This is a genomic window from Bacteroidales bacterium (assembly GCA_012519055.1).
Classification (GTDB): Bacteria; Bacteroidota; Bacteroidia; order Bacteroidales; family Salinivirgaceae; genus JAAYQU01.
Genome location: JAAYQU010000021.1, coordinates 1 through 57,671, shown reverse-complemented (window position 1 = coordinate 57,671; position 57,671 = coordinate 1). Strand labels below are relative to the sequence as shown.

The 57,671-nt window shown below is 35.5% G+C and carries 47 protein-coding genes, 1 rRNA gene and 1 pseudogene (1 of these 49 running past the window's edge); 30 read left to right on the top strand and 19 right to left on the bottom strand.

From position 1 onward, the window contains the following. Together GX311_04340 and GX311_04335 are read left to right on the top strand one after the other, a co-directional pair. Positions 1-105 carry the final stretch of a hypothetical protein gene (locus GX311_04340; GenBank protein NLK15608.1) on the top strand. It extends 1,275 nt beyond the left edge of the window, so 105 of the gene's 1,380 nt are visible here — the last part of the coding sequence; its start codon lies off the left edge, out of view; its stop codon occupies positions 103-105. Between the two features lies 1 nt (position 106). Further along, the gene (locus GX311_04335) at positions 107-1,534 is read left to right on the top strand and encodes a peptidase M64 (protein NLK15607.1); all 1,428 of its coding nucleotides are present in this window, start codon (positions 107-109) and stop codon (positions 1,532-1,534) included. 76 nt (positions 1,535-1,610) lie between these two features. Here the strand turns inward: GX311_04335 and GX311_04330 are convergent, their stop codons facing one another. Then, positions 1,611-2,180, bottom strand: coding sequence for a hypothetical protein (locus GX311_04330; protein NLK15606.1), 570 nt, complete (start codon positions 2,178-2,180; stop codon positions 1,611-1,613). A gap of 304 nt (positions 2,181-2,484) precedes the next feature. Between GX311_04330 and GX311_04325 the strand changes: the two genes are divergently transcribed. After that, positions 2,485-4,296, top strand: a complete 1,812-nt coding sequence (locus GX311_04325) for a dipeptidase (GenBank protein ID NLK15605.1) — start codon at positions 2,485-2,487, stop codon at positions 4,294-4,296. A 186-nt stretch (positions 4,297-4,482) separates the two neighbouring features. Here the strand turns inward: GX311_04325 and GX311_04320 are convergent, their stop codons facing one another. Next, complete coding sequence (locus tag GX311_04320) at positions 4,483-6,147, bottom strand: hypothetical protein (GenBank protein ID NLK15604.1); 1,665 nt, start codon at positions 6,145-6,147, stop codon at positions 4,483-4,485. Positions 6,148-6,171: 24 nt separating this feature from the next. Beyond that, positions 6,172-6,921, bottom strand: coding sequence for an NADPH-dependent oxidoreductase (locus GX311_04315; GenBank protein ID NLK15603.1), 750 nt, complete (start codon positions 6,919-6,921; stop codon positions 6,172-6,174). A gap of 239 nt (positions 6,922-7,160) precedes the next feature. Here GX311_04315 and GX311_04310 point away from each other — a divergent pair, with 239 nt between their 5' ends. The 5 genes from GX311_04310 to GX311_04290 are packed head-to-tail and all read left to right on the top strand — an operon-like array spanning position 7,161 to position 12,119. Then, complete coding sequence (locus GX311_04310) at positions 7,161-8,909, top strand: toxin-antitoxin system YwqK family antitoxin (protein ID NLK15602.1); 1,749 nt, start codon at positions 7,161-7,163, stop codon at positions 8,907-8,909. 33 nt (positions 8,910-8,942) lie between these two features. Continuing rightward, positions 8,943-9,557 (top strand): rhomboid family intramembrane serine protease, encoded by a 615-nt coding sequence (locus GX311_04305; protein ID NLK15601.1) that lies wholly within the window; start codon positions 8,943-8,945, stop codon positions 9,555-9,557. Between the two features lie 45 nt (positions 9,558-9,602). Next, positions 9,603-10,085 (top strand): HAD-IIIA family hydrolase, encoded by a 483-nt coding sequence (locus GX311_04300; GenBank protein NLK15600.1) that lies wholly within the window; start codon positions 9,603-9,605, stop codon positions 10,083-10,085. Positions 10,086-10,096: 11 nt separating this feature from the next. Continuing rightward, complete coding sequence (locus tag GX311_04295; protein ID NLK15599.1) at positions 10,097-10,957, top strand: 4-amino-4-deoxychorismate lyase; 861 nt, start codon at positions 10,097-10,099, stop codon at positions 10,955-10,957. Positions 10,958-10,961: 4 nt separating this feature from the next. Continuing rightward, the gene (locus GX311_04290; GenBank protein NLK15598.1) at positions 10,962-12,119 is read left to right on the top strand and encodes an RtcB family protein; all 1,158 of its coding nucleotides are present in this window, start codon (positions 10,962-10,964) and stop codon (positions 12,117-12,119) included. 92 nt (positions 12,120-12,211) lie between these two features. Here GX311_04290 and rplS read toward each other — a convergent pair whose 3' ends face one another. Continuing rightward, the gene (gene rplS / locus GX311_04285; GenBank protein NLK15597.1) at positions 12,212-12,559 is read right to left on the bottom strand and encodes a 50S ribosomal protein L19; all 348 of its coding nucleotides are present in this window, start codon (positions 12,557-12,559) and stop codon (positions 12,212-12,214) included. Between the two features lie 365 nt (positions 12,560-12,924). On the opposite strand from rplS, the gene trxB reads away from it, so the two are divergent. Further along, positions 12,925-13,911 (top strand): thioredoxin-disulfide reductase, encoded by a 987-nt coding sequence (gene trxB / locus GX311_04280; protein ID NLK15596.1) that lies wholly within the window; start codon positions 12,925-12,927, stop codon positions 13,909-13,911. Between the two features lie 119 nt (positions 13,912-14,030). Here trxB and GX311_04275 read toward each other — a convergent pair whose 3' ends face one another. Together GX311_04275 and GX311_04270 are read right to left on the bottom strand one after the other, a co-directional pair. Continuing rightward, positions 14,031-14,510 (bottom strand): hypothetical protein, encoded by a 480-nt coding sequence (locus GX311_04275; protein NLK15595.1) that lies wholly within the window; start codon positions 14,508-14,510, stop codon positions 14,031-14,033. A 197-nt stretch (positions 14,511-14,707) separates the two neighbouring features. Further along, entirely contained in the window at positions 14,708-15,196 is a 489-nt protein-coding gene (locus GX311_04270) for a ferritin (protein ID NLK15594.1), read from the bottom strand. A 269-nt stretch (positions 15,197-15,465) separates the two neighbouring features. Here GX311_04270 and GX311_04265 point away from each other — a divergent pair, with 269 nt between their 5' ends. Genes GX311_04265 through GX311_04255 form a run of 3 tightly spaced genes read left to right on the top strand, consistent with a single transcriptional unit; the run spans position 15,466 to position 17,607 of the window. Beyond that, positions 15,466-16,599, top strand: a complete 1,134-nt coding sequence (locus tag GX311_04265) for a DNA polymerase III subunit gamma/tau (GenBank protein ID NLK15593.1) — start codon at positions 15,466-15,468, stop codon at positions 16,597-16,599. A 16-nt stretch (positions 16,600-16,615) separates the two neighbouring features. After that, entirely contained in the window at positions 16,616-17,137 is a 522-nt protein-coding gene (locus GX311_04260) for a hypothetical protein (GenBank protein ID NLK15592.1), read from the top strand. Continuing rightward, positions 17,134-17,607 carry a thioesterase gene (locus tag GX311_04255; GenBank protein ID NLK15591.1) on the top strand — a complete coding sequence of 158 codons (474 nt, stop codon included), beginning with the start codon at positions 17,134-17,136 and terminating at the stop codon, positions 17,605-17,607. Before GX311_04260 ends, GX311_04255 begins: the two co-directional genes overlap by 4 nt. 73 nt (positions 17,608-17,680) lie before the next feature. On the opposite strand, the gene GX311_04250 is transcribed toward GX311_04255, so the two are convergent. The 10 genes from GX311_04250 to GX311_04205 form a co-directional block, all read right to left on the bottom strand. Then, the gene (locus tag GX311_04250) at positions 17,681-18,265 is read right to left on the bottom strand and encodes an indolepyruvate oxidoreductase subunit beta (protein ID NLK15590.1); all 585 of its coding nucleotides are present in this window, start codon (positions 18,263-18,265) and stop codon (positions 17,681-17,683) included. A gap of 38 nt (positions 18,266-18,303) precedes the next feature. Further along, positions 18,304-19,908, bottom strand: coding sequence for an indolepyruvate ferredoxin oxidoreductase (locus GX311_04245; GenBank protein NLK15589.1), 1,605 nt, complete (start codon positions 19,906-19,908; stop codon positions 18,304-18,306). Positions 19,909-20,043: 135 nt separating this feature from the next. After that, on the bottom strand, positions 20,044-21,216 hold the full coding sequence (locus GX311_04240) for an RtcB family protein (protein ID NLK15588.1): 1,173 nt from the start codon (positions 21,214-21,216) through the stop codon (positions 20,044-20,046). 201 nt (positions 21,217-21,417) lie between these two features. Further along, positions 21,418-22,338 (bottom strand): DMT family transporter, encoded by a 921-nt coding sequence (locus GX311_04235; protein NLK15587.1) that lies wholly within the window; start codon positions 22,336-22,338, stop codon positions 21,418-21,420. A gap of 43 nt (positions 22,339-22,381) precedes the next feature. Next, entirely contained in the window at positions 22,382-23,770 is a 1,389-nt protein-coding gene (locus GX311_04230; protein ID NLK15586.1) for a C1 family peptidase, read from the bottom strand. Between the two features lie 162 nt (positions 23,771-23,932). Next, complete coding sequence (locus GX311_04225; GenBank protein ID NLK15585.1) at positions 23,933-25,585, bottom strand: phosphoenolpyruvate carboxykinase (ATP); 1,653 nt, start codon at positions 25,583-25,585, stop codon at positions 23,933-23,935. A 229-nt stretch (positions 25,586-25,814) separates the two neighbouring features. Beyond that, positions 25,815-26,888 (bottom strand): NUDIX domain-containing protein, encoded by a 1,074-nt coding sequence (locus tag GX311_04220; GenBank protein NLK15584.1) that lies wholly within the window; start codon positions 26,886-26,888, stop codon positions 25,815-25,817. A gap of 9 nt (positions 26,889-26,897) precedes the next feature. Next, positions 26,898-28,319 (bottom strand): LysM peptidoglycan-binding domain-containing protein, encoded by a 1,422-nt coding sequence (locus tag GX311_04215; GenBank protein NLK15583.1) that lies wholly within the window; start codon positions 28,317-28,319, stop codon positions 26,898-26,900. Positions 28,320-28,441: 122 nt separating this feature from the next. Continuing rightward, entirely contained in the window at positions 28,442-28,978 is a 537-nt protein-coding gene (locus tag GX311_04210) for a Pathogenesis-related transcriptional factor and ERF protein (GenBank protein NLK15582.1), read from the bottom strand. A gap of 269 nt (positions 28,979-29,247) precedes the next feature. Beyond that, positions 29,248-31,878 (bottom strand): hypothetical protein, encoded by a 2,631-nt coding sequence (locus GX311_04205; protein NLK15581.1) that lies wholly within the window; start codon positions 31,876-31,878, stop codon positions 29,248-29,250. 159 nt (positions 31,879-32,037) lie between these two features. Here GX311_04205 and GX311_04200 point away from each other — a divergent pair, with 159 nt between their 5' ends. From GX311_04200 to GX311_04155, 10 genes are all read left to right on the top strand, one after another. Next, positions 32,038-32,805: a hypothetical protein gene (locus GX311_04200; protein NLK15580.1), complete on the top strand. Its 768-nt coding sequence runs from the start codon at positions 32,038-32,040 to the stop codon at positions 32,803-32,805. A 12-nt stretch (positions 32,806-32,817) separates the two neighbouring features. Next, positions 32,818-33,489, top strand: coding sequence for a PorT family protein (locus tag GX311_04195; protein NLK15579.1), 672 nt, complete (start codon positions 32,818-32,820; stop codon positions 33,487-33,489). Positions 33,490-33,542: 53 nt separating this feature from the next. Then, positions 33,543-33,866, top strand: a complete 324-nt coding sequence (locus tag GX311_04190) for a hypothetical protein (protein ID NLK15578.1) — start codon at positions 33,543-33,545, stop codon at positions 33,864-33,866. After that, a complete protein-coding gene (locus GX311_04185) occupies positions 33,863-34,216 on the top strand; it encodes a hypothetical protein (protein NLK15577.1) in 354 nt (117 codons plus the stop codon). Before GX311_04190 ends, GX311_04185 begins: the two co-directional genes overlap by 4 nt. A gap of 202 nt (positions 34,217-34,418) precedes the next feature. After that, on the top strand, positions 34,419-35,846 hold the full coding sequence (locus tag GX311_04180; GenBank protein ID NLK15576.1) for a hypothetical protein: 1,428 nt from the start codon (positions 34,419-34,421) through the stop codon (positions 35,844-35,846). Positions 35,847-36,109: 263 nt separating this feature from the next. Continuing rightward, entirely contained in the window at positions 36,110-38,050 is a 1,941-nt protein-coding gene (locus GX311_04175) for a glycosyltransferase (GenBank protein ID NLK15575.1), read from the top strand. A gap of 93 nt (positions 38,051-38,143) precedes the next feature. Then, positions 38,144-38,968: a toxin-antitoxin system YwqK family antitoxin gene (locus GX311_04170; protein ID NLK15574.1), complete on the top strand. Its 825-nt coding sequence runs from the start codon at positions 38,144-38,146 to the stop codon at positions 38,966-38,968. Positions 38,969-39,007: 39 nt separating this feature from the next. After that, positions 39,008-40,099 carry a tRNA 2-thiouridine(34) synthase MnmA gene (gene mnmA, locus GX311_04165; protein ID NLK15573.1) on the top strand — a complete coding sequence of 364 codons (1,092 nt, stop codon included), beginning with the start codon at positions 39,008-39,010 and terminating at the stop codon, positions 40,097-40,099. Positions 40,100-40,103: 4 nt separating this feature from the next. Beyond that, a complete protein-coding gene (locus tag GX311_04160; protein NLK15572.1) occupies positions 40,104-40,814 on the top strand; it encodes a hypothetical protein in 711 nt (236 codons plus the stop codon). A 12-nt stretch (positions 40,815-40,826) separates the two neighbouring features. Then, positions 40,827-42,464 carry a S8 family serine peptidase gene (locus GX311_04155; protein NLK15571.1) on the top strand — a complete coding sequence of 546 codons (1,638 nt, stop codon included), beginning with the start codon at positions 40,827-40,829 and terminating at the stop codon, positions 42,462-42,464. An 8-nt stretch (positions 42,465-42,472) separates the two neighbouring features. Here the strand turns inward: GX311_04155 and GX311_04150 are convergent, their stop codons facing one another. Next, complete coding sequence (locus GX311_04150) at positions 42,473-43,225, bottom strand: hypothetical protein (GenBank protein ID NLK15570.1); 753 nt, start codon at positions 43,223-43,225, stop codon at positions 42,473-42,475. A 267-nt stretch (positions 43,226-43,492) separates the two neighbouring features. Here GX311_04150 and GX311_04145 point away from each other — a divergent pair, with 267 nt between their 5' ends. The 7 genes and pseudogenes from GX311_04145 (at position 43,493) to GX311_04115 (ending at position 53,429) form a co-directional block, all read left to right on the top strand. Next, on the top strand, positions 43,493-43,765 hold the full coding sequence (locus tag GX311_04145) for a CopG family transcriptional regulator (protein ID NLK15569.1): 273 nt from the start codon (positions 43,493-43,495) through the stop codon (positions 43,763-43,765). 127 nt (positions 43,766-43,892) lie between these two features. Further along, positions 43,893-45,323, top strand: coding sequence for a [FeFe] hydrogenase H-cluster radical SAM maturase HydG (hydG, locus tag GX311_04140; GenBank protein NLK15568.1), 1,431 nt, complete (start codon positions 43,893-43,895; stop codon positions 45,321-45,323). A 556-nt stretch (positions 45,324-45,879) separates the two neighbouring features. Continuing rightward, positions 45,880-47,553: an amidase gene (locus tag GX311_04135; GenBank protein NLK15567.1), complete on the top strand. Its 1,674-nt coding sequence runs from the start codon at positions 45,880-45,882 to the stop codon at positions 47,551-47,553. 215 nt (positions 47,554-47,768) lie between these two features. Then, positions 47,769-48,935 (top strand): hypothetical protein, encoded by a 1,167-nt coding sequence (locus tag GX311_04130; GenBank protein ID NLK15566.1) that lies wholly within the window; start codon positions 47,769-47,771, stop codon positions 48,933-48,935. A gap of 17 nt (positions 48,936-48,952) precedes the next feature. Continuing rightward, complete coding sequence (locus tag GX311_04125) at positions 48,953-50,623, top strand: nucleoside kinase (GenBank protein NLK15565.1); 1,671 nt, start codon at positions 48,953-48,955, stop codon at positions 50,621-50,623. 291 nt (positions 50,624-50,914) lie between these two features. Then, positions 50,915-52,381: a hypothetical protein gene (locus GX311_04120; protein NLK15564.1), complete on the top strand. Its 1,467-nt coding sequence runs from the start codon at positions 50,915-50,917 to the stop codon at positions 52,379-52,381. An 895-nt stretch (positions 52,382-53,276) separates the two neighbouring features. Then, a pseudogene (locus GX311_04115) lies at positions 53,277-53,429 on the top strand (OmpA family protein). Between the two features lie 526 nt (positions 53,430-53,955). Here the strand turns inward: GX311_04115 and GX311_04110 are convergent. Then, complete coding sequence (locus GX311_04110) at positions 53,956-55,614, bottom strand: response regulator (GenBank protein NLK15563.1); 1,659 nt, start codon at positions 55,612-55,614, stop codon at positions 53,956-53,958. A 471-nt stretch (positions 55,615-56,085) separates the two neighbouring features. Between GX311_04110 and GX311_04105 the strand changes: the two genes are divergently transcribed. Beyond that, complete coding sequence (locus GX311_04105) at positions 56,086-57,495, top strand: DUF5106 domain-containing protein (protein NLK15562.1); 1,410 nt, start codon at positions 56,086-56,088, stop codon at positions 57,493-57,495. 69 nt (positions 57,496-57,564) lie between these two features. On the opposite strand, the gene rrf is transcribed toward GX311_04105, so the two are convergent. Continuing rightward, positions 57,565-57,670: ribosomal RNA gene (rrf, locus tag GX311_04100) — 5S ribosomal RNA — on the bottom strand. Between the last annotated feature and the right edge of the window lies 1 nt (position 57,671).

Sequence of the window (57,671 nt, the reverse complement as noted above, 5' to 3'; positions counted from 1 at the left end):
ATGAACTCACTGAAACTCAACAGGATTATGAGATTTTGTGATTCAAGTGTAGAAAAATGCAAGAATTTAATTTTTACGAACGATATAATTCAAAAACATAATTAACATGAGAAACTCTATTTTATTAGTCGCACTTCTTGTTGCGATATTGCAAGGTTGTACGGAGCCACAACCGCAAAAACCAACAGACATTGCTCCACAAGGCAACTTACAAACCATGCGATTTGACTACTATCACATTGGCAACGCTACCACCGAACATTTCACATTCGACGAGGCTGTTAACGATGGTCCATGGGCTGGAAACCAATCGAATAACATTGATGACCTAAGACTTGGAAAATACTTTTTTGAGGTTCAAGACAATGAAGGCAAAGTGCTTTATTCACAAGGGTATGCAAGTATTTACGGCGAATGGGAAACAATTCCCGAAGCTAAAGAGCAGTGGGGTTCATTTCACGAATCACTCAGATTTCCATGGCCCCAAAACGATGTAAAAATCGTTATTTACAAACGCAACGACAAAAACGAATTTGATGTGTGCTGGGAATACGCCCTAAGCCTGAAACATCACAGAGTAAACCATGCCTACGCACCTGCTTGCAACGAGACGTTCCCTATTTACATCAGCGGAGCTCCCGAAGAGTGCATTGATATTGTTGTTCTTGGCGATGGATATACCACAAACGAAAAAGAGAAATTCCTAAGTGACGCTAATTACTTTGCAAAAGTAATGTCGGAATCGAATGTATTTCAGAACCTTAAAGATAAATTTAACGTACGCGCAGTGTTTACCCCTTCTCCAACATCAGGTTGCAACCACCCACATCAGGATTTATATAAAGGCTCTGCACTCGGCGTTACTTACGGTGCTTTTGATAGCGAAAGATATGCTTTAACATACGAAAACAAAGTAGTAAGAAATGTTGCTTCAGCTGTTCCATACGAGTTTACAGCAATATTAATGAATGATACAACCTACGGCGGTGGAGGTATTTACAACCTTTACATAACCGCGGCAGCCTCAAACGATTTTAAAGAGTACCTGTTTGTACACGAGTTTGGTCACCATTTCGCCGATTTAGCTGATGAATACTACACATCTGCCACAAGTTATGAAATGGGTAGCACCTTGATTGAGCCATGGGAACTAAATGTAACTATACAAACTGAACGTGACAAAATTAAATGGGGTGACTTAATTGAAGCCGAGACCCCTGTTCCAACCCCTTGGAATAAAGCGGTTTTTGATGAGCACAGCATGGGTATTCAAAAAATCAGGGTTGAGTTGAGACAAAACAAAGCCCCAGAGGCTGAAATGACAAAACTGTTCAGAGATCAACAACGCTTTGAGGATAGTCTTTTCCAAACCATGGACTATTTCGGTAAAGTAGGACTGTTTGAAGGAGCTCAATATCATGCGCTTGGCGTTTATCGTTCATCTCACAACTGCACAATGTTTACACGTACATTGGAATTCTGTCCTGCATGTGTCAGAGCATTCGATTTGGTTGGAAAAAGATTTGTAAAATAGTTTTTCTGTAATTAAAAAAATCGCAGTTCTATTAAAACAGAACTGCGATTTTTTATTATATGAAAGCCCTTGTAAATCAAAATAAATAAACAAAATAAAAGATTAAAGGTATAAGCGCACCCGCAATAACCCTATATATTCCGTAATTCGACAATTGATATTTTCCCTTCATCATAAAGATACCGGTAACAGCAAATACAATCAACGTTACGGCAAAAATATCGGCTACCCAAGTCCACACTTTTCTAAATGAATTGCGGTGCATTTGATTGATTGGATAAAAGAAATAACGCCGTTCAAGTTTCTCAACTTCACATATTCTCGTCTCTGTATTAATTACAACCGAACCATTACCGCCAGAGATATCTAAAAATATTTTTAGACTGTTTTCTGAAGGATAGTAGTGACTTTTATATTCATCGCTGATATTCAACGTTTTAAGAATAGAATTTGCTTCTGCTTTTTTGACATTTACAAGACTAATATTATCGTCAATCGTATCTTTATATTGTGTTATTACCATATCTGGGTTCCAATCGTTGCGATGATTTAACGCAACACCTGAAATACCGTAAATGATTGTCATAGCCGCAAAGAAATAGCCAAACTCCCTGTGTATCAAACGAAAAAACTTTCTGGTTTTCATATCTTTGAGTTAAAAGTTTAAAGTTTATAAAGTTTAAAGTAGAGACGGAGCATGCTCCGTCTCTACAATATCTTAGCCTCCTCTCAATTACCAAGCAATCTACTGCACTACCGTCTGTCTTTGGACTTCGGTTTCAATCTTCCTACTTCCAACTGCAAAAATGTGCGAAATTTACTTAAAAACCTAATCTATCCTTGTAGTAATTTATTAGTTTTCTTATCTTTGTAATATTATGAAAGCAAAATAGCACGTCATTATAATCTAAAATTAAAATCAGAGTAATATAAACCTAAAAATTAATAATATGAGAATTAAACCTATTGCAATTTTAGCATCTGTTATATTGGTTTTTTCAACAACAAACACGACCGATGCATGTACGAACTATTTAGTAACCAAAGGTGCTTCAACCGACGGTTCAACAATGGTAACTTATTCAGCCGATTCGCATCAGCTGTACGGAGAAGTATATTATTGGCCAGCAGCTAAATACAAGCCCGGAACAATGTTGAAAATATATGAATGGGATAGCCACAAATATCTTGGTGAAATTGCTCAAGCCCTTGAAACATATAACGTTGTAGGTAATATGAACGAGTTTCAGTTAGTAATTGGCGAAACCACCTTTACGGGTCGGGAAGAACTTATTGATACTCTTGGAATTATGGACTATGGTAGTCTGATTTACGTTACTTTACAGCGCGCTAAAAATGCTCGCGAAGCCATGAAAATTATGACAGAACTTGTTGCTGAGTATGGCTATTACAGTTCAGGCGAATCCTTTTCAATTGCCGACCCAAATGAAGTTTGGATTATGGAGTTGATTGGCAAGGGAGTAGGAAATAAAGGAGCTGTTTGGGTAGCAAGAATGATTCCCGATGGATATGTTTCGGGACACGCCAACCAAGCTCGTATTACGACTTTCCCATTTGCTACAGAAAATAACTGGTTTGACGAAAATCAAACTACATTTAACTCACCCGACGTAATAACCTTCGCACGCGAAATGGGATATTACAACGGTTCAGACGAAAATTTTAGCTTCTCAGATATATACAATCCGCTTGATTTTGGTGGTGTTCGTGCTTGCGAATTGAGAGTTTGGACATTCTTCAAAGACGTAAACAAAGATATGTGGCAACACTTCGATTATATCAAAGGTCACATTCAAAAAGATGAGCACGGAATAGGAACAAACCGTATGCCCTTATGGATTAAGCCTGAAAACAAAGTCTCTCCTCAAGATTTAATGCACTATATGCGCGACCACCTTGAAGGAACTGAGCTTAACATGGCTAACGACGTTGGTGCAGGACCTTTTGCAATGCCTTATCGTTGGCGTCCGATGACATGGGAAATTGATGGTGTCGAATATTGCAATGAGCGTACGACAGCCACACAGCAAACAGGATTTTCATTTGTAACTCAGTCGCGTTCGTGGATGCCCGACAAAATAGGTGGTATAATTTGGTTTGGTGTAGATGATGCTGCAACAAGTGTTTATGTGCCTCTATACTCATCAATTACAAAAATCCCACACGCTTTCGAACAAGGAAATGGCGATATGGCTACTTTCTCAGAAACATCAGCGTTTTGGATTTTCAATTTAGTTTCAAACTGGACTTATTTACGTTATAACATTGTTTACCCTGATGTTAAAAAAGCAATGGACGAAATGGAAGCCAAGTTCAAACAACAAGTTGAAGAGACCGATGCCAAAGCATTGGAGATTTACAAAAAAGACCAAAATAAAGCTGTTGCATATTTAACTGAATTCTCGGTAAATGCAGGACAAGCGTTATTTAATCGTTGGAAAAATCTATTCCAATTCCTTGTTGTAAAATATATTGACGGAAACGTCAAACCCGAGGAGAACGGTGTGTTCAAAACAACTCCCGAAGGTGTTATTCTTGTTGAACAGCCCGGTTATCCAGAGTGGTTCCTACGCATGATAGCTGAACAAACAAAAGATCAACTGTTAGTTATCGGACAAAAAAACATGCCGCAACACGAAGCTACAATTACAATTAGCAAAGCTAATCTTAATATTATGATTGGTATAATAGTGGCATTATCAGTGCTATTGCTGTTTATTTTAATTAAGCGAAGAAGATAATCAGCTACTAATCAACAAAATAAATTAAAAGCAAGATTAATAGAAATATTGGTCTTGCTTTTTTGATTCTATCCAAATTGGCATAATGACTTAATTCAAATATAAAAGGTCGTTTTGATACACTCAGCGACCGGTAGCACGGTGGCTGGGTTTATCGAAGCCACTACATTTGGACTATTCTCATTTCTAAAACCTTGTGACATACCCAAAATGAATTTTCGCCGTTCTCAGTCTTAAATCCTGCTCTTTAGATTTGCCCATTGCATACATCACTGTAAACATACCTACGCCAGTGTTTAGCATTGTTCCTATCCCACCTGAAAAGAGATACGAACTTGTGATTCTTAATATCGATTCCGACTTATAGCCTCCAAACTGAAAGAAAACAAAGGCGTTACTTCTTTGCTCGAAACGATAACGGTATTCAATTGTACTGAAAATAAACTCTGATGCGAAAATTGCCTCTTCGTCGAATCCGCGAATTGAGTACATCCCTCCTATTTTAAACAACTCGCTTGCCCAAAGTTTATCCTTGAATTTTAATGCTCCCGCCTCAATAGATGTTGCCAAAACATTTCTTGCAGACAATCTCCAGTACTTAACACAATGAGAATAAAGACTATAGATAGCATTCTTCGCCATAGTGGAATCCCTTTTTTGTCGGTTACCAACTTTTAGATTTATCTCAAACTCAACTCCTTTCGAGGGATTATACCAATTATCAACATTATTGAAAATATAGGCACCGTTATAAAAAACTGTTTTGGTATCAAACAGCGTCGTGTCTGTTGAGGTTAAAAAGCTGTTAGTCCGATAGTTAATCCCTGCTCTGAGTTGATTTAAACCTTTTAGGTGTATGATACCCGAAAACTCGTTGTCAGTGTTAATAAGTGTCGTATCCTTTTTTTGAATATTAATATTTGCGTATAACCCAAATGGCGAGCTGAACAGATACGGAAACTCAGATTTTACTAACAATGTCTGGCTCTTGTTTGCTGCACTTTTCCACGATAGATTTATAAATTCTCCTCTTTTAAAAGCATTTTGCAGTTTAAGCGATATATCGCCTGTTATCTGTAGCTTGTTGTCGGTCTCGGAAGTTGTAAAGCCAAGCATACCACCAAAAGAACCCGACATCTTTGCCTCAATTGGCAATTCAATAATCGCCCCTTGCGTTGAAAATCTGCTGATTAAGGGTGTTTTTAATTCAAGGAAACTCAACTTCTCGATTTTCTCCTCGACAGACATTAATATAACGTGATTGTAGAGATTGCCCTCTTTAATATCTAAGTAGTTGGTAATGTATCCCTTAGAAATTCTGGCTTTAGTGGGCAAAACAATGGTATCAATATAAACCGGAGAGCTATACCCATCGGTCTCGACATTACAGTCAATAATGTAATTATCAGCAACTTGTGGCGACAATTGCAACTTAAAAAAGGGGTAGCCAGTAGATACTTTCTTAAAAAGTATTGAGTTTAATATTCTCTCTAATCTCTTTAAATTAACTTTTTTGCCCTGCAACTTTTTTAATGCTCGCAAATCCTCTTTCAAAGAGTCGTTGAAGAGAAAATTACCCCACCTGTAAACCTCCCCTTTATGAAATGCTGTTGATACAGCACCCGAATCATTAAATATAGAATCAAACGATGCTGTTATAAATCCTTGATTATGAAGTCTTTCAATCCGTCTATCTATCTTTTTAAATTTAACGGTATCACTCTGAATTAGTTCAAAATTGTTATTTTTATTGTTCGGAAAACCCTGCACAGTAAGGCAAACGAAAAAGGTTAACAATAAAACAATGTAAATTGCTCTAACAGCTATGATATTTGATATTGATAACTTCATTAACCAATCATCTCGTGACAATTTTTATTTGTGATTAAAAAACCCGTGCTTTTTTAATGTTTCAAGGAGTTCTTCACTTTTTTCGATATTGCTGGCACGAGGGTATCTCCTTTCAGTAAAAACTAATGATAAGTTTTTAAGACCATTCTCCTCTACAATATTTTTGTAAAACTCTGAATTATCTTTCTCAAAGAACAGTTTTTCAATTGCTTGGGGAGAATAATCTTTATATTTCTCGTAGTGAACAACAGCATCCAAAGGTAGTCTGTCAGTCAGTGGAGGGTTTTCATCTGGATAACCTAAAACTATGGCAGTCAGAGGAATAACACCTTTGGGCAGTTCCAATATCTCAATAATTTTATCCACATTATACAGAACGGTTCCCAATATACAAATTCCAAGTCCGTTATTTTCAGCCTCTAAACAGATATTTTGTGACGCAAGCGTGGCATCAATAGTTGCATTTATAAACCAGAAAAAGTTGTCGTAAGAGACAGGGGCTTGGTTTAATTCACACCATTTGTGAAATCTGTTTACATCGGCGCAGATAGTAATGTGCACTGGTGCTTGCAACACCATATTTTGTTTAAAGTGAGTCTCCCACAGCTTCTCCCTTATCTCTTTGTCTTTGGTAACTACAACGCTGTATAACTGCATGTTACCAGTGTTGGAAGCCCTTGTACCAGCCTCTAAAATCTCTGTAAGAATGCTATCGCTAATAGCATCCGGTTTGAACTTGCGAATTGAACGATGTTTTGAAATTGTCTCTAACATATTATTTGTGTTTTTTGTTTGCAAATTTAATGAATTGTTGTATCTGCTAAAGTTAACTGAAATTTTGATTAAATGTTGTATGTTTGTTGAAAAAGATATTTGGATGGTTATTGCGGTGCATTCTGATTCTCAAAACTATTGCAATTTAAACTGGCTTTATAATACTTATATCCAACTAAAACCCCGCAGTTTCTGAAAAAAGAATTATTTTTGCTTTGCAAATAATACAATATACAATCATGCATAAGTCAATCACAGTTGCTTTTTTATTATTAATCTGTAACGTATCTTTCTCTCAAACTCAAAAAGTATCGACCAAATGGGATAATGGCAAAATTGCTTCTCAAGGGGTTACTCTAAACGGCTTTGAACATGGTAAATGGGAATATTTCGACCGCGAGGGCAGATTAATGCAAGAGATTGAATATGACCGAGGTGTTGCCAACGGTAAAATTACCTACTACTACAGAAATGGCAAAAAACAGAACGAGGGACACTTCTCGCAAGGAATACATGATGGCGCATTCTTTGAATGGTACGAAAACGGAAATCTAAAAAGCTCTGGACAATATGATTTTGCAATAAAAATCGGCTCATGGAAACAGTTCTACGAAAACGGCAAATTAGAAAAGGAGGAGTATTTTATTGATGGTCAGCCACGTATCATTACCGCAATATCAAAAAATGAGGATACACTTGTTTTCAACGGAAAGGGCTATTACAAAGGTTTTTATCCAAACGGGAAGCTATTGGAGGAGGGAGCTATTAATGACAGTTTACCTCAAGGCTTATGGATATTTTACTTTAGTTCAGGCGCAAAAAAAGAGGAGGGCACATTTACAAACGGCTTAAAGACAGGCACTTGGACTTCATGGTTTCCAAATGGCAACAAGCGTAGCACTATCAACAATCAAAATGGCGAGAACTGTGAATGGTTCGAAAATGGAGTGCAAGCAACCCAAGGCTACATCGAAAACGGCAAAAAAACAGGCGACTGGTCGTTTTGGAATGAAAACGGAACACTTATCAAAAAGGCAACCTACAAAGCCGACAAATACGATGGCAAAGTAATTACATATTATCAAACAGGGATTGAAAAAAGCAAGATTAATTTTATTGACGGTCGTATGCACGGTCACGCTCTGTGGTATTTTGAAGATGGGAAGACCGATATCGAGGGCAATTTTGCGGATAGCCTACAACACGGACACTGGATTTATTACCGCACAGACGGAGACAAAGGCAACGAAGGCGACTACAATAAAGGCGAATTAGACGGCAAATGGACTTGGTACTACTCCGGTAACAGAATGTGGAAAACAGGTTATTACGACAGAGGTATAAGGGTTGGACATTGGCTATATTTATATGAAGATAGCACAAAATTCAAAGAGGGCAACTACAAAAACGGCAAAGAGCACGGACTTTGGCAAACATGGTACGAAAACGGTCAACTAAATGTTAGTGGCTATTTTAAAAACGGTTTAATGGATAGCCTTTGGTCAGGTTGGTATGAAAACGGACAAAAATATTACGAAGTAAACTATACCGACCATGTCTTAAATGGCGAATCGAAATATTGGTACGATAACGGTAAATTAATGTCTGAAGAGAATTACAAAAACGGACAGCTTCACGGGATCTTTAAAACATTCCAGCACAACGGAAAAATAATCATGTCGGGAAATTACGCAAACGGTCTAAAACACGGCGAATTCAAGTATTTCGACCAACTAAACGAAAAGGTTGCCTTGCGCGAAGAGACATGGGTTAACGACAGACCAAACGGCACGTGGATAACCCGCCATAAGTACGGAAGCGTTGAAAGCATAAGGAATTTTCAAAACGGGAAGAAACACGGCTTACTACGCTTTACCGAACCAGACGGCACTATTGTTTACGAAGCCCAATATAAAAACGACAAGCTTGTAAAAACAATTGTCGATAAAAAAGACCCTGAAAAAGCAAAAGATAAAAGAAGAAGATAAATTACAGTTTTAACTACTGATAAACAAGACTTTATGATTCTTACAATAATAATTATAACATCTATTGTTTCTGCTTACGCATTTAGAGATTATAGCATAATGAGTAAATTGCAATTTAATGCATACCGCATTGTGCATAACCGAGAGTGGTACAGGCTATTTTCTCATGCTTTATTGCACGGAGGTTGGATACATCTAATAATCAACATGTTAGTACTCTATTCATTCGGTAATTTTGTTATATCGGCATTTGGCTACGTTTTTCAATTTATGAATGCCAACCTTTTATTTATATTGTACTATGTTTTTGCAGTTGCAATTTCGAGTTTATATAGTGTTAGAAAGCATCGTAACAACGTCTATTACAATGCTGTAGGAGCGAGCGGAGCAGTGTCAGCAGTTGTTTTTACTGCAATATTTTTTGAACCATATCAAATGATACTTTTTTTCGGGATTCTGCCAATTCCGGGGATAGTATTTGGAATATTATATCTTGTTTATAGCTACTATATGGCTAAAAAAGGAATAGATAACATAGGTCACGATGCGCATTTCTACGGAGCTATATTCGGACTTCTGTTTCCTATTTTACTTGAACCTAATTTGATAAAGTATTTTCTTAGCCGACTTTTACTTTTTAATTTATAAATAAGAGCATTAAATACTACAAACGTTAAAAAACAATCCAAAATAATGAAAGCTATTTTTTTAGATCGTGACGGAGTAATTAACGATAACAGCGAACACTACTACATATACAAATTTGAGCAGTGGACGTTCAACCCTGGAATTGAAAAAGTTTTAAAACATTTTTGTGATTTAGGTTACGAACTTTTTATTGTCAGCAATCAAGGGGGGATATCTCGCGGTATCTGCACCAAAGAGGAAGTGGAAACACTGCACAGCAAAATATTTGAAATTCTTGGTAGTAAAGGAATTAAGATTAGAGATATAGCCATTTGTCCACATCACAATTTGCTTGAAAACTGTTTGTGCCGAAAGCCCAAATCCTTGATGTTAGAGAAGTTAATAGCCAAACACAATATAGATATCGAAAAAAGCTGGTTTGTCGGCGATAGTAAAACCGATTTTGAGGCTGCAAACGCCATAAATCTAAAATCCATCATAGTTCCTGCCAATACCAATATATTTGAGTATATTGGACAGATAAAATAACTATCGCAAAAATGACAGAAAAGCCATTATTCGTATGCATTAATGGGGATATTGAGCCTGAAAAATCGTGGCTTTCAATACAAAATCGTTCTTTTAAATATGGTGACGGGATTTATGAAACCGTGCGAGCACGGGGTACTCGGATATTGTTCTTAAACGAGCACTATCAGCATTTGTGCGAAAGCATGAAGGCTATGAACATGGACATCGAGTCTCTACCGACAATTCAAGAAATAGAAAACGCTGTAAGTCGTCTGCTCTATAGAAATAAGTTTTTGGTAGCTTCAAGTTTAAGGTTTACAGTTTTTCGCAGTGGCGCAGGAGGACTTAATCCAGAATACAATAAGGTAGAATACTGTATTGAAGCATCTCCAATCGAAAAAGGAAAATTTGAACTGAACACCAAAGGTCTATCCGTAGGCATTTACAACGATAATCCTATATATCCCTCTGTAATATCATCACTTAAAACCACATCGGCTATATTGCGTGTTATGGCAGCTAATTATGCCTATAAAAATAATTTAAACGACTCTCTGTTGATAAACCATAAAGGAAATTTGGTTGAAGCGACATCGTCTAACCTCTTTATTTACAAAAACAAAATACTCTATACCCCACCTCTATCCGATGGTTGCGTAAATGGAATAATGCGAAACACAGTGATAGAGCTTGCACGTGAATCAGGAATTGAAGTTGTTGATAATCAGAGCTTAGCTCCACACGATATTGAAAATGCCACCGAACTGTTCCTTACCAATGCCACCAATGGAATACGGTGGGTTATTGCATATAAAAACTTTAGATTTTACAACCATTTATCAAAATCATTAATCTCACTGCTTAACAAAAAAACAGAGCTAAACAATTGATAATATGATTGATATAATAAATAGCGAACGAATTCCTATTAAACTATGGTTAGATGATGCCGACGAAGACACAATTAAGCAAGCCAAAAACCTTGCAAATCTTCCTTTTGCGTTTTCGCATATTGCGCTAATGGCTGACGCACATGTGGGCTTCGGAATGCCTATTGGTGGCATATTAGCAACGAAGGAAGTAATTATTCCAAACGCTGTTGGTGTTGATATTGGCTGCGGAATGTGTGCAGTTCAAACTAATATCGAACATATTGAAAATAAGCAGTTAAGGGATATAATGTCCATCATAAGAAGTAAAATACCGTTGGGTTTCAAATGGCATAAGCAAAAACAAGATCAAACTCTAATGCCTAAGCTTCCAAAACACACCATGATAACTCAAGAATACGAACAGGCGATGTTTCAATTAGGCACGTTGGGAGGCGGAAATCATTTTATTGAGATACAGAAAGGTAGCAACAATCGTATTTGGCTGATGGTGCATTCGGGAAGCAGGAATCTAGGTAAAAAGGTTGCAGACCACTACAACAAAGCGGCAAAAAGGATGAATAGCAAAACACCCGAAATTGTTCCTGCTAATTGGGATTTAGCTTATCTCCCACTCGATACTACTGAGGCTCAACACTATATAGATGAAATGAACTATTGCGTTGCATTTGCCTTAGCCAACAGAAAACTGATGATGGAAAGAGTTTGCGAATCTGTTGCTCAGGTTGTTAATAATGCCGCATTCGGTAGTCCTGTAGATATAGCGCATAATTACGCGGCTTTAGAGACACATTTTGGAGAGAAAGTTTGGGTTCATCGTAAAGGGGCAACTCGCGCACAGAAAGATGAAACTTGTATAATTCCTGGCTCACAGGGTAGTAAATCCTATATTGTAAAAGGTTTAGGAAACGAGCAGAGCTTTAAATCGTGTAGTCATGGTGCAGGCAGAAAACTTGGGCGTAAACAAGCAATCAGAACTTTAAACCTTAAAGAAGAGATTGAACTGCTTGAATCTAAAAACGTTATACACTCCATTCGTTCACAACGTGATTTAGAAGAGGCATCCAGTGCATATAAAGATATTGAGACTGTTATGAAAAATCAATCTGATTTGGTTAAAATTGATGTCGAATTAGAGCCTTTAGCTGTTATAAAGGGTTAACACAAAAAAATCGGACAAAACTTATCCGTAGTTTTGTCCGATTTTGTCTCAGAACACAAGGTTCTAGACATATGTAAACGCATATTCGCAAATTACATTCTTCTCTCTTTAATACGAGCTTTTTTACCAGTAAGTCCACGCAAGTAGAAAATACGTGCACGACGAACTTTTCCAGCTTTATTAAGTTCTATTTTCTCGATAAATGGCGAATTGGTGGGGAAAATACGCTCAACACCAATGTTACCACTCATTTTACGTACAGTAATAGTTTCTGAAAGACCAACACCACGACGTTGAATAACAACGCCTCTGTACTGCTGTATCCTCTCTTTATTTCCCTCTTTAATCTTGTAGTGTACGGTAATTGTGTCTCCTGCACGAAAAGCGGGGAAATCATTTTCCTGTTTAAAATGTTCTTTAACAACATTCATTAAGTCCATTTCGGTATAATTTATTGATTTTTAACATGTTCAATTGCAATATAGCGGACTCCTATGTTCTCGCCAGAGATTGCAATCGGAGCGCAAAGATACATATTTTTAATTAATTGCGCATAAAAGAGACATATTTTTTTTATTTTTACTAAAGTTTTACAAAATACTTAAACCATGCTAAATTTGCTAAATATAGATATTTTTATGTCACATTGTCATAAGAACACTCCTAACAGTTAACAAAAGTCCTATCAAATTTATGTCGGCATTTAATTTGATATGTTTACTATTTTCTATTTAGATTTCATTAATTTGCAAATAAACAATATCACTAACATATAACACTATTCAAAATGAGTTTTTTTAAAAAAATGGATATTTCAGAAAACACATCAAGTGGCCCTGCATCGGGTGATGCCCAAGAACATGTTCGCTGTTTGATTATTGGTTCAGGACCAGCAGGCTACACCGCAGCTATTTACGCTGCTCGTGCAAATCTTAATCCTGTTATTTATCAAGGTATTCAGCCCGGAGGTCAGTTAACTACCACAACCGAAGTTGAAAATTTTCCCGGATATCCCGAAGGCACAACAGGGAACAATCTTATGGAAGATTTGCAAAAACAAGCATTGCGTTTTGGTGCCGATTCTCGTTGGGGAATTGTTACAAAGGTCGATTTTAGCCAACACCCTCACAAAGTTTGGGTTGACGATAAAACTTTAATCACAGCCGATACAGTAATTATTGCCACAGGCGCAACAGCTCGCTATTTGGGTCTAGAGAGTGAGGAAAAATACAAAGGCTCTGGGGTCTCTGCCTGTGCAACTTGCGACGGTTTTTTCTATCGCGGAAAAGATGTTGCCGTAGTTGGCGGTGGCGATACAGCTGCAGAGGAGGCTTTATATTTAGCAAGTCTATGCAATAAAGTATATGTTATTGTGCGCAAACCATTTTTACGCGCTTCTAAAATAATGCAAGAGAGAGTTATGTCAACACCAAATATCGAAGTGCTTTTTGAACACAATACCAAAGAGTTGTACGGAGATAGCGTTGTCGAAGGTGCGAAACTTATTAAACGTATGGGCGAGCCGGACGAAACCATTGTTGATATAAAAATTGACGGTTTTTTCCTTGCAATTGGACACACTCCAAATTCTGACGTATTCAAACCTTATATCGAAACAGATGAAGTTGGGTATATTAAAACTAAAGGAACATCAACTTACACAAATATTCCCGGCGTTTTTGCATGTGGCGATGTTATGGACAATTCATACCGACAAGCCGTAACAGCGGCAGGCACCGGCTGTAAAGCAGCTATTGATGCAGAACGTTGGTTGGGTGAACACAAACTGTAAAAACGCTCAACCCTAAATTTTTTAATAATAAACGGAAAATTAAAAGGAAAAAAGTACAAGAAAAAGTGTTACAAACCCTAAAACTTGTGCCTTTCTCCTTTTAACTTTTAACTTAATTGTTAATTGCTCATCTTAAAAACTATAACATATTCTGCTGCAATATTCTCCTTATATCGATTAATACCGTCCCAAAAATCAAGTCCTAAAGCCTCAATAAGCCTATAGACAGCAGATGAAACATTTGTTTTGTAAAGTACAAGTTTCAGTTCGAGTTTTTGTCCTAATGGAATGCCATTTGCAGAGGAAGATTGAGTTTCTGTACCTCCTTTTGGAATATACGCATCGCTGAAATAGATAGTTGATGGAGATGAGTAATTTCTGATTGCACAACCTATAACACTTCCCGGTCCATTAACTACTGTAATATCATAACTATTTGGGGTATTATAGATGGTTATTCTTACATTTCCTATTAAATTATCAAAAACATAAGTATTTGATCCATTGTTTTGCAAAACATATACAGGTTCCTCTTTCACACAAGATGATGTGAGCAAAGTCAAAAACATAACAACTACAAATGATTGTATTTTTCTCATAATTGATTCATTTTAAAGTTAATATTTTGGCTCTTTGATTTTTGCAGTATGTTTTCACAAGTATCGTGCAAAAAAACAGTATCTACAAATTTACAATATTTATTGACAACCTTACCCCTATTTGCCATTTTTGATCAAAATAAAAGCCCACAAAATATTAAAATTCAGTGGGCTTTGAAACTGCTAACTATCTTATATTATTCTCGGCTTCCAAGTTCCCTGTCTAACATAAACAGCCCATTTTTACTATCACTTATCATCTCTAAACGAGTAACGATATCTGATGCACTTGCCTCCTCTTCAACCTGTTCATCAATAAACCAATTCAAGAAACTTTGGGTTGCATAATCTTTCTCAGCTATAGCTAAATCCATTAATTTGTATATCAATGAAGTAACATGTTTTTCGTGATTTAAGGTTTCTTTCATAACATCGAGAGGATTTTTCCATGTTGTTGGAACCTTTGCAATGGGTTTAAGTATAACTCTCGCTCCACGCTCATTAACATAATCGAAAAATTTGTAAGCGTGATCTTTTTCCTCTTCTGCCTGGAGTCTCATCCACTTTGCAAATCCTGTCAACCCTTTTTCTTCAAAATATGCACTCATACTAAGATACATATATCCTGACCATAGTTCGGCATTAATTTGTTCATTAATTGCACTTTCTAATTTTGACGAAATCATAATTTTCTATTTTTTAGTTAATTAGTTTAAAATTCATAGTTATATAAATATCTCCGGGATATTTAGTTAGTAACAAATATAGATAGATTTTGTTTATGCTAACTTGCTTTTCACAAAAATTTCTACAAACAAAAATAAAACGTTTTTCAGATAAAAGCTAAATACAGTTTGTACATCGGAATTAAACATTGTAAAATTTTATAAAGGAATGAAGTATTATAAAATTACATTTGGTATAAAATAGTTATATTTGCAGAAACCTTTGAGTAATGGAAAGTTTTGTTGTGTCGGCTCGGAAATACAGACCTCAGACCTTCAAGTCTGTGGTTGGACAATTAAGTATTACTCAAACTTTAAAAAGTGCTGTAAAAAACAATCAGTTAGCACATGCCTATCTATTTTGCGGACCTCGTGGTGTTGGTAAAACCACCTGTGCGCGGATTTTTGCCAAAGCCATTAACTGTTTCTCGCCAACAGAAGAAAATGAGCCCTGCAACCAATGCGAAAGTTGTGAAGCTTTTAACGGCAACCGCTCATATAATATCCATGAACTTGATGCCGCTTCAAACAATTCCGTCGAAGATATTCGCAATTTAATCGAACAGGTTAGAATTACTCCAAGAATTGGGAAGTACAACGTTTATATCATTGATGAGGTTCATATGTTGTCAACCTCGGCGTTTAACGCTTTTTTGAAAACATTGGAAGAGCCTCCTGCACACGCAATATTTGTTCTGGCTACAACCGAAAAACATAAAGTCTTACCTACAATTTTATCACGGTGTCAAGTCTTTGATTTTAACCGTATTAGGATTGAAGATACAGTAAATCATCTAAAACACGTTGCACAAAGCGAAAACATCAAGGCTGAAGATCAGGCGTTAAGAGTTATAGCTCAAAAAAGTGACGGCGGAATGCGTGACGCACTTTCGATATTCGACCAATTGGTGAGCTTTACCGGAGGAGATATAACTTATCAAAAAACCATTGAAAACCTAAATATTCTCGACTATGAATACTATTTCAAAGTCGTAGATTGTATTCTTGAGAATAAAATATCGGAATTAATGTTGATTTACGATGATATTCTTCGTAAAGGTTTTGATGGTCTGATATTTATATCGGGACTATCATCTCATTTTCGAAACTTAATGATGAGCAAAAATCCGACAACAGTTAAGCTGATTGATGCCGGTGCCGATATGGAGCAAAAATATTTGCAACAAGCAACAAAATGCTCCACGAACTTGCTGTTTGGGGCATTACAAAAGCTCCGAGAATGCGAATTTAATTACAAAACAAGCAAAAATCAACGGTTACACGTTGAGTTAACCTTAATGGATATCGGATTTTTTCAGTTTAATATTGAAAACAAAAAAAAAAAATCCGCAAAGGGTAAGTAGTTCAAAGACAGCTCATGTGCGCAAACCCGAAACGGTAAAACTTCCTCCAAAACCTCAATCACAGGTCAATATAAAAGCTACATTGACAGAGAGTAACAATGTAGTAGCAGAAAGTGGATCGCCTGACACATCAATGGTTGACAGCGATAGTGTACCACAAACACCTAAAGAGACTGTTTTTGACATTGCAAACTTATCAGAAACCTGGCTTGATGTAATAAAACCTTTTGAGGAGCAGACTCGACTTTACGTAGCTCTAAAAACATCGGAACCTGTTTTTGAAGCCCCGTCAACAATTAAACTTACATTTAAAAGTGATTCTCAAGTTGATTTAGTTAACGAAATCAAATCAAAAATTGAGAATGTTATTAAGCAGAAATACAACTTAGAAACTGTTGAATTAGAGTGGATTATTGATGAAGCTATCGACATCCCCAATGAACAAAAAAGCGGTGACGAGGTTTTTGAAATATTTGCCGAACGAAATCCCTCCTTCAAGAAATTAGCAGATTTGTTAAACTTAGATAACGGAAATTGAAAAAAATTGCTATTCAAGACACTTACGGAGAAAGATTTCAACACTGCTGGGGTTGTGGACCCAAAAATAAAGAGGGTTTACACATAAAAAGCTATCCCATTGAATATGGAGACAAATGTGTCTGCAAGTTTACGCCAGCTGACAAGTTTACAGGTGGCGTTCCGGATAACCTCTTTGGAGGTATGATGGCAGTTATCTTTGATTGCCATGGTACTGCTTCTGCGGCTTGGTTTGCCCATAAAAACAAGGGGCTTAAACTTACAAAAGATACTGTAATAGGTCGCTTTGTTACAGCAAAATTGGAAATTGATTTTAAAAAGCCGCTACCTATGAACGAAGAAATAACAGTTACATCTACTGTTGAAGAGATTGAAGAAAGAAAAGCCATAGTTAATATGGAAATGGAAGTAGGCGGAGTTGCTCATGCCAAAGCGAGGATGATTGCTGTAGCTGCAAAGGACGATATGTAAAAGTTAAAAGATATAAATCAAAAAAAACGGGGTCACAATCCAGTATACCCCGCTTCTATATCAACTTAAATTATTATTTACGGTTTTTCACCGAAAAGTCATAACCAGCTTTCAGTGCAGCAAGATTAGAGTTAACGACATCATCGCCTTTACGTCCGAAAATATCTCGAAGACCATTCTCAAAACTTTCATACGGCATATCTAAGAAAGGAGCGGCTGCCCCGAGCATAACAATGTTCATTGAACGTTTAGATCCCATATCTTCTGCTATGGTATCGGCATCGATAATTACAACGTTGGGTAGTTTTTTCAACTCTTTCATAATCTCATCTTCCGATGGATAGTTTGGAATGTTTTTAATAGGAGTTGTGTTTGTAACAACATATCCTTTGGGCGATAAAAATGGCAGATAGCGCAATGCCTCCATTGGCTCGACCGACAAAATCATATCGGCAGCTCCAATAGGAATTAAATCTGAATGAATTGGCTTGTCGCTTATGCGCATATGTGAAACCACGTCACCTCCACGTTGGCTCATTCCGTGAGTCTCGGCTTGTTTTAAATATAGGTTGTTGCGTAGAGCGGCAGCACCTAAAGCAGCTGCAATTGACAGAATACCCTGCCCTCCTACTCCACATAATATTAAATCAATTTTCATGATAATGTTTTTAGTGATTAATAGTTATTATTTAATGCTTACTGCTTTTTCTCTTTAGCTTCTTTCTTTTTTCTACGAACGGCTTTTTGGATACACTCACGTCTCGGAATTATAACAGAAACGCCTTTATATTCAATCTCACGTCTAAATACCTCAACCATCTCTTCGTGGTTTTTCTTCAATGGCAGTAAAACATGAATATGCTCAGGCTCAACTCCCACGGCTTCGCAAACTTTTTCAATAATACCAACAGCCGACGAATCTTGACCTCCGGTCATTGACGTTGATTCGTTATCGGAAATTATTATGGTAATTGGTGATTTCTCTCTTACAGCATCAATCAAACCTGTAATGCCCGAATGTGCAAATGTTGAGTCACCAATAACTGCAACGGTAGGAACTAATCCTGCATCGGCAGCACCTTTTGCCATTGTAATTGACGCTCCCATATCAACGCAAGAGTTGATAACACCATAAGGTGGCAACGCTCCAAGCGTATAGCAACCAATATCAGAGAATACGCGTCCTGTACCATATTTTTGCATTACCTCTTTTAGAGCAGTGTACATATCGATATGCGAACATCCTGTACACATTGCAGGGGGACGACCAACCACAACTGCCGGTATATCAGCACCCGGATTGATTTTTACGCCAAAGGCTGCTGCAACAAGAGCGGGATTTAACTCTCCATCACGTGGCAGAGTGCCATCTAAACGTCCTCGTACAGGCTCTTTTGCCAAAAATCCTTTAATTTGCTCTTCAACCAACGGATAGCCATCTTCGAGAACAATAATCTCTTTTACCTCCTTAGCCATCTTCTCGACCATTTTGCGTGGCAACGGATATTGAGAAACTTTAATCACAGGATATGGACATTTATCTTCGGGATAATTTTCGCGAAAATAATTATAAGCTATACCGCAAGCAATTACGCCTTTTGATTTATCTTTTCCGTCAAAGTATTTGTTCCATTTCGACTCTTCACTTGCTTTTTCAAGTTCTCCTTGTATTGAAAGCAACTTTTTGTAGTTTCGTCTTGCAATTCCTGGCAGTAAAACGTATTGACGAGGATCTTTCGGTAACAAAATCTCGTTCTGTTTTTTTGTTTCACGTGTAGCAACACCTGCTCTTGAGTGAGCAATACGAGTTGTAAGTCTAATCATCACGGGAACATTGAATTTTTCGCTCAGCTCAAATCCCTCGTAAGCCATATCGTAACACTCCTGTTGTGACGATGGTTCAAGTACTGGAACAAGCGCAAATTTTGCAAAATATCTACTATCTTGCTCATTCTGTGATGAGTGCATTCCTGGGTCATCGGCTGCAACTGTTAGCATGCCACCATTAACGCCTGTTACGGCTGCGTTCATAAAACAGTCTGCTGCAACATTCATTCCTACGTGTTTCATACACGACATTGAACGTTTTCCGGCATATGACATACCTAATGCAGCCTCCATTGCAGTTTTTTCATTGGCAGACCAATCACTACGTATTTTTCTATCCTTAGCCTGTTTGCTATCTTGGATATACTCGGTAATTTCGGTCGATGGAGTTCCGGGATATGCATATACACCCGACAATCCACCGTCAATAGCTCCTTGAGCTAATGCCTCGTCGCCTAAAAGTAATTTTTGCATTGTGTTATAGATTTAATTATGTAGTTATTATTAATAAATCAGTTATCAACCCCTAAATTTAGTCAATTTTTATCTTTAAATGTTCAAATTTTTATATTATTGAAAAATATAAGTGATATTTTGACATATTCTCAATCACCCCTTAACTACTGCGAGTGGCGATAGTTCCACCTTTATTTTTACCAAATCTTCTTGGTTTGCCATAACATGTGCAATGTTTTTATAGGCGGAAGGCGCTTCTTCTAAATCACTTTTACTTCTTACAGCATGAACAATTCCTAATCTATCGAGCTTTCGCTGTTCCTCTTCAAGGTCTAATGTTCGTATTGCTTCGTTTCGTCCCATTTTACGACCTGCACCATGTGAACAGCTTGCGAAACTTTCGGGATTTCCTAATCCCTCAACAATATAGGAGTTTGTACCTTGCGAGCCGGGAATAATTCCAATTTCACCTTTATGTGCAGAAGTAGCACCTTTACGGTGTACAACCACATCTTTGCCAAAGTGATTTTCCCATTGAGCATAATTGTGAGCAATATTAATAATTTCGCCAAAATTGATTTCTGGGAAATAATCAACAAACACCTCTTGTACTCTTTTTAATATCAACTGACGATTTGCAAATGCAAAATCGACACAATATTTCATTTCGTTATAATATTTTCGTGCCTCTTCAGTTTTAAAAGGTAGAAAAGCGAGGTCAGTCTTGGAGTCAATTGATGAGTACCAAAGATTATTCAGGTTCTTTGCTATGTTGTTATAATGTTCTGCAACTTTTTTACCCAAATTTCTACTTCCCGAGTGTATCATAATCCAAATAATATCCTCGCTATCTTTTTGAATTTCTATAAAGTGATTTCCACCCCCAAGTGTTCCAATTTGTTTTAATGCTGAAGCATATTGATTTTTTATTATATACAAATTATCAATATTGTAGTTTTGAGGCATAAGGTTTTCATCTTGAGCATTATCATGATGCGAAAACCCAACTGGAATTATTTTTCTTATATCATCTACAATATCTTTTAATTTTTTCCGAATATGTGGTTCATTCTTTAAATCTGTCTTGACTGCACACATGCCGCAACCTATATCTACTCCCACGGCATTGGGTACAATCACTCCTTCTGTAGCCATTACTCCCCCGATAGGCATTCCGTATCCAGAGTGCGCATCTGGCATCAAACAAATGTGTTTAAATGCAAAAGGCAGATTAGCAAGATTTTTTGCCTGTTGAAGCGTATTTGCGTCAATCTCATCAAGCCAAAGCTTGATTGGTATTCTTTCTGTATCTATTACTTTTTTCATCTTTTTTAGCTTGTGCAACACTCAAAGATATATAAAATTAACAAAAAGGTAAATTAACTTTTTTAAATCATTTGTAATTTCAACGAAATTCAATCTTTTATAAAATAATACAGTAGTAAATACCGATATAACATATACATTATCCAAAAGAACTACTGCTAAATTTGAACCAAAGAATATGTACAATCGGTATAAATCGGCCTAAACAGATAGCTTTTTGCGAATCTTTTTAAATACATCAGAACCATATTCAACAATTAATACGCCTGAAATAATAAGTACAAGTCCTACTAATGTTGAGAACATAATTGGTTCTGAAAGAATAAATCGTATAAAAAACAGTGATAAAAATGGAGCAAAAAATATAAAATGCGATATCTTTTCAGGCTTCGAAGCATATCTTAATGCGGTTATCCACAAAACAAAGGCAATACCCATTTCAAACCATCCTGAATATATTGTGGCTAATGCCGACTGAGTATTTGGTATAGCAATTTTAATATCAAAAACCGTTATCCATAATAACGTTGCTAATAATCCAACGACCTGATTTATAAACAGAAACCGCACAGGCTCTACTTTAGATGACTTACTTATAATCCAATATGTTGCCCACACCAAACTGCTAAAAACAGCGAGAAAAACACCTACTCCATCAAACGATAAAACAAATATGTGTCCGCGCGATGCAATAAACATAACGCCTAAAAACCCAAGCAATAAACCCCAAATAACGTTTTTCGCAACTTTTCGCTTATTAATAAAAGCTGACATTAAAACCAAAACAATGGGCCACGTATAGTTAAGTGTTTGAGCTACTTGTGCCGGAAGTCTATCATAAGCTTCGAAAAGAATCAGATAATACGCAAATGGATTTAATAGTCCCGAAAGAACTGCCACCAAAAAATCTGAGAACTTAATATTTTTAAATCCTTTCCAACGATCTGTCAACGTAATAAATACGCACAGAAATATTATCGATGATATTATTACGTAAAAAAGAAAACTTATCGGCGACAAACCCTCTAATCCTAATTTAAAAGCTGTTGCAACAGTTGACCAACACAAAACTGCTCCAATAGCTAATATTTTGGCTCGGGAATCGTATGTATCGTTTGACATAAAACAGTTGCTATGAGGACTTTAATAGAGTTCTTCTAAATTGCTAAAACATTGGATCCCAAGGTGGTAACATTATTGGTTTCTTCTCTAATACTTTAAGCACATCAGCCGAAAGATATTTCTTATGAGCAACGAAACGGAACATATATTCGTCGAACCAAGCATCGGTAAACGTTAAGTATCCGTTATATCCGCTACTGCTTCCCCAGCTGTTTTCGAATTGCCATTTGGTTGGTTTCTCGTTCTCGTCAACATCAACAGCAATTAGTGTCATAGCATGTGCCGAACCGCTTTCACGTGTAATAATCCTCGCTTTTTTATCCATTCCGAACGGAATACCATAAATTGACTCATAATCATAATTGTCTAAAGACAATATCCCTTCTTTGTTGTTTAGTTGCTTGCCCACGTCGCTTGACGTGTACATTGACTCATTTCCCTTTATTGATGCCACACATATCTGCTTAATAACATCGTTAGGCAGGTTTACGTATTTCCAATTTACGCCCTCTTTGGTATTTCTGTAGTTTTCAATCTCGAAGTATTGATAATAAGGACGCGTTGGGTCGTTCATAATCATCACATACTCATCATATTTTACATCTGGCAGTATCTCCTGCATAAACTGTAATGGAGTATATTTTTCAAACGATTTTATTTCGCCATCTTTAGTCTCGTAACGCCATGTAAATTCAGCTGGAGGTTCGCCTAAGTGAAAACATAAAATACGGTAAATATCTGACAGCATTGTAAGTTTCTGTTTTTCAATATTTTTTCTGTCAGTCTTTTTACCACCAAACTCCTCGCGTAAATTGTAGCCGTGTTCTCTGAGTTTTGTTTTTATGATACTTGTAAGTTGTCTTGTACTATTGCTACTATTGGTTTCAGGCATTACAGACTTGGGAACACATCCATATTTCTGAACCAAATTAACGTAAAGATTCCACACACCTCCGTCATCAACTGGCGATTTAAAGTACCACTCTACATAGCGATCATCCCAGGGTTTATCAATAGTTGCAATAACATTTTCGAGAAATAGGTTTGATTTTTCTAAAATATCCCAAAAGTAGAGGTAGTTCAATGAGAATTCGAACGATGAGACATTCAATTTTTCCATCACTGCGGGACGCAATGTATTAAGACTTGCAAATGCCCAACAGCGACCAGAGCTTTTTTGATCAGTTATACCACTTACTTTTACTTTGTATTTGAACAGGTGATCGGTTTTGCCTTCATTTTCAAGATTTACAACCAAATCTTTTAAACTATTGTGTGTTAAAGCGTTGGTAATTGCACGTGTTGCAAGATCGTTTTTGTCGTAGCTTTTACGTAATTGGAATAGTTCGTCGTTGCCGATAGTGCCCTGTTGAGCAAATGAGTAAATTGTGGAAATAGAAAGGACTATCAGCGTTAAAAATTTTACTCTCATGATATTATTTTTTAGTTTACCTACAAAGTTAGCCATTTAAAGATAAAACAAAAATAGCCGGCAACTAAAATTTTGTTGCCGACTATCATTATGGAAAGATTAAAAAAATCCTAATTGCGCTACCCGTATTATTCGGTAAATCCTAAATCCGCATTCCAAAATCTATTTTCCTGGGCATTGTTTAACTATTTCCTTATCAAGACCATGGCTACCATAAGCCTTGTCGAACTGTTCGCTAAATTTACCTGCTAACATTTTGGCTGTGACATCGAAATCGTTTTTGTCAGCCCATACATTTTTAGGTGTCAAAATCTCTTGTGGCACATTTGAACACGATTGTGGTATGCTAACATGGAAAATTGGGTCAGTTGTATATTGAACATTATTTAAATCGCCGTTTAACGCTGCATCTACCATTGCGCGAGTGTAACGCAATTTAATACGTGAGCCAACTCCATACTTGCCACCACTCCAACCTGTATTTACTAAGAAGACCTTAACATTATGCTCTTTCATTTTGTCTCCCAACATTTGTGCATAAACGGCTGGTTGAGCTGGCATAAAAGGAGCTCCAAAGAAACGGCTAAATGTTGCTTGAGGTTCGGTTACTCCAGTTTCTGTTCCAGCAAGTTTTGAGGTGTAGCCCATTAAAAACCAGAACATTGCTTGACTTTCATCCAAACGTGAAATCGGAGGTAATACACCATAAGCGTCTGCTGTTAAAAATAGAATTGTTGTGGGGTGTCCTCCAACCGACGATTTCTTAATATTTGTCAGGAACTCCAACGGATACGATGAGCGACTGTTTTCAGTATATCTTGTATCAAAATAGTCAACCTTTCCATTTGGATAAACCATTGCATTCTCAACAATAGCACCATGTTTTAAATAGTCGTCTTTGTGCATAACAGCGTTCCAAATTTCGGGCTCTGCTTCGTGCGTAATATCTATCATTTTTGCATAGCAACCATTTTCAAAATTGGCAATGCCATTTTTGCTCCAACCATGTTCATCATCGCCTAATAATGCTCGTTTTGGATCGGCTGAAAGTGTTGTTTTACCTGTGCCCGACAATCCTAATAAAAGTGCTGTACGACCGTCAGTTCCCTCATTTGCAGAGCAGTGTAGAGGAAGAATACCTTCTAATGGCAAATAGTAGTTCATTACGGTAAAAATCAATTTTTTCATACTTCCCATATATGCCGAACCGTAAACGATACCTACACGGCGATCGAAATCCATTGCAACTGCTAAATTAGATACTTCACCTTTTTCGTTCTTGCGAAGTCGTCCTTCATATCTTTCAGTGTTTACCTTGCAATCAGGCAGCGATATCAAAATAAATGGCTTTTCAGCGAAAATACTATTTTTAATATCACTCGGAACTGGACGAAACATATTATCTACAAAGAGGCTTGATAAAGCTTTGTTTGTCACTGTTTTAACAGGAAGTGCATATGCTGAATCGGCACCTACAACACGATCAGTTTCATATATTTTGTCTGATTTTTCGAGTGTTTTGATAGCATCTTCAAATAGCATATCAAAAGTGTCTGGTGCCATTGGGATATTGTTGGGTGATGTCCAGTCAATTAAGTGTTGACTTTCAGGATGTTTTACCATGTAGGTATCTTTTGGGCTACGCCCTGTTGATTCAGGGGCTGTCCACGTTGCCAAGGCACCACACTCCATTATCATTGCTTCACGCTTTTTAACACTAAGTTTAATCATTTTGCGACGGCTAATATTTTTAGCAACATTACCGTGCTTTTTCAGCATTTCGCCGATCTGTTCTTTAAAATTTTTATCTTTCATATGTTTATATTTTTTCTGTTTGCTCTTTTATAAAAAATTTGCACGCCTATAAAAATAAAATCACCCTGACCTTAAAAATTGCACCTTTATAGGTTTCAAGCTTTTTTATGACAAGGGTGACTGTTCGTTTTCCTATATATTTCTCTTACATATGTTTTTACCGTAAGTAAAACACCATTTTAAATACAAAGATAGGATGTATTTTGTTACTACAAACATTTGCACCGTTTTATTTCCTGATTTTCCTAATGATAGCTTTAATTTCTGGCAGTTCGTGCAAAAAATTTGAAGTAAAAATCTCTTGTGGTGACTCTTCAATTTGCGACACTGTCCACCATCGTCCTTGAGAAGCCTCTTTAGGGTTAACCTTCGGTTCTTGCTCAGTTACTTGAACAAACGAAAAGACCATTTCCGACTCCTCATGGTCTTTCCAAATATATTGCGCCCTCAAACTTATGTTCGAAGGTTTAAGTTTTGTCTCTTCAAACATCTCACGTTCCAAGGCTTGTTCTATGGTCTCTTTCCACTTTACATGACCTCCTACTGCAGAATCCCATTTGCTGGGTTGTGTTTTTTTATTCTCCGAACGTTTTTGAAGAAATATTTGCCCCGATGGATTAAGAATTTGCACATGAACAACCGGGTGTAGTGCAAAAGAGCCTGTGTGGACATATTCACGCGTAGCTTTACCGATAACGTTCCCTTTTTCATCGAGAATTGGAACATACTCAACACCCCAAGATTTTATCCATTTTATTACAAAAGGAGCTAAAACCGCGATTATTGCTGCAAGGAAAAAACCAACTCCCGAAATAAATACGCAAACAGTCATACTCCAGTGAAAAGCCGCATAAAAAACTAAGGCTGTATGTGCTATCAAAACATACAGCATAATCTTCATATTTTTTCTTAATAAGCTGATATTGTCATCACTAAGTTTAAATCTACCAAAAGAGAATCGTTCTGTAAACTGCTTGAATACATCGTGGCTTCCAAATACAATGATGCCCAAATAGATTAAAAAAAGTGTCTGTGTAAATCCTGGTTTTAATTTTAAGAAAAGTTCACTTTTAAAGAGAGCTGTGGCGGCTCCTAAAATTGACAAGACAATTATATCAATAATTAAGAATTTGTCTAAAAACCTCTCTCTAATATACTGAACAGCAAAAATAATTAACCCGCACGATACCGATATTATTGCCGATGTAGTAGTCTCAAACAGACTTTCCGCGAGAATAAAAACAACTAAAGGAATAAGCCCCCAAAAAAGTTGGCTCGTAAAGGAAGATGATTGTTTTTTCATTACAAAAAGCTAATTATTAGATAAAGGGATAATGATTTTGGCACCAACTTTAAGTTGGTTCTCATTAGTTATTTCATTAGCTTTCAATATATCTTGAGTACTTGATTTATAGCGTTGTGCTATCGTGCCTACTGATTCACCAGAGCTAACCGTATGAATTGCCTTAACAGGTATCTTTATTTTTTGGTCGTATCGTAGAGTTTCTGACGTTAAATTGTTTGCCTCTTTAATTTGCGCAAATGTAACATTATACCTTTTACTTATACGAAACAGGTTTTCTCCTTTTTGAACTTTATGTTCATAAAACTGATGTTCTGTCTGTTTTGCAGGTGTTTCCTCCTTAATTTCCTTCTCTTTCTGTTTTTTTATCTCTTTTGTTTCTGGCTCTTGTTTCTGCTTTTGCACCTGTTTCTCAGTTGTTTCAGTTCGTTTTTTAACCAACGCGTCATCTTTATCGCCACTGTTTAGAAAATAATCTAATGATAAAATCAATATTATAGACGCTAACAATACTAAAGCAAAAACAGTTATTACCCTTTTGTTTTTGATGATTGATAGGGGCTTATCTTGTTTAACTTGTTTAACGTCCTCTTTTGTTTCTTCGCTGTGATTTTGATTGTCTGTATCATCATCTGTGTGATCAAACTCTGAGTTGAAATGATTAATCTCTGGCATATCATTCAAATCAACTACTTCTGACTTTACGGATTTACCTTCAGGAGGCAGATCATTTTTATCTGTCAATCTTGCAAGTGCTACAGTAGCATTATCGGATGTTTGTTGTTCCTCTAACTTGAAGATAATCTGATAACTAAGCAAATCGATAGAAATATCGTCTTGATATAAAAGTTCAGCTATTTGTTGATCCGAAAATACGGTAAACACACCGTCTGATGCACAAAGGATAACATCATTATTAATCGCTTGAATAGGATTTTTGCAAATAGAAAAGCGTGTATATTTTTCGCGACCTAAAAGAACAACTGACAACTGATCATCAACATTTGGTTTAACCAATTGATAAAGAACACCTTCACGTTGAAGAACAAGAGCATTGTTTCCTGTAGATGCGTAATAAATTAAGTTGTCAACAACAATTACTAAAAGGATATTCACTCCCATTTGTAAAAAACGTTCGTTTTTCATTGCATGGTCATAGACCGAAAAGTTAGCTAACATCATAGCTCCCTGCAATGCTTTTATAGGATTTTTTATGGGATTCCGCTTAAAATGTCGCTTCACACCCTCTAAAGCAAGTTTGGCAGCTAATGCTCCTCCCTCATTGTTAATACCATCAACACCGTCACAAAGGACGATACCCATTCCGCCAACAAGCTCAAAGCTTTCACAAATATCGGTATTATACTTTTTTTCTTTACCAAGAATTGTGTGTGATGCAAATTGTATTTGAAGTTCTGATTTTATATCCATTTCTCAAATCAACATTTTTGTTGTTTTGCTTTTTAAATACTGTAATGCGGTGTTATTAAGAAATACTTAAAATTGCACATATAACGGCATATTTTCAAATTCATTAACAACTCCTGATTTATTTATTTTCTTATTTTATTCAGACTACGTGTAACTCCGAACAATTCAATTGATTTTTTATTATAAGCTTCGGCAGCCTCCTCAGGTGTTGAAAATGTACCTAAGTTCAGTGCTTTGCGGTTAACATAAATAATAGCCTGATACTTGTTTCCGCTTTTAACTACACCTCTGTACCCAAATTGATTGTCTGTTTTTGACGTGTTTCTAACAACGTTCGACAAAGAGCTCCATTCTAAGTTATCTAATTTACAATTATTTGGATTTCCATCTTTAAAACGCACCCAGTAACGATTAACCTTATCTGGTAGAGCAATAAATTTTTCAGCTATCACTTTTTGCAGATATATGGTCTCATTACGATATGTACCATCAGACTGTTTCCAATTTTTTTGAAAAAAAGCGTACCCTTTACTGTGACGACGAAGATTATCTAAAAATTTGATTTTTGCCAAATGCGGATCATTCACAAGATATTCATAAACTCTTGCGTCAACAACTGCATAATAATCACTGTTCTTCAAAGGAATTTTGCATGTCATAACTTTCTGATTTAGTGATTTGCTCTCAATATATTAACTTTTCATTAACAAAAATAGATAATAAAATAACAATATGCAACATTTAATACCAATTGTAATTTTAAAATAGTCCTATCTTTTTAAAATTTTACAATGGAAAATACCGATGTTACAGATACATAGCTCAAACGAATGATGGTGAAGTTTAGACTATAAGTAGTTGTCCAATCGGTATAAAATCAGAAACATAGTGACAACAAGTTTTTTACAATAAAAAAATGCTCTGTTTTTTAGTTATTATTCTTCTTTTTTTCTTTTAATGCACCTAACAGCTCAGTCATTACCTGTGAGTTGAAATGCTTAATATTTGTATTAATCAATATCTCACAATATTTAATTGCTTCGTCATAATTGCCTAACATATAATCCAATAGCGCAAGTTTATGCATTGCTATTCCGCTAAAAAATGGAGAGTTACTGTTGTCAATTGCTCTCTTGTAGCTATCGATAGCTTCTTGGTTTTTCCCAATAAATGAGTAAGCATCTCCTAAAAGAATCGGAATTATTGAAGGTGTATAAAAATCTTCTGTTTTACCTATTGTCGATAAAACTTGAATAGCTTTCTGATTCTCATTTAACTTCATAAAACATATGCCCGCGTATATTTTAGCCAAGCGGCTCTGTTTTGTCTCCTTTTCAATGTTTTCATAAAAATTAACAAAACCTTTAAAATCAGAGTTTCCGTTAAGAGCTAATGCCCAATTTTCATCTCTAAATGCGTATTCTGCAGGAATTATCTCTTTAGAAGCTGTGCTGTCGTAAGGAAGTTCATCATTGTACTCTTTTAGAAGCATGTAACTGTCTTGTTCTCTGGCTATATTTATAATTGGATATGCTTTTTTTGTTATATCGCCTAAATATATATCATTGGAAACATTTGCCATAAACTGGTTGTTTAGACGAGTTTCCGAATCCATTGTCTGTTTAATTTTTCTCTCTGCTGTTTTTCTAACCATAAACACTCCTTTATCTCCTTTAAATAAGTCAGAAGTTTTGCCAACTTTTAATCCCATCAATACTCCTCGTAAATTATATTCTATGCCGAGTGTTGGAATGGTATATGAGGACAATAGCATATTTTTTATCCCAATAACTTCTCGTTTCAATATGTTTCCATTCTCTTCCAGCGTGTCTCCTTTTTTTACACGCTGTGCTATTCTATTGTATAAGGTGTCTTTTCTGTATAAAACTATGTAATCATCTCGTACAATGTCTCTTACTTTTTCAAAGGGAATATATCCTGTTGGGACAATGTCGGTTACAGTTAGTATATATGCTAAATTGTCTCTAAAGAAAGGCGGAGATACTGTATTAATAGTGTTTTTAAAACACCATTGAAGCATATCAATTGAGTTGGGAATATCGTTTAAGAAATAATATGTATTGACTAAATTCAAATTAGTTGTAGCATACCTGTTTTCAACAGCTTTAACAAGCAAATCATCACCAGTTTTAGATTTTTTGGAGATTGAATTTGCCTTCTTTTTCATCCTCTCAATATCGCGGTCGTTTGGCTCAACATCCATATATAATACATCGACTATCACGTGACTTTGTGATGTTTGTGATGTTTCCATAACATGCATTATATGTCTCTTGTTATGTGATTCTATTTCAAAATAAAAATCACTTGGAGCTGAAAAACATGCGGTATTGTAAGGCTCAACCAAATCTCCGGGTTTTATCCAGCCTATTTCGCCACCATTTTCGTTTGACCTTGTATCGGCACTATATTTTTCTGCTAATTTTCCAAAAACATCTTTATTATCGTTGATTTTTTTCATTAATTCCACAACAAGAGAAGTGTCCTCTCCTCTTAGCATAATATGCCTAACTTTTACAGAATCGGGAGCTGTATATTTCTCAATAATTTTCATTAATCTATACGAATTGTCTTGTAGATAAGGACCTCTAAGATCTCCAACTTTTCCGTTTTCGAAAAATCCTAACAACTCTTTTTGTGTTGTATTCAAATTATAATCAGCAGAATAGAATTTTATAGACTCGTTTTTATCAGCAAGAGTTCTAAAATCAGAATCAGCAAAGTTTTTAAGAGCCTCGAAACGTTTCAACTCTTCAATATGATTAGCTGAATCTACCTCTGGTTTTATAGTTACAATCGTAACATCCCTTGTTTCTTGCTTATAGTAGTCTTCTTGGTAATCTTCATATAATTTCACTAATAAAGAGTCGTGGCTTGGGGTTATTTGTGCCTCAGTGTAAGGAATAAATATATAGTCAAAATCTATTTCAGTACTCAAATATTTGTCATAAAACTTCTCTTCTGCCGGCGAAACAAAAAACGATGAAGAGACGATGCTTCTCATCTTTTTTATCTGGTGTTCATAAACCATATCTTTAACAAAAACATCCCAAGTTATTTTCGGATCGCCTGCAGTATCACTCTTAATAAGCTCTACAAACCTTTTGGCTTCTTCGGGTTGATAAACTCCATTTGCATCGCACAAAAATGGCATTGAAGTCAGATTTGAATGAGGATGAGCTCCAAAAACCATATCATCAATTTCGTAATCAGAGACTCTCAAACCTAAGTATTCGATTTCGGGTTCTATTAATTTTTGGATAAACAGGTCGTTCCACGCTTTTATGTAAAACTGTGCCTCTGTCTTTATTGGAATTGCAGCTCCTCTTGATACAATGTTTTCGTATTGTATCCGCTCATCAAAAATGCCTTTAAACACCGAATAGGGAATAGTTTCAACATAGTATCCTTCGGGGATATTTGTATGCTTGGTTACTGCTCCACAATCTGTTTTGTCTGATTTACAGCTAGTTAATATTAGGGCTAATAAAGTAATTGCAAGTACTACAAAAGAGCTTTGTTTTGTTATTATTTTCATTTTTATCAGGTTATAATATTTCTGTTTTACTTATCAAAACTCCAAAATTACTCAAACCTTTGGTTTTTTTGGTACTTGAAAAAAGAAAATCCAATAATAATTATTTGGAGAAGTTTGTAGATTGCTGATATACACTATGTTTAGAGAAAACATTTAGTTTTGATTGAAGTTTTAAATGGTTTGAGCTACTTTATTGCTACTTTTGTTTTTGGGATTATGTATCAACAGATGTATATGAAAAAAGTATTCACAATATTGTTACTATCAATTTTAGGTCTATGGACATTTGGACAGGAACTTGACAGAACCTTTTACTTATTAGGTTCATTGGAAGACTACATGGGAAGACATTATCCTAAAAACAATCCAAAACAATGGGGTTACATTCTTATACTTCATCAACAAAGAATTGGAGAAATCAAACGAATTGAAGAAATAACTGGTTCAAAATTCAGTCGCATGAAAAAGCGAAAAGACTGTCGCAACTGCCATGAGTTTTTTATCCTTAAATCCTTTTGTCTGGCTAGAGAAATTAATTCATTTTATAATTTTACCAAAATGAAGGAATGGAAAGACTTATTAGGATTTGCATTTTTTAATGGACAATTAGAATGTGATAAAGTTTTAAACGCAACTCATAAGCATCAGATTTCTTTTCTTGCAGGACAATTTCTTACAGCTGGAGAAAAAACAGAAAAAGGGTACAGGCTGTCGTTATACAACTCTCCTAAAAGATATGAATGCTTGATAAAACTATTGGAAAGTTTGAATTGCAAAATAAATACTAAGGAAGTAAAGAAAGGTATTCCAGTGAGCTTTGTCATTGAATTTGAACCAACTGATGAAATAATTAAAATTCTAGATAATGAGATTTTAAAAGAACAAACACTTACTAATAGTCAACCGGACATATTAACAGAAAATTAAAACTATAAAGAGATGAAACAGAAACTATTACTTATTATTGCATTAATTTTAACAGCAAAACTTTCGCACAGTCAAATAATTGACAGATACGGATTTAACACCGGACTTTCGTACTCCACTCAGACATGGGATTATAAACTAATCTCTTTTGACAGTGATAATAAATATAAATTTGGTTTTCAGGCGTTTCTTCAGGCAGAAAAAGATTTTGGAGACTTTTTGGCGTTACGAACTGAATTTGGATATATACAAAAGGGATTTAAAAACAATAGTATAGATCTAAAATTTGCAGACGGAACTACGGCAGAATTAATAAATGAAAATGCAGTATTACACGACTTAGCACTAAATATTGGCTTAAAAGCAAAGCCATTAAAAAGTGATTTTTCTCCATATCTTTTAGCAGGATTACGGGGCGACTATATGATTTCTAATAGTTGTATCATGTTTAAAGAACCAGCTTCAGGAATGACATTTAATTTTTTTGAACCTGAATTTAAGGAGTTTAACAAATTCAACTTAGGCGGATTAATAGGAGTCGGAATTAATATCAAAGATTTGATATATTTTGAAGTGGAGTACAATCCAAATTTCACAAAAAACCTTGATAATAAAGGATTGAGCGTTAAAGATAACTGCTGGGGAGCAAAAATTGGGTTGAATATTAATAAACTGATAAAATAAGGGTATAAACAAAAAACTCTATATAACCTTGAACTGAAAAAACAATTAAACGTATGAAAAAAATTAAAATTGGATTATTGTTTGGCATTATTGCAGGAGTTATTGATGTAATTCCCATGATTATTCAAAACCTGACATGGGATGCAAATCTATCTGCATTTACCATGTGGATAGTTGTTGGATTCCTAATTGCAACTATTGATTTAAAAATCAACTCGGTAATCAAAGGTATTTTGATCGCTTTCTTAGTTTTATTGCCTTCTGCTGTTTTGATTGGATGGAAAGAGCCTGTTTCACTAGTACCAATAGCAATAATGACAACAATTTTAGGTGGACTACTTGGATTTTCAATTAATAAAACTTTGACTAAAAAATGAGTACTTTTTCGGAAATTTGCATTTATGAGGTAAAACCTGACAAGGTCGATGAATTTGAAAAACTTATTAAAGAGGTCGCAGAACATCATAAATCCTTTGCAGGTGTGATTGATGTTAAATACATCAAAAGAACACACAGGCAAAAGGACTTTAATTCGGTGAAAAATGGAGAACCTGCAATCAGACTGACAAGAAAACCAGAAAGGGTAACTTATATTTCATATTGGGAGCTTGAAAATGAATTGATTCACGCCGAAGCAACAAGATCAGGATTAGAAAAATTCTACAAACGATTCAACCGATGTTTAACAACAATGCCAAAAATAATTCTTGGAGAGAGAATAAAATAAAGCGATACCACACTGTTTCATACATCAATATTTACTGGCAAATCCAAAATAAAAATAAATTTCTGATTATAAGTTAAAACTACGTTAACACAAATTTTGATGAAAATTGTATATAATTGCAATAAATAGTTATGCAATATCGATATTAGGTACAATTATTGCATTTAGCCATCTTATAAAACGATAGACTTAAAGTTAGTTAATGAGAAACTTTTCCAAGATACTTTTACTTGTTATTTTCATCAATCTATTTAGCTATGTATCAGCTCAAAATGGAGGCTTACAGATTAGCGGATTTTTGCGCGATGGCTGGAAGCCTATATCGGGTAGCATGGTGCAGCTGTACTCTTATGGCTCGCTGTTAATGGTTGCTGAAACAGATTTAGCCGGACGATTTAGTTTTGAGTTAGAGTTAAATCGTGAATATCAACTGATATTTGCCGCCTACGGTTATGTTACCAAAAGATTGACAATAGACACCAATGTTCGTGAAAATGAGGAGAGGGAGTGGGTATATTGGTTTAATATGGAGATTTTTCCTGAAATCCCAAATACAGACTTCTCAGTCTTTCAACTGCCAGTTGCCAAAATTTACTACTCACCAAATTTTGGCGAATTTGATTTTGATTACAACTATTCCGGAAAATTTAAAAACTTAAGCAATAATCTTATTTCATACGTAAAAAAGGAACGATACGCACAGTACAACAAACATATATCTCTTGCAGATAACGGAAAAAAGAGTGGCGATTTTGTAAAGGCAATCGACCATTATTTGATGGCACGAGTATATGATCCCTATGTTTTGTATCCCACAGAGCAAATAAACTCTCTTGAGACACAGTTATTAAGAAAGAGTAATAAATACAAAGCCTTTATTGAATTACAACAATTAGGCGATTCCTGTATGCGAGGGCATGATTTTTCAAAGGCATCGGTATTCTATACTGAATCAGCTTCTATGTATCCTGAAAACGATTACGCATGGTATAAAGCTAACCTGGCAGACACTTTAAACAGCAGGTTCGACAACTCGATGTATATAAAATTACAATACAATCATCATGTCTCTCTTGCCGATAAATATATAAGTAATCGCGACTATATTAACTCTTTGTATCACTACGAGTTAGCATCTAAGTTAAATCCAAACGATGAGTACGTTTTTAAACAGATAAAGTTTCTCGGTACACAACTGAATATATCTGTTGATCGGAGTGATAGCGAACAATACAGAAAGCTAATTGAAAACGGCGACAGATGTTTTCAAAACTCTGACTACGACAAAGCCGAACAATATTATAATGAGGCTCTAACTATCAACCAATCAGACCAATATGTTAAAATTCAGATTGATAAGATAAATAGAAAAAAGGAACTATTTAAACAGTTCTCATTCTCCCCTGAAAGTAGAACCAAAGAATTCATTGCCAATTTGGCAAAAACATATGATACTGGCTTAACACAAGAGTTTCACGAATGGGATGGGAAAAAGGTTGTTAGGATTATCATTAATGACGGCAGAGAAGCACGAGAATATGTAAAGACAGTATCAGACTCTGACACACTCTATTACCGCAATGGACAAAATATTTCTAAAGTAGTATTTCAAACGGAAACTGGACATTAATCTTGATAAAACAGACTCTACATTCAAGCTGATTTTTGTCTATAATACCACTGCTTATACCAATTGTAATTTTAAAATAGTCCAATCTTTTTAAAATTTTACAATGGTAAATGCCGATGTTACATATACATAGTCCAAACAAACAATAGTGAAGTTTGGACTATAGTAGCTGTCCAATCGGTATAAATACAATTTTTACAAATAGAATGCATATTTTTTATACTTTTGCGTTTCTATTATACTAAAAATCCCAAATGGACAATATTATACTTTCGGTTATTATAGTAAATTACAATGTTAGGTATTTTCTCGAACAGTGTCTCCACTCGGTTAGAAAGGCGTCTCAAGACATAAGTTGTGAAATATTTGTTGTCGATAACAATTCATATGACAATAGTTGCGAGATGGTTCGCAATCTATTTCCAGAGGTAAAACTAATTGAGAACAAAGAAAATTTGGGATTTTCCAAGGCTAACAATCTTGCTATCAGGAAATCTAAAGGTAAATATGTTTTGCTATTAAATCCCGATACCATTGTACAAGAAGACACTTTTACTAAGACCGTAAACTTCATGGAATCAACACATGATGCCGGCGGTCTTGGTGTAAAAATGATTGACGGCAACGGAGATTTTCTTCCTGAATCAAAACGTGGATTACCAAAGCCAATGACCGCTTTTTATAAAATATTCGGTCTTAGCGCACTCTTCCCTAAATCGAAAACTTTTGGGAAATATCATCTAAGCTATTTAGACCCAAACGAAACGCACGAAGTAGATGTCCTTTCCGGTGCATTTATGTTAATGCGGAAATCGGCATTAGATAAAGTTGGACTTTTAGATGAAACATTCTTCATGTACGGCGAAGATATTGACCTTTCATACAGACTACAACTTGGAGGCTACAAAAATTACTATTTCCCACATACAACAATAGTCCACTACAAAGGGGAAAGCACCAAAAAAAGCAGTGTAAACTACGTAATGGTGTTTTACAATGCAATGGAGATATTTTTCAAAAAACATTTCCAAAACCGCCTGATTGGAATATTTTCTATATGCGTCAAGTTTGCAATATATTTCCGCGCTTTTTTAGCAATCTTAAAAAGAGTAATTGCATCAATTACAATCCCCCTTATAGATGGTATTTTAATATGGTTGTTCTTCTATTTTGTTTTACCATTTTGGGAAGTCTTTAAATTCGGAGCGGCAGGCAGTTATCCCCCCTCTTATATAACATTTGCTGTTCCTATATATATACTTATTTTTCTTGTATCTGTGTTATATTCAGGTGGTTACGATAAGCCTTACAAAAATATAGCATATTTAAGAGGCATTTTAATTGGTTCGGGTTCTATATTATTGTTTTACAGTCTGTTAAACGAAGAGTTGCGTTTTTCACGTGCAATGATTATCTTCTCAACAATCTTTGCGTCAACTGTTTTGCCACTGTTGCGAGTTTTTTATGGAGCTATTGGCATAAAAGGCTACAGTAAAATTATACCTAAAAATCTTAACGTTTTAATTGCAGGAAGCTCAGAAGAGGCTGAAAAAACACGTCAAACAATTAGTAATTCACCCGAAGCATTTACGATTATAGGTAGAGTAAATAACGACATGGATGATACCGAAAAACTTGGCTCACTAGCAGATATGCCCGAAATATCACGGTTACACAATGTTGACGAAATCGTGTTTTGTTCATCGACATTAAGCGCGTCGGAAATTATCGATTCAATGATGTTAACTGAACTTTCGGGAGTTAAATTCAAAATACTGTCGCCAGATGGTATTGCCGTAGTTGGAAGCAGCTCAATACAAACTGACGATGAACTATATAACATTAAATTAAACAGTATTGCTAAACCTACCAATCTAAGGTTTAAAAGAACTATTGACGTTGCTCTGGCACTCTTTATTCTGATCACCTACCCCATACTTTTTTACTCATATAATAACAAGTCAAAAATAATTTCAAACGCTTTTAGTGTGCTGCTGGGCAAAAAAACATGGGTCGGATATATTCCAGATACAAGAGCCACACTCCCACCAATTAGAGAAGGTGTACTAAACCCTGCAATGATAAGGAAACAGGAGCTCTCTGACAAATCAATCGACAAACTAAACCGCTTATATGCAAAAGATTACAGAATTACAAACGATATAAACATAATTTTGCGTTGTTGGAAAAACTTAGGAAATTAACAAATTGTTCATTGCTAATTGTTAATTGCTTTTAAAGTAAGTTTTGTATTTTTGTTATTTTAGCAGATGTAATTTGAAAAACGAACTTCACTTATGATAAAAAAGATATTAATACCAATCTTTGGAGTAACGCTTATTTTAAACTCATTCGGTCAAAACGTTGGACAAAAGGGCGATGAAATAAAAAACTACACCGATATCAACGGAATGAAACAAGGACCATGGGAAGTAAAATATCCAAACGGACAAATCGCTTATGTAGGATATTTTAAAAACAATAAGCCCGTTGGGAAATTTACTCGTTACTACGAAAGTGGAAAACTCTTCTCAGAAGCTTATTTTTACGATAACAGTAAATACAGCAGCGTAAAAATGTATAACACTGCCGAACGTATAATTGGCAGAGGTCGATATTGCGACCAAAACAAGGATAGTATCTGGATTTTCTATCTCGATAACGGAATGCAAATTGCACAAGAGGAGTATAATAATGGTATTTTACATGGCATCAGCAAAACCTTTTACTACCCATCTGGAAATCTGCACGAAATAATCCCATATAAAGATGGGAAAAAACATGGTTTGTACGAAAAATATTACTCAGACGGCAGAATTAGAATGCGTGCAACCTATTGTGACGGCTTGATGTGCGACACAATGAAGCTATACTATCCAAGCGGAAGAATTGAATCAGAAATTCCTTACAAAAACGACTTGCGCAATGGAATCGAAAAAAACTACAGCGAATCGGGAAAAGTAACAAGCGAAATTCCTTACGAAAACGGACGTTGCACCGACCCTGCAATTGAGCTAAAGAAATCAAAAGAGCTTGAGGAGATTGAGAAAGTAAAAGGCACATTTCCTGATATCAACCAATTCGAAGACCCTTTAGATTTTTTAAGAAGACCATTAAGATAGTGTTTAACAAGCAATTACATCAAACACCAACACATTAAGATGAAAAAGGTACTTTTAGCCATGAGTGGCGGACTTGATAGTTCAGTATGTGGCATGCTTTTAAAGGAGCAAGGGTTTGATGTTTACGGAGTTACATATCGTACATTTGATTCAATACCAGAAAGTTCAACGTCCGAGCTAACAGATTGTCACACAGACAATTCAATTATGGAAGCAAAACATTTGAGTGAAAAACTTGGAATAAGCCATACTGTTGTTGACTTCCGCGAGGAGTTCAAGCAGACCATAATTAAAGATTTTGTTACTGAATATCTTACTGGTAATACTCCAAACCCCTGTGTAATATGCAATTCGACAATTAAATGGGGTCAACTGCTTAAAATTGCCGACAAGCTCGGTTGCGACAAAATCGCAACAGGTCACTACGCACAAATTAAAAATGAAAATGGTCGATACTATCTGTCTGCGGGGGTTGACAAAACAAAAGATCAGACATATTTTCTGTGGAAATTAACACAAGAAGCACTTTCACGCACCATGTTTCCAATTGGGAACTATAAAAAATCTGAAATAAGAGAAATTGCCGAAAAGAAAGGGTTTGTAAGTCTAAGCCAAAAGCCTGAAAGTCAGGAAATTTGCTTTATACCTGACGATAATTATCGCCGTTTTTTAACCGAAATGGCTCCCGAAAAGATTACAAATATCGGACCCGGCGATTTTATTCTTGCAAACGGTAAAGTTGTCGGCAAACATCAGGGATACCCATTTTACACCATTGGGCAACGAAAAGGTTTAAACGTAGCTCTCGGAGAGCCTTACTATGTGACTGATATTGACGCAACTACAAACACAATAACGTTGGGCAAGCGCGAAGAACTTGAAGTTGCAAGCGCAATCGTAACAGACATTAACTTAATGAAATACACAACAATTCCGCCAGAAGGACTTAATGTTACTGTAAAAATACGTTATAGAAACACCCCTGAAAATGCAACTATATTTTACAGAGGTGAGTATGCTGAAATAGTATTCAAAAAGCCTGTAACCGCGTTAACCCCCGGACAATCAGCAGTTTTCTACGAAGGCAATGATGTGGTTGGCGGAGGAATTATAACAAAAGCTAAAGCATAAAACCATGAAACATATATTTAATTTACTTATTTTCAGCACTATTGCAATAACGGCTTGCAATAACAAAACCGAACAGCCCAATCCGCCAAATCACAGCACGTATTTCCCTTTTTACAGAAACGAAGTACAATACTTTGAGGTAAAAGAGATTTCAATTGATGCACCGTTAAACATCTATGATACAACTATTTATACCCTAAGCATAGTTACCGACTCACTTTTTAATTCGGGCGACACAACTGTCGGTCATTACACTCTGCTAAAAGGCGATAGCGTAAAAATACCAATTGGAAGATTGGTTAGAGAACTATCTTCCCCAGTTGGTTCGTATATTGAAAACTGGAATAACTGTAGAATGGTAAAGACTTTATTACCAATAAAAAAGGGCGCTTCATGGAACTCACAAATATATTGTATAACGTCAGACAATAACGAAATTTCAAAAATTGTATCGGCACACACACCTTCCACAAAAGATAGCAGATACTACGACTCTACATTTAAAGTCTTTCACAGCTACGACAGTTCACTTATACATTTGAAAGCTAATCAAGAGATTTGGGCAGCTGGCTACGGACTGATTTACTCTGAAAAGGTTGATATAATATCGAACAATCCTAATTTAGATTTTACAATTCCTATTCGCCAAAGAATTGAAATAGGAACAATTTTCGAAATGCAAAGAAAAATGTTTGGGCCACAAAAGGCCAAATAACAGCAACTTACAATGTACAGAACAATATTTTTGTTTATAGCATTTTCTCTTTTTTACAAAGGTTTTTCACAAAACACTGATTCTTATTTAGTTATATATTTTGACTCAAAAAACAACACCCCATACAGCTTAGAAAATCCTGCCGAATTTCTTACTGAACGTGCTATCGACCGCCGCACTCGTTTTTCAATTCCAATCGACAGCACCGATTTACCTGTAAATCAGAACTATATCGACTCACTTTTCAAACTTAATATTGCCGAGGAACTACTATATACTTCACGTTGGCTTAACTGCGCCCTAGTAAGACCAAAAGCAAGATACGAGAAACATATTTCTCAAATTTGGATTAAAAATTACTCTTTAGTAACAATCAAACGTAAAAGGAGAAACAGCTATTCATCAAGCTTTTACGAAGGTAACGTTTCCACACGCAACGACAACCTGACAGAAAAACAGCTCGATGAGATTGGTGTTTCAAAGCTCCATAGCATGGGACTAACAGGCAAAGGCGTTTTAATTGCAGTTTTAGATGCAGGTTATCGTAGCGTAAATACCCTACCAATCTTCGATTCGCTCAGAGACAGAGAACAGATAATAGCTACTCGCGATTTTGCAGCGAAAAGCAGTACCATTTATAGCCACCACAATCACGGAACAGCTGTACTGGCTTTGCTTGCGGGAGTAATTCCCGACAGTTATAGAGGCTCGGCTCCAGAGGCTAATTATATATTAATTCGCACGGAAAATGCGGCGTATGAATCTCGTTTAGAGGAGTTTAACTGGCTTGCAGGTGCCGAATATGCCGACAGCTTAGGAGCCGATATATTAAACTCATCATTAGGATACAATCTTTTTGACAATCAAGCTGATAACTACACTATTAACGACCTTACAGGCAATGTCGCTATATGTTCAAAAGCCGCAGGAATTGCAGCAAGCAAAGGAATGGTAGTTGTTTCAAGTGCCGGAAATGATGGAGAAACCCAATGGCGATACTTAAACTTTCCCGCAGATAACCCCCATATTTTCACAATCGGAGCAACCGACTCAGATGGAGTTCGTTGGTCTGGGAGCTCAATTGGAATGCCGTTCCACGCCTACAAACCCGACTTTATGTCACGTGGAGCTGATGTTTGGGTACCGTCAACCATATCAGAAGGATTTTACAAAAGCACAGGAACATCATACTCTGCTCCTATTTTTGCAGGCGGTGTTGCTTGTCTACTACAATATTACAGCGATAAGTCGCCTCTACAAATCAAGCAAGCACTAAAAGAGACCGCAAAAAACTCTGATTCTCCCAACAACTATATAGGTTATGGATTTCCCGATTTTTACAATGCTTTTTACAAACTCCAAAACATATCTCCTCCCGAAAACAACACAATTACAATAAACAAGCTGTTTTACGACAAAACGTCAAATACGCTAAATATTGATATTGTAAATACTAAGGACAGAACAGTTTATATTGATGTTTTCGATTCTCTGGGGCGTACCCTACAGAGCATTGTTAAAGATACAACACCCGGTTTTCCTCTTTCTCTTGTTATTTCTATTCCACAACTAAATATGCCACAAGTTGTTGTGGTAACAGTTCGTGGCCAGACAAGCACAGGCATTACACAAAAAATAATGCTTTACTAAGTTAAAATTTACTGGGCAACAAAGTGATAAACAATACTTCCACTTTGATTTCCTTTTGAATTACTTACTGCTGAGAAAAAAGCACTTTTAGCACTTTCAGTCGCTGCTTTTGTATAACATTCAGTAGCAAGAATAGAGTTCTTCTGATCAACAACAGCTTTAACTACGCTACCATCAGGAGCAACTTCTATGTTAACAGTAACTTTGGCAGCCCCCTCACACGTATAAACTGGAATATCAAGATAAATTGATGTCCTGTCATCCAAGTAATAGACAACTGTTGCAGGTCCTTTATACGCAGTTTTTTGAGGTTTCTCTTTCTCTTTCTTTTCCCTCTTTTCAGGCACATACACTTCTTCTTCGAAAACTGGTTTATTCTCAACATACTTCTCAAACTCCTCTTGGTTCAAAGCATTTCGGACAATTTCCCGTTCATACTCCTCATCGGTCATTGTTGATTTGTACTTTGTCGCCTTATATTCTGCAGCCTTCAGCTCTTCATAGTCTCTGTTTACCGCAATATTTCTAATCTCTTCCCCTCCCAATTGTTCATACAATTCCTCCAACTCCCTTGAAAGCTCCTCTTTCAAGCGTTCAAGCTCCTCTTCAGGTGTTTCGTCAAGCATTTCCTGATCAACCAAAACGTGAAATGTAACAGGTGGATTTTGTTTCATTTCAGATGTCAAAGCAATGGATAATATAATAACATGAAACAAAAGTGTTCCAATAATTCCATTTTTATGCCCAAAAGAAAGTTTCAACAAAAATCGATTTAAAACGTTATACTTCTACCAACAAATATTTGTTGGTATAGATTTTGCAAAGTTAGAACAAATATTGAAAGATTTTTAATCTCAATTAAATTGAGGATTTGTTCTGATTATATTTAATTTTGCAATATTGTTTAAAAACATATGTAAAAATTTCAAAATCAAACAATTTCTTTGAAATAAACTCTGAGGTTAACGGAAATTATCTGTAACCAAAGAAAATTAAATAACTAAATACTAATCCAAAGGAGGTTTCTAATGGAAAAGAGAATAGGCGCTGCCATTATCCTTATTAAGGATAAATCATCCACCACTCAACTAAACGAAATTATCTCACGACACTCCAATATCATTATTGGAAGACAAGGAGTTCCTTTGCCAAACAAGGGAATCAGCGTAATAACACTTATTTTTGAGGGGAGCACAGACGATATCGGATCACTTACCGGTCAAATCGGGCGTTTGCAAGGCTTACAAATCAAATCAGCCACACTGAAATCGCTTGAAACAGAGACTAAAACACAAACTTAACAAGTAAGTGGCTGATTACAAGACATTTTGTTTCATATAATCTTATAAAAATCCAAAACTCTTGAACCTTACGCACAACAGCATAAGACATTGAATTACATTATCTTAACACAATAAATAACACAACATGAAATTCTCACCAGAAAAATACAGAATTCCCGACGAACCAATGAAACCATTTATTGAACCAGACGAAATATGGGAATATATTAATTCAGCCCGCCCTACACGCGAGAAAGTTGCCGAAATAATTAAAAAATCATTGGCAAAAAACCGCTTAAATCTCGAAGAGGTGGCTATACTAATTGCAGCCAATGACCCTGAATCAATAGCAGCAATAAAAGATGGAGCGCGTACCATCAAAAAAACTATTTACGGCAATAGAATTGTACTTTTCGCACCTTTATATATTGGAAATCACTGTACTAACAACTGCTCTTACTGCGGATTTAGAACTGCCAACACCAAACAACAACGCACGACTCTCACTGACGAGGAAATTGTTAAAGAGGTTGAAGCTCTTGAAGATAACGGTCAAAAACGATTAATTTTAGTCTATGGCGAACATCCCAAATATGATGCCGAATATATAGCACATACGGTACGGTTGGTTTATGGCGTTAAAAAAGGCAACGGCGAAATACGCAGAGTAAATATTAACGCAGCACCCTTAGAAATAGAGGGTTACATAACTGTAAAAGAGGCTGGTATAGGAACATATCAGGTTTTTCAAGAGACATACCATCCCGAAGCGTACAAATGGTACCACTTAGGAGGCAAAAAAACAAACTATGAATATCGTCTTACAGGATTAGACAGAGCTCAAGAGGCTGGTATTGATGATGTTGGAATAGGCGCACTCTTTGGTTTATACGATTGGCGTTTCGAGGTCATGAGCTTAGTTCGGCACACAAACCACCTTGAAGCATGCTATAACGTTGGACCACACACTATTTCGTTTCCACGAATTAAAGATGCAAGTTCAATGAAAGTAAAATCTGAATATATGGTTTCTGACGAGGATTTAGCACGAATAATCGCTATACTTCGTCTTGCTGTTCCTTATACAGGCTTGATTTTAACCGCCAGAGAGAGTGCTGCTGTACGTGACGAGGTTCTTGAATTTGGAGTATCACAAATCGATGGAGGAACGAAATTGGAGTTAGGAAGCTACCAAGAAAGCAAAAACGAAAAACAAAACCTAAATCGCGAACAGTTTGCCATTAACGACAATCGTTCGCTAAATGAAATTATTGACGAGCTTATCGAAAAGGATAATATCCCATCGTTCTGCACAGCATGTTATCGGTTAAACCGCACAGGAGAGCACTTTATGGAGTTTTCTGTTCCAGGTTTTATAAAACGTTTTTGCACTCCAAACGCCCTTATGACTCTTGCTGAATATTTAGAAGACTACGCACCAAAAGAGACTTACAAAAAGGGCTGGCAACTGATTGAAAAAACATTGACAAATGAACTTAAAGAGCAAAAAAACCTGGCTGAAATTACCGACAGATTAGAACAAATCAAAGCCGGCAAACGCGATTTGTATTTTTAAACATTTAATAATTAAACCATTAAGAAGTTAAGAAAGATTAACTCGACTTTCGCAAGCTACTTAATTTACTGATTTTTAATAAAAAAGTAAAACTTGTCTTTGGGCAAGTTGTTGGAAATCAATCTTCTGAGCATTGGCATTTGTTTTTGTTAATACAATAATCCCGAAGGGGTGAAATTATTATAGCACAGTAAAAACCAAAGGTTTATTAAACCCCGAAGGGGTGACAAAGGAAGAGGAAAGATTTCTGATTTCGGATTTCGGATTTTTAACCCCAAACCCTAAAGATACTTCATATGTCAAGTTGTATAGTGTCTGTCATAAATGATATTTCACCCCTTCGGGGTTAATTAATCGTTTCCCTTTATTATATCTATAATCGTGTCATCCCTTCGGGATTTTATTCTGAAATGAATATGCCAACCTTATGTAATGGTTAAAGTAGAAACTTTATAAACTTTCTACTTTTTCCTTGCACCTTGCACCTCAACTACTAATTGTTTTCAACTTTTAACTATTATTGCTATATTGCCAGAAACTCAATAAACTATCACCCATGAAAACAAAAAACCTTTTATTGACAATTTTAGTATTAATACTAATTCTTTCCGTAGCGATAAACATTTCTCAATGGAAGAGCTCCAACAGCTTTAACCATAAAATCGAAATGGCTGAAAGTTTGTTCAACCTCAGTTTCACTAAAAACGAACGCGATTCCATGGTTTCGGGATTAACCGAAGCAAAACAGATGTACGAGAAAATTCACTCATACGAAATTCCTAACTCCCTCGCTCCCACCGCTATATTTAACCCTATTCCGTTTGGTTATATGCAAGAGGTGCAGAAAAAAACCAATAATTACAATATTCCCAAAAATTTAACACTACCTGAAAATCGTGAAGAGCTCTGTTTCTATACTGTTTCAGAACTATCATCACTGATAAAAGAGCGCAAAATAACAGCCACCGAGTTAACTAAAATCTATTTAGACAGGATAAAAAGGTACGACAAGGAGCTAAAATGTGTTGTAACACTGCTAGAAGAACGTGCACTACAACAAGCTGCCATTGTTGACGAAGAAATCTCAAACGGAAATTACAAAGGAATTTTACATGGTATTCCATATGGAGTGAAAGATATGTTGGCTTTAGAAGGCTATCCTGTTACTTGGGGTTCGCCGATTTATAAAGACCAGATAGCTGAAAACACAGCAACTGTAATTGATAAATTAGACAATGCAGGAGCAATATTAGTTGCAAAGCTATCATTGGGCGAATTTGCAATGGGCGATGTTTGGTTTGGAGGAAAAACAAGAAATCCATGGAATACTGAGCGTGGCTCAAGTGGCTCATCAGCTGGCTCGGCAAGTGCAACTGCAGCCGGACTTGTGGCATTTTCAATTGGTTCTGAAACGTGGGGTTCAATTATCTCTCCGTCAACAATTTGCGGGGTTACAGGATTACGTCCAACGTTTGGTCGCGTTAGTCGCTACGGAGCCATGACTCTATCATGGAGCATGGACAAACTCGGACCTATCTGCCGTTCGGCACAGGATTGCGCAATTGTACTTGAAGCTATTAACGGCTTTGATAGCAAAGACCCAGCCTCACAAAACATAGCGTTCAACTATAATGCTAAAAAGGACATCAAAACCCTTCGCGTAGGCTACTTTAAAGAGCTGTTTGAAGATAGTTATCACAACAAAATGAACGACAGCATAGCACTTAATGAGCTGATTTCATTAGGAATAGACCTTATTCCTGTTGAACTGCCAAAGGATATTCCTGCCGACGCATTATCAATAATTTTAGATGCAGAAGCAGCAGCTGCGTTTAGCGACATAACGCTCTCAAACAAAGACGATATGATGGTTCTACAACACGCAAGAGCGTGGCCCAACGCTTTCAGAATGGCACGATTTATTCCCGCCGTTGAATATATACAAGCCCAAAGAATACGTCAGAATTTAATTGACGCTTTTGCAGAAATTTTCAAAAGTGTTGACGTTATTATAACCACGTCTTTTGGAGGTAATCAGTTATTAATGACCAACTTAACCGGACATCCTGCAATATTAGTACCCAATGGCTTCAACGATGAAAATCTTCCCACAAGCTTTACCATTATTGCCAATTGGCACAATGAATCTGATTTGGTTTTACTCTCAGAGGCATATCAGCAAAAGACAAAGTTCTTTAGAGAATATCCTGAAAACTTTAAAGTCAAATAGCGTTTAACCACTCAAAAAAATCTAAATCGAAAAACAGATTAACTAAATAAGCTATTGTGAATAAAGACATTGTTATCGATTCAATGTTTAGCATTTTTATATTTTAAAATCAACTAAACATAAATATGTTTTTTGTGATTTAAAAATGAAGCTAAAACAATTCAAAACACTATTTTTGCAGAAAATGTAATCTTGGTATTTAAACCAACTTTTTTATGGCTTTCATTTTTCAACACAAAAGTCTGAACGTCAAATTAAAAAAAATAGAAAAACTGCTTAGACCTGAAATCTACAGTTTTCTCAATCATAAACTAAAGTATTTACTTCAAAAAAAAGCTAAAAACAATAAGATTTTACTATCTGCTCTCAAATCTCTTAATATTAAGTGGTACAAATTCAGAGGATTAGAAGAGATAGAAGCAATTCCAATAACACAAAACATTTACGCAGACGAGAAACACAATCCTTTAAAGTATCGTAAATCGGTGATGTCTGCGGCACTTCGGCGTATCTTAGCATGGCATCGTTGCAGCAACAGTAAGGTAATATGGATAACACCAAACAAAGGTAGAATTAAAGATAGCGGTTTCACAAAAAGCAGCAGAATTCTAAATTATCCACAAGATTTTGGAGAATTGATCAGGCAATTAAATAAACATAGAAACTATGTTTTAGCTGCACGCCCAGCTATACTTGCGCAACTTGCTTTTTACATACATTATAATAAGTGTCAAACACCGACACCTAGATTAATAATAGCATTTAACCACGATTTTACAGTCGGTGCACTTAATCTATTAAAAGAGACCTTTAGCGTTCCCTTAGTTCGATTGATAACAGACCCACAATATGGTTCTATAATTGCTACATGTCGGTACAAACACTATCATCTGTTCGAACCTGTGGCGTACCACGAAATAGTCAATTCAAGCGGCGTTGCAGTAACCAACGGACGTGGTCAACTGGTTGTAACACCACTCCACACAAACAAACCATCCCTTATACGCTACAACACTGGCATAGAAGTAATTCCCAACAAAAATGCTGTATGTTCATGCGGATTATCATACAGAACAATTGACAATATTTCATATACAATGCGCCCAACAATTAAAGGTATGAATAATTCCGAATTGCTTATTCCATTGTCCGAAGAACTACATGAAAATATTGTTGGCGTTAATTATGAGCAAAGCTACGGTGGAGAAGTATTAATAACAATTAAAGAACACATAATCGATAAGTTAAGCCCTAATGATTACAAAGCATGGTTTGCAAATTATTGGAAACAAGATATAAGAATAACTATTGTTGTTGATAATCGTAGCTCATTCATAGGAGACAGAGGCTTATCTAACTTTAAAGTATTAACTAACAACTAACTGAAATACAATAAATTATGCAAAAATTAATTGAAATCATAATTCAAAATAACGATACACGAAAAAAATATCCATTCGGCACTACACTCATGGAAATTTGGGATGATTTAAAGTTAGATTTAAAATATCCTGCCATTGGTTGCATGGTAAACAACAAAGTCGAAGAGCTTAATTACGCAATTTACAAACCCAAGACAATAAAATTTTTCGATATAACACACCCCGATGGAATGCGAATATATATCCGCTCTTTAAGTTTTATCTTAATAAAAGCGGTTAATAACATCTATCCAGATAGGAAACTTCGTATTGAACACTCCATATCAAATGGATATTACTGTGAATTTGAAGGAGATAAAAAAAGGCTTACAGCATCAGAAATAGCAGAAATAAAAACTGAAATGTATAAAATTATTGATGCTGATATTCCTTTTATTAGAAAAGAGATATTAACCGAGGAAGCTGTTGAACTGTTTGAAAAAAACGGTAGCATCAACAAAGCTAAACTTCTTAAAGGTAGAAAACATATGTATTCTAGCGTTTATTGGTTAGAAGATCATGCCGACTATTTCTATGGATTTTTAGCCCCATCAACCAAGTATGTTAAAACTTTTGATTTGTATAAATACTATGATGGGATGTTACTACGATTTCCAACAACATCAAATCCCGAAGAAGTTGCACCTATGATCTTACAAGATAAGATGTTTGAAATCTTTCAAGAACACAAAGAGTGGAACGAAATTATTGGTGTTAGTACTGTAGGATTATTAAACGAAGCTGCTAAAAACGGAAAGCTAACAGACCTCATTAAAGTATCGGAAGCGTTACAAGAGAAGAAGTTAGCGAAAATTGCTGATCTAATAGCTGAACGCAATCCAATGCCCCGCATCATATTGATTAGCGGACCATCATCATCGGGTAAAACAACTACTGCAAAACGCTTAGAGGTTCAGCTAAAAGTACTGGGAATTTTTCCACAAGTAATATCTTTAGACAACTATTTCGTTAACAGACAAGACACACCATTAGACGAAAACGGAGATTATGACTTTGAAAACATCGAAGCTATTGATTTAGAGCTTTTTAACAAACAACTTTTACAACTACTAAATGGAGAAAAAGTAGAAGTCCCCAGATTTTCATTCGAAACAGGACAAAGGAGTTTCTGTGGAGATTTTTTACAAATGTCAAAAAATTCGGTTTTACTTATTGAAGGAATTCACGGTCTAAACCCAAGGTTAACAAAGCAAATATCTGATAAAGAGAAGTTTAAAATTTACGTTTCTGCACTCACTTCTCTCTGCATGGACGAACATAACCGTATTCCAACTACTGACAATAGACTAATACGAAGGATAGTACGTGACTATAGATATCGAGGCTATTCTGCCGAAGAAACAATACGGCGTTGGCCCAGTGTTAGACGAGGAGAAGAAAAATATATATTCCCGTATCAAGAGGAGGCTGATGTTATGTCAAATTCAGCGTTACTATTTGAATTAGGCGTGTTTAAGCAATACGTTGAGCCTATTCTGCGTGAAGTATCTCCTCAAAGTGAAGAATATTCTGAAGCTACCCGTTTACTTAAATTTTTCTCATATCTTGAACCGATACCAATAAAAGAGGTGCCACCAACAAGTATCCTAAGAGAGTTTCTGTTTGGTAGTAGTTTTATATATCATTGACACCATACATATAATCAATAAATTGTAATTTTTAACTTATACCAATTGTAAATACCGATGCTACAGATACATAGTCCAAGCAAACGGCAGTGAAGTTTGGATTATAGTAGATGTCCAATTGGTATTACTTATATAGCCAATATAGTGACGTTGACCATTTTTTTTAAAGCATTATCAAAAAAAAACATATATTGCGCTCAAAATCTTTGTTATGTGATTTTTTTTTTAATATCTTTATCACTTGAAATTAGCATCAGCATTAACAATGCACAAATATTTAACAAATAGATTATGTTCAAGTCGTTAATAGTGTTATTAAATGTGGGATTATTGTTGTTTTTGACTAATATCTTCGGTGGGGTTGATATAAAACACAGTTTCCCAAGCAAAGTAAATTCAGGGACTCAATTTACAGTTGAAATATCAATCGACAAAGGCGAGCTAGACCGTTATGCAAGGCTAACATTAGAAGTTCCAAATGGTTTCAAGGTAACCTCGCGAGAAACAAGTGGCGGTCAGTTTTCATTCGACGACCAAAAAGCAATAATACACTGGTACAACCTACCCTATGATGAAGTTTTGAAAGTAATACTTGTTTTTGATGTTGCCCCACCAATATCCGGAGACTTGATAATTTCAGGTTCGTTCCGTTATATTGACAACAATCAAATTCAAGAAAAAACAATAGCACCACATAAAATTCAAGTAACTCAAATTGAAGGAGTTACTGATCTTTTGGCATCTAAACGATACAAATACAAAGAGATTACCCTAAAACCCATTGACTGTATTCGACAAAAACCCTACATGAATGAAGATAATGAGATTATTGTAAACCTATTAGTTAGCAAAAGTTCATTATCAAGTTTTGGAAAAATTGAGGAACAACTACCGAGGGGATATCGTGCTGTTGCACTAAAAACCAAAGGTTCTATTTTTCAAGTTAGTGGCAGAATATTAAAGTTTTTATGGATGGAACTACCCAAAGAAGAGAGTGATAAAATGTTTATTGTATCATATAAGTTAATCCAGACAGAGGATTATCCAAATCAAGCTTTTATTATCAATGGAACGTTCTCTTATTCACAAGATGATAGAACTCAAACTATTAGTATAGCAGAAAGAAATATTGATTTAAACGAATTTGAAGCTGAACTATTGGAAATGCACGAACTTTCTAAAGAAGAGCAATTTGCAGAGTTAGAACAAGAAAGCCAACAGAAAAAAGTTGACGTACTAGCAGACAACGACAACTTTTCAGGAATTTCTGGTCTGGCAACAACAGATAAACTAAAAGAGATGGAAAAAGACTCCAAAACATTTGAGGAGACTTTAACCCCAGAAGAGAGAGCCAAATATGCGGAACTAACCCAAAAAGTCAAGGAGACCGGAGAATATCCAACAATAGATGACTCAAAAGATGTTGTAGGAGAAATGAAAAGACCTGAAATAACCTCAACTCCATGGGCTGAACAAGGCATTACATATAAAGTGCAAATAGCAGCAGGACATAAACTTGTTAAAAAGGACTATTTTAAAAAATTCAATATAAATGAAACCGTACATGTTGAATTGCATGAAGGATGGCACAAATACACAATAGGAAACTTTAAAGTATATAAAGATGCACGAGACTATAGGGTAAAAATATGGAATACCACTCCTATTTCCGATGCATTTGTTTGTGCTTATTCAAGCGGTAACCGCATAACAGTTCAAGAAGCACTTATGATAGCTAATCAAAAATGGTTCAAATAGTTAAGAATTGAAACATATGCGTACAAATTTCCTCATTATACTTTTGTTTTTTATAGCTATAGGCATTCAGCAATCGTTTGCACAAGAGATAGACAAAGATTATGAAGCAGTTCTTTTGATGGAAGAAGATGCTTCTACGGACCTTTTTAGCTCTGCCTTCAAACCTATTTTCGGATTAGGACAAGGAATCCTTACATTTTATGGTGATATCAGAAATAATTACGAATCTCCATTAAACGGAAAATGGGGAACAAGTGTCAGTATTTCTAGATCTCTCGGACGATTTTTTGACGTTGATTTATATGCTCTATTTGGAAAAACATCTGGTGAAAGACGTTCACTTGAAGACTTGTCTTTAAATAAAAATTTTGAAACAGAGATATTTATTGGTGGTGTCTCTGCCTCATATAACTTTAATCACATATTCAGAAGGAAAAGACCTATCCATCCTTTTATCTCTTTGGGAGTTGAAACAATGCAATTCAAGCCACGAGGAGACATTAAAGACAAAGATGGAAATTTATATGTTTATGCAACTGATGGAACAATTCGCAATTTGAGCAATAATATAATCTCCCGGGACTATACATACGAAACCAACTTAAGAGAAGTTAACCCAACGAATAAGGACTATTCTCTAATGACCTTTACAATTCCCGTCGATTTAGGATTAAATATAACAATCACTGACAGATTGACTTTCCGTGTTGCCAACTCTATAAAATTTACTTTCAGCGATTACATTGACGATACTGAAGGAACTGACGGATTGATAAAAAATGACATTTTAAATTATTCATATGCTTCACTAAGATTAGATTTATTTAGTCCCGCAAGTGAAATCGCTGCTGTTGAACAGTTTAAAAACCTTAAATTTGTTGTTACTGACGGCGAAGATGAAGACGGGGATGGTGTAGACGACTTTAATGATGAATGTCCTGGAACAAAATCCGGTGTTATAGTTGACTATCGCGGTTGCCCAATCGACAGCGACAACGACGGAGTACCCGACTATATGGATGAGCAACCCAATACCCCTGCCGATGCTGTTGGTGTAGGACCAACAGGTGTTAGATTTACAACACACCATTTGGTAGCTTTACTTTTCGACCCAAAAGCAATTGACAGAAAAGAGCTTACTACATACTATCACGAATCTTTGAAAGACAAAACAAGAAAGAAATACGATAAAATGCCTGATAAATTCAAACAGGTTGATGCAAACAACGATGGTTGGATCTCTCCGGCAGAAATGCGTCAAGCCATTGACAAAGTATTCGACTTTAAATCAAATTTAACGGTTGAAGACGTTAACGAGCTACTTGAATACTTCTGGGTACAGTAAGAAAATTAATTAACTTACATAGATATGTGATAGTTAGTACTTTAAGAAAGATCCTTCCCAATATACGGATCAACAACTACAATAGTAATAGTTTTGACTACTACAAGACATACAATTCCAATACTATTGAACTCAGCTATTACTATATAGATAGAAATAGCTACATTTTGAAAAAGGTATTAAAACTATATCTAAGTTTTAATACCTCTCAAGGGTAGAATTTAGTATATTAAAGGTGTTTTTTGATGGAGTCAATTAAATCCTTAAACTTTATGGGTTTGGGAATAAAATCATTAGCTCCGACTTCAATCGATTTTTGCTTTTCGTTATCCATCATGAAAGCAGTTTGTGCTATAATAGGAATATTTTTATCTAATTCTCTTATTGCTTCAATTGCTTGAAAACCGTTCATTACAGGCATTTGTATGTCCATAATAATTAAATCGGGCTTAGATGTTTTAAATATTTCCAACGCTTCCTTGCCGTCTTTCGCCCAAATTATTTTTGCCCTTGTAGGTGCAAGAAATTCAGATATAAGCATGTAGTTTATTTCTACATCTTCAGCAATAACGAAAGTTTTACTGCTGAAATCAGGATATTTTAAATTTTTAGATATTTTATTATTATCTTCTACACATCTTATTAAGGTATTTGGAAATTTTATAAAAAAAGTTGTTCCAACATTGACATTGGTCACAAACCACATTTTTCCATGTAATAAATTTGTAATATTGTTGGCAAGAGCTAAACCAAGCCCAGTACTGCCACTTTGATTAAAGTATTTATCCTGCTTCTTTTTAAAGAAATCGAATACGCTATCTTTGATATCATCGCTTATACCTATACCTGTATCTTTGACAAAAACTATTAACTCCTGTTCGTCATTTATTTCGTATCCAAAGGTTACTTGACCAGATTCTGTATATTTAAATGCATTTTCTATAACATACGAAAGAACTTGTTTAAACCTGTATGAATCCGTTTTTAAATAGATATCCGAATCGCATGATTGAGCACTAATTACTAAACTTACTTTATTATTCTCGTATAATTTTACATATTCTGAAGCAAGCTCCTTAAAAAGCATCGACCATGACACTTCTTCAATATTTATTGTCAACTGTCCTGCATCCAACTTGCTGGCGTCTAGTATATTATCAAAAATTTTCACTAACGCTTTAGCATTTTTTGTTATTGAAGTAATAAACTCTTCTCTTTGATCGATAGTTAAATCCGGATCGGCTAGCAAATCACTAAGCCCTAATATAGAATTTACCGGGGTTCTTATTTCTTGCGAAATATTTGCCAAAAATGATGTCTTAATTTTATTGGCATTTTCAGCCTCCAACAATGCTTTTTCAAGTGAATCATTATCACTATCTCTTTTAAATATTAAAGCTATAATGAGACTAAGCGTTTTAAAGAACGACTCGTCAAGTTCATCAATTTCGGCAAAATCATTATACTTCACAATTAATAATCCAAACAAACTATTTGACAGCTTTAAAGGAACGAACAATAAATCATTCATCTCTATCCAATTATATCGTTGAGATAGAACATTCTCCACTGTTATAATTTGTTCTGATAAGAATAGACTCTCAGTAATAATTAAAGAGTAAAAGTTTTTATTTTGGGAAAGATTTATCAATTCTGGAATCCATTGGCTGTTAGAATCTGCGTTACCAGAAACCGATGTTTTTCTTAGAACATTGTTTTTTTTATCTAAAGAGAGTAGAACAACAGATTCTACACTTTCGTATTGGCTAATTAAGTTAGTTAATTGCAATAAGTTTTCTTCAATTCTTTTAATGTTTGTAAATAATGCTATAATATCAGAAATAATTCTGTTCTGTGTTAATAACCTGCTAAAAACTTTCATTTGCATTCGTTAAAGGTTAATTTTTAGTGTAAATTTGTATGCAATTGAAGTAAACTCAAACATCAAACCTAAACTAACATTAGTCAAATATAAGCAAAAAAGTTGCCATTTGGCATGCTTTGAACCGAAAAATAATAAAAAACAATCCAATGACAACTATATTTTATTGATAATCATATTGTATTTTGTTTATTTTTTATTAAAAAAACCAAGCAATACTGTAAAAATTCCTGAAAGTAGTACACAATATTTATGTTTAAATGATATTATTTTTCATTTTAGTCAAAATTATGTCGATTGTAAAATTTTATTTGAATTTTGTTTTTTAATCTTTGAGACTACCATGATTTTTAGTAAAATTGTAAAAACATAAAAAACATCAACATATATAGCGAACATACAAACCAAACTTGGCATAAAATTAGATGATTTTAAAGTATGTGAATCCCATAGAGTCGTAAACTGAAAAATTATAATATGAAAATTAAAATAAAACTGTTAATTGTCAGCATATTGTACTTTACAACATCATATGGACAATACAATATTTCAGTAACAATAAATGGACTTCAAAACGAAAAAATTTATTTAGCTTACTATTTTGGAGATAAAAATTATGTCGTTGACACTACACAGTTAGACAAACAGGGTAGAGGTATCTTTACTGGCAATAATACTCTTGACGAGGGTATTTATCTAATTGTTTTACCCTCAAGAAATTATTTCGACATCATAATCGACGAAGATCAACACTTTGCTTTAGAGACCGATACATCGTCTGATATAAGAACAATGATAAGAAAATTAAAGATTGAAGGTTCGGAAGCAAATAAAGAATTTCGTGAGTATCAAGTATTTATGTTCGACAAAACAAAAGAGGCACACCTTTTAAGGGTTACCAGTATGGACAAAACAATATCTGAAAAGAGACGCAACAAGGCAACATCCGATTTAGAGAAAGCGAACAAAGAGATAATAGACAAACAGAACAAAATAATAAGCTATGGATCTGAAAAGCTGCTATCTCAGATGTTAAAAGCTTTTGGAGACCCTGAAGTTCCTGCTTACAGTTCAACATTTAACGGACAATATGTCGATTCACTTTTCCAATACAACTATTACAAAGATAACTATTTTGAAAATGTGGATTTTTCGGATAGAAGACTTTTAAAAACACCTGTTTATCATACACGCTTAGTAAGATTCTTCGATCAAATAGTATCACCAAATCCAGACAGTATTATTAGTGCATCTGAAAGGCTATTAAACAAAACCGAGGGTAACGCAGAAATGTTTCAATACACTCTGCAGTTTATATTTAATAAATTCAACCAAAGTAAAATAATGGGACACGATAAGATTACTGTACATTTAGCCGACAACTATTATTTGAGTGGCAAAGCCACATGGGCTGATGAGGATTATCTTGCAAAACTTAAAGATAGAGTTGATAAAATGCGTCCAAATATTATAGGTGCTGTTGCTCCACGATTAGATAAAGCGCAAACTCCTGAAGGTATGTTCTATCCTTTACACTCTTTAAATAGCAAGATTATTGCTTTGGTTTTCTGGGAACCCGAATGTGGTCATTGTAAGAAAGAGATTCCTCAAATGGTAGAAATATTTAACAAGTATCACCAAAAAGGTTTCCACGTATATGCTTTTTACACCCAAAGCAATTTAACAGAGTGGAAAACATCAATTAATAAGCTTGGAATGGAAAACTTTATAAATGTTTACGACCCTTTTAATTTTACGTCATTCAGGGATACTTACGATGTTTACTCTACGCCAACGTTATATCTACTCGATGAAAATTTTAAAATTTTAGCCAAAAGGATTTCTCTTGAATCATTGGAGGAATTTTTAGAAGATAGGCTTAAATAAGAAGTTCAGAAATATATTTTTAACAAACAAAAAAAAGGGATTGTCTGTTTTTAGACAATCCCTTTTAAAAATCGGCGGCGACCTACTCTCCCACTATCGCAGTACCATCGGCGCTATCGGGCTTAACTTCTCTGTTCGAGATGGGAAGAGGTGGAACCCCGATGCAATAACCACCT

Bases quoted from the DNA above. Each gene is read 5' to 3' on its own strand.
- GX311_04300 (NLK15600.1), top strand. From the start codon at position 9,603: ATGAAAGCTATTTTTTTAGATCGTGACGGAGTAATTAACGATAACAGC.
- GX311_04185 (NLK15577.1), top strand. From the start codon at position 33,863: ATGAGTACTTTTTCGGAAATTTGCATTTATGAGGTAAAACCTGACAAG.
- GX311_04220 (NLK15584.1), bottom strand. From the start codon at position 26,888: ATGAAAAAACAATCATCTTCCTTTACGAGCCAACTTTTTTGGGGGCTT.
- GX311_04250 (NLK15590.1), bottom strand. From the start codon at position 18,265: ATGAAAATTGATTTAATATTATGTGGAGTAGGAGGGCAGGGTATTCTG.
- GX311_04215 (NLK15583.1), bottom strand. From the start codon at position 28,319: ATGGATATAAAATCAGAACTTCAAATACAATTTGCATCACACACAATT.
- GX311_04335 (NLK15607.1), top strand. From the start codon at position 107: ATGAGAAACTCTATTTTATTAGTCGCACTTCTTGTTGCGATATTGCAA.
- GX311_04195 (NLK15579.1), top strand. From the start codon at position 32,818: ATGAAACAGAAACTATTACTTATTATTGCATTAATTTTAACAGCAAAA.
- GX311_04270 (NLK15594.1), bottom strand. From the start codon at position 15,196: ATGATTTCGTCAAAATTAGAAAGTGCAATTAATGAACAAATTAATGCC.
- GX311_04160 (NLK15572.1), top strand. From the start codon at position 40,104: ATGAAACATATATTTAATTTACTTATTTTCAGCACTATTGCAATAACG.
- GX311_04240 (NLK15588.1), bottom strand. From the start codon at position 21,216: ATGAAAAAAGTAATAGATACAGAAAGAATACCAATCAAGCTTTGGCTT.
- GX311_04170 (NLK15574.1), top strand. From the start codon at position 38,144: ATGATAAAAAAGATATTAATACCAATCTTTGGAGTAACGCTTATTTTA.
- GX311_04315 (NLK15603.1), bottom strand. From the start codon at position 6,921: ATGTTAGAGACAATTTCAAAACATCGTTCAATTCGCAAGTTCAAACCG.
- GX311_04180 (NLK15576.1), top strand. From the start codon at position 34,419: ATGAGAAACTTTTCCAAGATACTTTTACTTGTTATTTTCATCAATCTA.
- GX311_04330 (NLK15606.1), bottom strand. From the start codon at position 2,180: ATGAAAACCAGAAAGTTTTTTCGTTTGATACACAGGGAGTTTGGCTAT.
- GX311_04210 (NLK15582.1), bottom strand. From the start codon at position 28,978: ATGACATGCAAAATTCCTTTGAAGAACAGTGATTATTATGCAGTTGTT.
- GX311_04305 (NLK15601.1), top strand. From the start codon at position 8,943: ATGATTCTTACAATAATAATTATAACATCTATTGTTTCTGCTTACGCA.
- GX311_04265 (NLK15593.1), top strand. From the start codon at position 15,466: ATGGAAAGTTTTGTTGTGTCGGCTCGGAAATACAGACCTCAGACCTTC.
- GX311_04190 (NLK15578.1), top strand. From the start codon at position 33,543: ATGAAAAAAATTAAAATTGGATTATTGTTTGGCATTATTGCAGGAGTT.
- hydG (NLK15568.1), top strand. From the start codon at position 43,893: ATGAAATTCTCACCAGAAAAATACAGAATTCCCGACGAACCAATGAAA.
- GX311_04130 (NLK15566.1), top strand. From the start codon at position 47,769: ATGGCTTTCATTTTTCAACACAAAAGTCTGAACGTCAAATTAAAAAAA.
- GX311_04125 (NLK15565.1), top strand. From the start codon at position 48,953: ATGCAAAAATTAATTGAAATCATAATTCAAAATAACGATACACGAAAA.
- GX311_04135 (NLK15567.1), top strand. From the start codon at position 45,880: ATGAAAACAAAAAACCTTTTATTGACAATTTTAGTATTAATACTAATT.
- rplS (NLK15597.1), bottom strand. From the start codon at position 12,559: ATGGACTTAATGAATGTTGTTAAAGAACATTTTAAACAGGAAAATGAT.
- GX311_04295 (NLK15599.1), top strand. From the start codon at position 10,097: ATGACAGAAAAGCCATTATTCGTATGCATTAATGGGGATATTGAGCCT.
- GX311_04235 (NLK15587.1), bottom strand. From the start codon at position 22,338: ATGTCAAACGATACATACGATTCCCGAGCCAAAATATTAGCTATTGGA.
- GX311_04325 (NLK15605.1), top strand. From the start codon at position 2,485: ATGAGAATTAAACCTATTGCAATTTTAGCATCTGTTATATTGGTTTTT.
- GX311_04155 (NLK15571.1), top strand. From the start codon at position 40,827: ATGTACAGAACAATATTTTTGTTTATAGCATTTTCTCTTTTTTACAAA.
- GX311_04225 (NLK15585.1), bottom strand. From the start codon at position 25,585: ATGAAAGATAAAAATTTTAAAGAACAGATCGGCGAAATGCTGAAAAAG.
- GX311_04110 (NLK15563.1), bottom strand. From the start codon at position 55,614: ATGCAAATGAAAGTTTTTAGCAGGTTATTAACACAGAACAGAATTATT.
- GX311_04245 (NLK15589.1), bottom strand. From the start codon at position 19,908: ATGCAAAAATTACTTTTAGGCGACGAGGCATTAGCTCAAGGAGCTATT.
- GX311_04290 (NLK15598.1), top strand. From the start codon at position 10,962: ATGATTGATATAATAAATAGCGAACGAATTCCTATTAAACTATGGTTA.
- GX311_04230 (NLK15586.1), bottom strand. From the start codon at position 23,770: ATGAGAGTAAAATTTTTAACGCTGATAGTCCTTTCTATTTCCACAATT.
- GX311_04320 (NLK15604.1), bottom strand. From the start codon at position 6,147: ATGAAGTTATCAATATCAAATATCATAGCTGTTAGAGCAATTTACATT.
- GX311_04105 (NLK15562.1), top strand. From the start codon at position 56,086: ATGAAAATTAAAATAAAACTGTTAATTGTCAGCATATTGTACTTTACA.
- mnmA (NLK15573.1), top strand. From the start codon at position 39,008: ATGAAAAAGGTACTTTTAGCCATGAGTGGCGGACTTGATAGTTCAGTA.
- GX311_04120 (NLK15564.1), top strand. From the start codon at position 50,915: ATGTTCAAGTCGTTAATAGTGTTATTAAATGTGGGATTATTGTTGTTT.
- GX311_04310 (NLK15602.1), top strand. From the start codon at position 7,161: ATGCATAAGTCAATCACAGTTGCTTTTTTATTATTAATCTGTAACGTA.
- GX311_04275 (NLK15595.1), bottom strand. From the start codon at position 14,510: ATGAGAAAAATACAATCATTTGTAGTTGTTATGTTTTTGACTTTGCTC.
- GX311_04145 (NLK15569.1), top strand. From the start codon at position 43,493: ATGGAAAAGAGAATAGGCGCTGCCATTATCCTTATTAAGGATAAATCA.
- trxB (NLK15596.1), top strand. From the start codon at position 12,925: ATGGATATTTCAGAAAACACATCAAGTGGCCCTGCATCGGGTGATGCC.
- GX311_04205 (NLK15581.1), bottom strand. From the start codon at position 31,878: ATGAAAATAATAACAAAACAAAGCTCTTTTGTAGTACTTGCAATTACT.